Origin of the sequence: Aestuariibaculum sp. M13, assembly GCF_024723255.1 — a bacterium.
In the GTDB taxonomy this organism is placed as follows: domain Bacteria; phylum Bacteroidota; class Bacteroidia; order Flavobacteriales; family Flavobacteriaceae; genus Aestuariibaculum; species Aestuariibaculum lutulentum.
This window is the reverse complement of record NZ_JANIAC010000004.1, coordinates 57,672-115,342: the sequence shown is the minus strand read 5'-3', so window position 1 is coordinate 115,342 and position 57,671 is coordinate 57,672. Positions and strand designations below refer to the sequence as shown.

General features: G+C 36.1%; 43 protein-coding genes and 1 riboswitch (2 of these 44 cut by a window edge). Of the genes, 14 read left to right on the top strand and 29 right to left on the bottom strand.

The window, feature by feature from the left end:
* The 5 genes from NO995_RS14225 to NO995_RS14205 all read right to left on the bottom strand — a co-directional run.
* Positions 1-1,185: the 5' portion of a sulfate adenylyltransferase subunit 1 gene (locus tag NO995_RS14225; RefSeq protein ID WP_258228083.1), read on the bottom strand. Its footprint begins 63 nt before the window's first position; the window shows 1,185 of its 1,248 coding nt (coding positions 1-1,185); the start codon lies at positions 1,183-1,185; its stop codon lies beyond the left edge, outside the window.
* A 91-nt stretch (positions 1,186-1,276) separates the two neighbouring features.
* Positions 1,277-2,182, bottom strand: a complete 906-nt coding sequence (cysD, locus tag NO995_RS14220; protein ID WP_240573643.1) for a sulfate adenylyltransferase subunit CysD — start codon at positions 2,180-2,182, stop codon at positions 1,277-1,279.
* Positions 2,183-2,203: 21 nt separating this feature from the next.
* Entirely contained in the window at positions 2,204-2,824 is a 621-nt protein-coding gene (locus NO995_RS14215) for a phosphoadenosine phosphosulfate reductase family protein (RefSeq protein ID WP_258228082.1), read from the bottom strand.
* Between the two features lie 8 nt (positions 2,825-2,832).
* Positions 2,833-3,096, bottom strand: coding sequence for a DUF2061 domain-containing protein (locus tag NO995_RS14210; RefSeq protein ID WP_240573645.1), 264 nt, complete (start codon positions 3,094-3,096; stop codon positions 2,833-2,835).
* 166 nt (positions 3,097-3,262) lie between these two features.
* Complete coding sequence (locus tag NO995_RS14205; RefSeq protein WP_240573646.1) at positions 3,263-3,679, bottom strand: Rrf2 family transcriptional regulator; 417 nt, start codon at positions 3,677-3,679, stop codon at positions 3,263-3,265.
* A gap of 151 nt (positions 3,680-3,830) precedes the next feature.
* On the opposite strand from NO995_RS14205, the gene NO995_RS14200 reads away from it, so the two are divergent.
* Both NO995_RS14200 and NO995_RS14195 read left to right on the top strand, forming a co-directional pair.
* The gene (locus NO995_RS14200) at positions 3,831-5,033 is read left to right on the top strand and encodes a glycoside hydrolase family 88 protein (protein WP_258228081.1); all 1,203 of its coding nucleotides are present in this window, start codon (positions 3,831-3,833) and stop codon (positions 5,031-5,033) included.
* A 3-nt stretch (positions 5,034-5,036) separates the two neighbouring features.
* Positions 5,037-6,245, top strand: a complete 1,209-nt coding sequence (locus NO995_RS14195; protein ID WP_258228080.1) for a DUF2264 domain-containing protein — start codon at positions 5,037-5,039, stop codon at positions 6,243-6,245.
* A 76-nt stretch (positions 6,246-6,321) separates the two neighbouring features.
* Here NO995_RS14195 and NO995_RS14190 read toward each other — a convergent pair whose 3' ends face one another.
* The 3 genes from NO995_RS14190 to NO995_RS14180 all read right to left on the bottom strand — a co-directional run bounded on the left by NO995_RS14190 (position 6,322) and on the right by NO995_RS14180 (position 12,883).
* The gene (locus NO995_RS14190) at positions 6,322-7,491 is read right to left on the bottom strand and encodes a PLP-dependent aspartate aminotransferase family protein (RefSeq protein WP_258228079.1); all 1,170 of its coding nucleotides are present in this window, start codon (positions 7,489-7,491) and stop codon (positions 6,322-6,324) included.
* Positions 7,492-7,583: 92 nt separating this feature from the next.
* Positions 7,584-10,985, bottom strand: coding sequence for a bifunctional aspartate kinase/homoserine dehydrogenase I (gene thrA / locus NO995_RS14185; protein ID WP_258228078.1), 3,402 nt, complete (start codon positions 10,983-10,985; stop codon positions 7,584-7,586).
* A 107-nt stretch (positions 10,986-11,092) separates the two neighbouring features.
* Positions 11,093-11,217: riboswitch (SAM riboswitch) on the bottom strand.
* A 106-nt stretch (positions 11,218-11,323) separates the two neighbouring features.
* On the bottom strand, positions 11,324-12,883 hold the full coding sequence (locus NO995_RS14180; RefSeq protein ID WP_240573651.1) for a hypothetical protein: 1,560 nt from the start codon (positions 12,881-12,883) through the stop codon (positions 11,324-11,326).
* Positions 12,884-13,031: 148 nt separating this feature from the next.
* Between NO995_RS14180 and NO995_RS14175 the strand changes: the two genes are divergently transcribed.
* Complete coding sequence (locus tag NO995_RS14175; protein WP_240573652.1) at positions 13,032-14,207, top strand: 2-isopropylmalate synthase; 1,176 nt, start codon at positions 13,032-13,034, stop codon at positions 14,205-14,207.
* 13 nt (positions 14,208-14,220) lie between these two features.
* Positions 14,221-15,339, top strand: a complete 1,119-nt coding sequence (gene leuB / locus NO995_RS14170; RefSeq protein ID WP_258228077.1) for a 3-isopropylmalate dehydrogenase — start codon at positions 14,221-14,223, stop codon at positions 15,337-15,339.
* 77 nt (positions 15,340-15,416) lie between these two features.
* Here leuB and NO995_RS14165 read toward each other — a convergent pair whose 3' ends face one another.
* The 12 genes from NO995_RS14165 to NO995_RS14110 all read right to left on the bottom strand — a co-directional run bounded on the left by NO995_RS14165 (position 15,417) and on the right by NO995_RS14110 (position 27,620).
* A complete protein-coding gene (locus NO995_RS14165; RefSeq protein ID WP_258228076.1) occupies positions 15,417-16,490 on the bottom strand; it encodes an acyltransferase in 1,074 nt (357 codons plus the stop codon).
* Positions 16,491-16,621: 131 nt separating this feature from the next.
* Positions 16,622-17,896 carry an argininosuccinate lyase gene (gene argH / locus NO995_RS14160; RefSeq protein WP_258228075.1) on the bottom strand — a complete coding sequence of 425 codons (1,275 nt, stop codon included), beginning with the start codon at positions 17,894-17,896 and terminating at the stop codon, positions 16,622-16,624.
* Positions 17,897-17,931: 35 nt separating this feature from the next.
* The gene (locus tag NO995_RS14155) at positions 17,932-18,999 is read right to left on the bottom strand and encodes a M20 family metallo-hydrolase (protein WP_258228074.1); all 1,068 of its coding nucleotides are present in this window, start codon (positions 18,997-18,999) and stop codon (positions 17,932-17,934) included.
* Position 19,000: 1 nt separating this feature from the next.
* Positions 19,001-19,783, bottom strand: coding sequence for an acetylglutamate kinase (argB, locus tag NO995_RS14150; protein ID WP_258228073.1), 783 nt, complete (start codon positions 19,781-19,783; stop codon positions 19,001-19,003).
* Positions 19,776-20,714, bottom strand: a complete 939-nt coding sequence (locus tag NO995_RS14145; RefSeq protein WP_258228072.1) for an acetylornithine carbamoyltransferase — start codon at positions 20,712-20,714, stop codon at positions 19,776-19,778. The genes argB and NO995_RS14145 overlap by 8 nt, the downstream gene beginning before the upstream one ends.
* Positions 20,715-20,734: 20 nt before the next feature.
* Positions 20,735-21,499, bottom strand: coding sequence for a glutamate 5-kinase (gene proB, locus NO995_RS14140; protein ID WP_258228071.1), 765 nt, complete (start codon positions 21,497-21,499; stop codon positions 20,735-20,737).
* 2 nt (positions 21,500-21,501) lie between these two features.
* A complete protein-coding gene (locus tag NO995_RS14135; protein WP_258228070.1) occupies positions 21,502-22,698 on the bottom strand; it encodes a glutamate-5-semialdehyde dehydrogenase in 1,197 nt (398 codons plus the stop codon).
* 50 nt (positions 22,699-22,748) lie between these two features.
* Entirely contained in the window at positions 22,749-23,888 is a 1,140-nt protein-coding gene (locus NO995_RS14130; RefSeq protein ID WP_258228069.1) for an aspartate aminotransferase family protein, read from the bottom strand.
* Position 23,889: 1 nt separating this feature from the next.
* Positions 23,890-24,681 carry a pyrroline-5-carboxylate reductase gene (gene proC / locus NO995_RS14125; protein ID WP_258228068.1) on the bottom strand — a complete coding sequence of 264 codons (792 nt, stop codon included), beginning with the start codon at positions 24,679-24,681 and terminating at the stop codon, positions 23,890-23,892.
* A gap of 20 nt (positions 24,682-24,701) precedes the next feature.
* Positions 24,702-25,685, bottom strand: a complete 984-nt coding sequence (gene argC, locus NO995_RS14120; RefSeq protein ID WP_258228067.1) for an N-acetyl-gamma-glutamyl-phosphate reductase — start codon at positions 25,683-25,685, stop codon at positions 24,702-24,704.
* 130 nt (positions 25,686-25,815) lie between these two features.
* On the bottom strand, positions 25,816-26,994 hold the full coding sequence (locus tag NO995_RS14115; RefSeq protein WP_258228066.1) for an argininosuccinate synthase: 1,179 nt from the start codon (positions 26,992-26,994) through the stop codon (positions 25,816-25,818).
* A gap of 8 nt (positions 26,995-27,002) precedes the next feature.
* Complete coding sequence (locus NO995_RS14110) at positions 27,003-27,620, bottom strand: GNAT family N-acetyltransferase (protein ID WP_240573837.1); 618 nt, start codon at positions 27,618-27,620, stop codon at positions 27,003-27,005.
* A gap of 632 nt (positions 27,621-28,252) precedes the next feature.
* On the opposite strand from NO995_RS14110, the gene NO995_RS14105 reads away from it, so the two are divergent.
* The 3 genes from NO995_RS14105 to NO995_RS14095 all read left to right on the top strand — a co-directional run bounded on the left by NO995_RS14105 (position 28,253) and on the right by NO995_RS14095 (position 34,539).
* The gene (locus NO995_RS14105) at positions 28,253-31,057 is read left to right on the top strand and encodes a TonB-dependent receptor domain-containing protein (protein WP_258228065.1); all 2,805 of its coding nucleotides are present in this window, start codon (positions 28,253-28,255) and stop codon (positions 31,055-31,057) included.
* Positions 31,058-31,175: 118 nt separating this feature from the next.
* A complete protein-coding gene (locus NO995_RS14100; protein WP_258228064.1) occupies positions 31,176-33,080 on the top strand; it encodes an alpha-L-fucosidase in 1,905 nt (634 codons plus the stop codon).
* A 70-nt stretch (positions 33,081-33,150) separates the two neighbouring features.
* Positions 33,151-34,539 (top strand): alpha-L-fucosidase, encoded by a 1,389-nt coding sequence (locus tag NO995_RS14095; protein ID WP_258228063.1) that lies wholly within the window; start codon positions 33,151-33,153, stop codon positions 34,537-34,539.
* A gap of 74 nt (positions 34,540-34,613) precedes the next feature.
* Here the strand turns inward: NO995_RS14095 and NO995_RS14090 are convergent, their stop codons facing one another.
* The 3 genes from NO995_RS14090 to NO995_RS14080 form a co-directional block, all read right to left on the bottom strand.
* Positions 34,614-36,206 (bottom strand): NADP-dependent glyceraldehyde-3-phosphate dehydrogenase, encoded by a 1,593-nt coding sequence (locus NO995_RS14090; protein ID WP_258228062.1) that lies wholly within the window; start codon positions 36,204-36,206, stop codon positions 34,614-34,616.
* A 219-nt stretch (positions 36,207-36,425) separates the two neighbouring features.
* Positions 36,426-38,807, bottom strand: a complete 2,382-nt coding sequence (locus tag NO995_RS14085; protein ID WP_258228061.1) for a sodium-translocating pyrophosphatase — start codon at positions 38,805-38,807, stop codon at positions 36,426-36,428.
* A gap of 131 nt (positions 38,808-38,938) precedes the next feature.
* Positions 38,939-39,463: an inorganic diphosphatase gene (locus NO995_RS14080; RefSeq protein WP_258228060.1), complete on the bottom strand. Its 525-nt coding sequence runs from the start codon at positions 39,461-39,463 to the stop codon at positions 38,939-38,941.
* A 253-nt stretch (positions 39,464-39,716) separates the two neighbouring features.
* On the opposite strand from NO995_RS14080, the gene NO995_RS14075 reads away from it, so the two are divergent.
* Together NO995_RS14075 and NO995_RS14070 are read left to right on the top strand one after the other, a co-directional pair.
* On the top strand, positions 39,717-41,945 hold the full coding sequence (locus tag NO995_RS14075; protein WP_258228059.1) for a M1 family metallopeptidase: 2,229 nt from the start codon (positions 39,717-39,719) through the stop codon (positions 41,943-41,945).
* A 99-nt stretch (positions 41,946-42,044) separates the two neighbouring features.
* Positions 42,045-42,575, top strand: coding sequence for a hypothetical protein (locus NO995_RS14070; RefSeq protein ID WP_258228058.1), 531 nt, complete (start codon positions 42,045-42,047; stop codon positions 42,573-42,575).
* 74 nt (positions 42,576-42,649) lie between these two features.
* On the opposite strand, the gene NO995_RS14065 is transcribed toward NO995_RS14070, so the two are convergent.
* From NO995_RS14065 to NO995_RS14040, 6 genes are all read right to left on the bottom strand, one after another.
* Positions 42,650-44,080 carry a TolC family protein gene (locus tag NO995_RS14065; RefSeq protein WP_258228057.1) on the bottom strand — a complete coding sequence of 477 codons (1,431 nt, stop codon included), beginning with the start codon at positions 44,078-44,080 and terminating at the stop codon, positions 42,650-42,652.
* 10 nt (positions 44,081-44,090) lie between these two features.
* Positions 44,091-47,336 carry an efflux RND transporter permease subunit gene (locus tag NO995_RS14060; RefSeq protein WP_258228056.1) on the bottom strand — a complete coding sequence of 1,082 codons (3,246 nt, stop codon included), beginning with the start codon at positions 47,334-47,336 and terminating at the stop codon, positions 44,091-44,093.
* A 19-nt stretch (positions 47,337-47,355) separates the two neighbouring features.
* Positions 47,356-48,441, bottom strand: coding sequence for an efflux RND transporter periplasmic adaptor subunit (locus tag NO995_RS14055; RefSeq protein ID WP_258228055.1), 1,086 nt, complete (start codon positions 48,439-48,441; stop codon positions 47,356-47,358).
* Between the two features lie 227 nt (positions 48,442-48,668).
* Positions 48,669-49,061: a hypothetical protein gene (locus NO995_RS14050; RefSeq protein WP_258228054.1), complete on the bottom strand. Its 393-nt coding sequence runs from the start codon at positions 49,059-49,061 to the stop codon at positions 48,669-48,671.
* Positions 49,062-49,209: 148 nt separating this feature from the next.
* Positions 49,210-51,705, bottom strand: a complete 2,496-nt coding sequence (locus tag NO995_RS14045; RefSeq protein WP_258228053.1) for a DUF5686 and carboxypeptidase-like regulatory domain-containing protein — start codon at positions 51,703-51,705, stop codon at positions 49,210-49,212.
* 64 nt (positions 51,706-51,769) lie between these two features.
* Entirely contained in the window at positions 51,770-52,747 is a 978-nt protein-coding gene (locus NO995_RS14040) for a pyruvate dehydrogenase complex E1 component subunit beta (protein WP_240573689.1), read from the bottom strand.
* A gap of 249 nt (positions 52,748-52,996) precedes the next feature.
* On the opposite strand from NO995_RS14040, the gene NO995_RS14035 reads away from it, so the two are divergent.
* The 5 genes from NO995_RS14035 to NO995_RS14015 form a co-directional block, all read left to right on the top strand.
* Positions 52,997-53,743 carry an electron transfer flavoprotein subunit beta/FixA family protein gene (locus NO995_RS14035; protein ID WP_240573690.1) on the top strand — a complete coding sequence of 249 codons (747 nt, stop codon included), beginning with the start codon at positions 52,997-52,999 and terminating at the stop codon, positions 53,741-53,743.
* 26 nt (positions 53,744-53,769) lie between these two features.
* Positions 53,770-54,729, top strand: coding sequence for an electron transfer flavoprotein subunit alpha/FixB family protein (locus NO995_RS14030; RefSeq protein WP_258228052.1), 960 nt, complete (start codon positions 53,770-53,772; stop codon positions 54,727-54,729).
* Between the two features lie 121 nt (positions 54,730-54,850).
* Entirely contained in the window at positions 54,851-55,483 is a 633-nt protein-coding gene (locus tag NO995_RS14025) for a bifunctional nuclease family protein (protein WP_258228051.1), read from the top strand.
* 23 nt (positions 55,484-55,506) lie between these two features.
* Positions 55,507-57,030 (top strand): NupC/NupG family nucleoside CNT transporter, encoded by a 1,524-nt coding sequence (locus NO995_RS14020; protein ID WP_258228050.1) that lies wholly within the window; start codon positions 55,507-55,509, stop codon positions 57,028-57,030.
* A gap of 139 nt (positions 57,031-57,169) precedes the next feature.
* Positions 57,170-57,671: the 5' portion of a thymidylate synthase gene (locus NO995_RS14015; RefSeq protein WP_240573694.1), read on the top strand. 323 nt of this gene lie beyond the right edge of the window; only the first 502 of its 825 coding nucleotides appear in the window; its start codon is at positions 57,170-57,172; its stop codon lies beyond the right edge, outside the window.

The window sequence follows — 57,671 nt, the reverse complement described above, 5'->3', positions numbered from 1 at the left end:
GTTTGTTCTGTGATTTTTAAATTGATCGTAAAAAATAGGTTTATTTAATTTAAACGTTACCGAAGCAATATCGTTTACTTTTAACTCGGTAACATCTTTCTCTATCCCTGAGTAATCAGGATGTATCTTATGATTGATTCGATCTACTTTTGCTAACACCTTATTAACACCATGCTGAACGACGTACTTTGTTCCTGGTGTTAAATGCTCTGCATCCATCCAACATACATTTGCTGTAAACTGTTTGTCGATAGTTGGTATATCGTTTTCTTTAACAATCATATCGCCACGACTTACGTTAATATCATCTTCTAAAGTGATGGTAACCGAAGATCGTCTTGAAGCGGTTTCATACTTTTCATTATAAAAGTAGATGTCTTTAATTTTCGATCTGGTTTTAGATGGCAATACAATCACCTCATCTCCAACACTTAAATTACCACCATACACTTTTCCGGCGTAGCCTCTAAAATCGTGAAACTCTTCAGTTTTAGGACGAATAACATACTGAACCGGGAAACGAGGCGTTCCTACATTATAAATATCGGCTTTGTTTAATTGCTCTAAATGCTCTAATAAAGCCTGCCCTTTATACCAAGACATCTTATCTGACTTATGAACAACATTATCTCCTTTTAAAGCACTTACAGGAATAAAAGTGATTTTTTGATCCTGATAATCACGCTTACTCATCAGCTCTTCAAAATCTGCTTTGATTTTGTTATAAACTTCTTCAGAATAATCTACCAAATCCATTTTGTTAATAGCAACAACAATATCTTTAATTCGTAATAAATTATTGATAAAGAAGTGACGGTTGGTTTGTTCGATAACCCCTTTTCTTGCATCGATTAAAATGATAGAAGCCTGCGACGTTGATGCTCCCGTTACCATGTTTCGTGTATACTCCACATGACCAGGTGTATCGGCAATAATGTAGCTTTTCTTTTTTGTTGAAAAATAAATATGAGCCACATCGATAGTAATCCCTTGTTCTCTTTCTGCCACTAAACCATCGGTAGCCAACGAGAAATCCAAATAATCATAACCGCGTTGTTTACTTGTTTTTTCTATAGCCTCTAACTTGTCGGTAGTTAATGATTTCGTATCGTAAAGAATACGACCTATTAACGTACTTTTTCCGTCATCTACACTTCCTGCTGTTGCTATTTTTAATACTTCCATAAGTTTTTATGCTGTAACTAATAGTCTGAACCATTAGTTTAATTTTTAATTCGTTTTAAAAGTTTCTGTAGTTATGGGTAATTGTTAATTTTTAGAAATACCCTTGTTGCTTACGTTTTTCCATCGCAGCCTCTGAACGCTTATCATCAATACGCGCTCCACGCTCTGAAATGGTGCTTTCGCGAATTTCTTCAACTACTTTGGTAATGGTTGTTGCATCCGATAACACGGCTGCCGTACAACTCATATCTCCTACTGTTCTAAAACGCACTAATTCTTCAATTACTTCTTCATGATCATCTCTGTAAACCACTTCGTCATCTGCAGACCAAATCATACCATCTCTTAAGAACACTTTACGTTTGTGTGCAAAATAGATGGAAGGAATTTCAATATTTTCTTCTTCTATATAAGACCAAACATCTAACTCTGTCCAGTTAGAAATTGGGAACACACGAACGTTCTGACCTAAATCGATCTGACCATTTAACATATCAAATAATTCCGGACGCTGGTTTTTCTCATCCCACTGACCAAAATCGTCTCGCACAGAGAAAATACGTTCTTTAGCTCTTGCTTTTTCCTCATCGCGACGTGCACCACCAATACAAGCATCGAACTTAAATTCTTCAATAGCATCTAAAAGCGTTGTGGTTTGCAACTGGTTTCTACTAGCGTAACGCCCTGTTTCTTCTTTTACTTTTCCTTCATCAATAGAATCCTGAACATTTCTAACAATAAGTTCAAGTCCTAATTCTTCAACCAAACGATCTCTAAATTCAATAGTTTCCGGAAAATTATGTCCGGTATCGATATGCATTAAAGGAAAAGGTACTTTTGCCGGATAAAAGGCTTTAACAGCCAGTCTTACCAATGTGATAGAATCTTTTCCTCCTGAAAATAACAGTACAGGTCTTTCAAATTGTGCTGCTACTTCTCTAATAATGTAAATCGCTTCGTTTTCTAATGAATTGATATGTGATGTGTCTTTGTTCATCGTAATTTTTTAATTGTTTTCTTAAGCATGTAAACCACACTCTCGGTTTGCTAATGCTTTAGTTGGATCGAAATATTTAAACTCATTCGGCAAATTGTGGTCTTGCAAATAAGTATCTAAATCGGCGTCAGACCAATAATAGAACGGACTTACTTTTAAAACCCCATCTTTACTCACACTAAATATACCAATACTATCTCTAAAAGCTGTTTGTCCCTGACGTAAATTTGTAAACCAAACTTTTGGTTTATGCTCTTCCATTGCACGTCTGAAAGGCTCTAACTTCACTTGCTCTGTAAATAAAGCGTGTTCCGGTGCATCGACACCTGGAATTCCCATAACTACATCGCGATGTGCAGCAGTTTGTTTTGGCACATATAAAAACACATTTAAATCCAAATCTTTAATAACTTGCTCGGCGTGTCTGTAGGTTTGTGGTGTATTGTATCCGGTATCGCACCATACCACCGGAATAGATGACGCTTCCTGTTTCACAGCATGTAAAATAGCTGCTTCATAAGGTCTGAAATTTGTGGTTACCACGGCTTCTTCATTCAACTCCAAAGCTTTTTTAATAATTTCAGACGGTTTCGCGTCTTTATATATCTTATTTAGTTCCTGTAATGTATCTTCTGTAATCATAACTCAATTTATTTTCCCCATTTAATGGAATTCCAAATGCGCTCGTGAAAAAAGTAAAGCACCATTTTTGTAACTAACTCTATAGAGCCTATAGAAAAGGCTAATGTTAATTCTCCGGTTACAATCCAGGAGATTAAAATAGTATCCAGAGTTCCTATAGTTCTCCAGCTTAAAGACTTAACCACACTCCTGATTGGCTTCTCTGAAGCTGCATCGGTTTTATAGGTCGTTTTTTCTTTCTGACTTGAATTTGTTAATACTTGCTCAATCATTTTCTTACTATTTACATTATTCCTATAGAATTAATAGGAATTACAAATGTAAAACAATATTTTACATGACCAAGCAAGTTATTCAACTTTTTCGGATAATGGAAAATTTTATCAGTTTAACTGAAAATTATTTCTTAAAAGAATATGATTTTTTGAGAATTATTAGCTATTCTGAAAAAGACAAGTCAGCTAATGTTGTGTTTTTAAACACGTTAAGATTACTATCTCGCACCTGAATCATGAGTTTATGCACGCTACATTGCGCTTCGTTAACACAATCGTCGCATTTTTCGTAGAAATTTAAACTCACGCAAGGTACCATAGCAATGGGACCTTCTAAGACACGCATCACATCGGCCATATTAATTTGCGAAGGTTCATGACGCAAATAATAGCCGCCGTGTTTCCCTTTTTTAGATCCTAAAACGCCCGCTTTTCTTAAAGTAAGTAAAATGCTTTCTAAGAATTTCTGCGGAATCTGCTCGCCTTTGGCAATTTCACCAACTTGCACAGGCACATCACCTTCTTGTCTTGCAATAAAAGTAAGCGCCTTTAATCCGTATTTCGTTTTCTTAGATAACATGGTGTAAATATAGTTAATTAATTAAAATCTTATAAACATCATTAAAAATTGAAAAATTCGAAATATAAAAATAATTGTTATCGAACACACTTAGCCAATTTAATAGATTTTTATACTTTTAGGAACTTTGAAAACAAACTATCACTAAAACATGATTAAAAACATTTTAAAGTCCTTAACCCTGCTTTCTGTTATTCTAATACTTCAAAGCTATAGTAACAGCGATGTTAAACCCATTAAATCCTTCAATAAAATTGTAAAAGCCAGTACTGAGCAATACACCTTTTTAAGTAACAGCATTTACGATAAACTAAATTCCAAACGTATGATGCCGAGATCCATTAGAAAAAATGGAGAAACCGGATTGACCGGTATTTACGACTGGACCAGTGGTTTCTATCCGGGTTCATTATGGTATTTAAATCTTTTAACAAATGATTCGAAGTGGGAAACACTTGCTACACAATACACAGAAAGATTAGATAGTGTACAATACTGGAAGGAAAATCATGACATCGGTTTTATGATGGAATGCAGCTATGGAAATGCCCTTAAAAAATCACCTTCAAAAGCATACGATGACGTTATTGTTCAAACCGCAAAGTCTTTAGTAACACGTTTTCGCCCTAAAGCGGGCATTATTCAATCCTGGAATGCCAGCAAACAATGGAATTGCCCTGTAATTGTCGATAACATGATGAATCTTGAATTACTATTCCATGCAACCAAAATTTCAGGAGACTCAACTTATTACAATGTGGCTGTTTCACATGCTAACACCACTATGAAAAATCACTTCAGAACAGATTATTCATCTTACCATGTATTGAACTACGATACAGAAACGGGAGAAATATTAGCTAAAAAAACACATCAGGGTTATGCCGATGATTCATCGTGGGCTCGTGGTCAGGCCTGGGGACTTTACGGTTTTACGCTTTGCTACAGAGAAACCAAAGACCCGAAATATTTAGAACAAGCGTTACATATTGCCGATTACATTAAAAATCATCCGAATTTACCAAAAGACAACATTCCGTACTGGGATTATAATGTCCCTCTAAACAACGACACACCTCGTGATGCTTCGGCAGCAGCCATTACAGCTTCAGCTTTATACGAATTATGTACGTTTTTAGATAAAAAAGAAAGCAAGTCTTATAAAAATTTCGCAAACAGCATTATCAACTCTTTAAGCAGCCCTGATTATTTTGCTGAACCAACAACAAATAACGGGTTTTTATTAAAACATTCCGTTGGAAGTCTTCCTCACAATTCTGAAATCGATGTACCATTAAATTACGCCGATTACTATTTCTTAGAAGCCCTTTACAGACAAAAAACTTTAAAATAAACCATGAAAAAAAACATATTATTCTTATTAATCCTTCTAATCTCAGTTCAACTTATTACAGCTCAAAGTGATCGTGAACTTTGGGTAGAAGAATTAATAAAAATGTCCGATCCTGTTTTAACAGCGTTAGCTAAGGATAAACTTAAAGCGACTATGCCTACTGAGCAAAGTAGTTTTGATTACGGCGACCGAAGTAATTTCGCTGGTCTTGAAGCTTTCGGAAGACTTATGGCAGGTATTGCTCCTTGGTTAGAATTAGGACCAGACAACACAAAGGAGGGAGAACTACGTAAAAAATATATTGAGCTAACTCAAAAGGCCATCCGCAATGCGGTAAACCCAAAATCTAAAGATTATTTAAATTTTGATAAGGGAAGTCAACCATTAGTTGATGCCGCTTTTCTTGCTCAAGGATTTTTAAGAGCTCCAAAACAACTATGGGAGCCACTTTCAGCGGAAACCAAACAAATGGTAATTGATGCCTTTAAAAAATCGAGAACCATAAAAAATGTCCCATATAATAACTGGTTACTGTTTGCTGCAACTGTTGAAACTTTCTTCGTAAAATTTACCGATGAAGCCGACTATCTACGTATTGAATACGCTTTAAACAAACACATGGAATGGTATGTTGGCGACGGTTTGTATTCTGATGGAAAATATTACCACTGGGATTATTACAATTCCTTTGTTATTCATCCGATGCTAATTGATGTAGTTACAACTATTAAACAGTCTAATCATCCTTATAAAAGATTAGAAGAAGATGTTATAAAACGTGCACAACGCTACGCCGAAATTTTAGAGCGCCAAATTTCACCTGAAGGCACTTACCCTGTTATTGGTCGCTCTTCGGTATACAGATTTGGAAGTTTTCAATTACTATCCCAAATGGCACTTTTAGAGCAATTACCTGTTGAATTATCTGAAGCACAAGTTCGCTCTGCTTTAACGGCAGTTTTAAAACGTGTATTAAAAGCCGACGGTACTTACGACAAAAAAGGGTGGTTACAACTTGGTGTTGTAGGATACCAACCTAAAATGGCAGAACCTTACATTAACACCGGAAGTTTATATTTAACCTCTTTAGGATTTTTACCATTAGGACTTCCTGAAAATCATTCGTTCTGGACATCAAAACGAGAACCATGGACAAGTGTTAAGGTTTGGGGCAGCAATCCGGATGTTGCAAGAGATAAGTATAAAAACTAATTTATATTGTCGCATAAAAAAAGGCGTTACTTTTAAAAGAGTAACGCCTTTTTATTTTGATTTAATAATCTGTATGTTATCCTAATGCTTGTTTTAAATCGGCAATAATATCATCGATATGCTCTAAACCTGCAGAAATACGTACCGAACCATCGGTAATACCAACAGCTGCTTTTACTTCAGGTTCAACTTTTGCATGTGTTGTACTTGCCGGATGCGTTACAATGGTTCTTGTATCCCCTAAATTAGCCGATAGGGAACACATTTTAATATTATCAAAAAATGAACGTCCACCTTCAACGCCACCTTCAACTTCAAAAGCGACTATACTTCCTCCTAAACGCATTTGCTTTTTAGCAATTTCGTATTGAGGGTGCGATTTTAAAAACGGATATTTTACCCATTTTACTTTCGGGTGACTTTCTAAAAACTCAGCAATTTTAAGCGCATTTTCACAATGCTTCTCTGTTCGTACTGCCAAAGTTTCTAAAGATTTTGACAACACCCAGGCATTAAACGGACTCATAGCAGGACCCGTAAGACGTGAGAATAAATAAATTTCTCTTATCAATTCCTTTTTACCAACAGCAACACCTCCTAAAACACGGCCTTGACCATCCATTAACTTCGTCGCTGAATGAATAACGATATCGGCTCCATGTTTAATCGGGTTTTGTAAATACGGTGTCGCAAAGCAGTTGTCAATAACCAAAAGAATATTATGCTTTTTACAAATGGTACTTAAAAAATCTAAGTCTATTACATCTACACCCGGATTGGTTGGAGTTTCAGCGTATAAAAACTTCGTATTCGGTTTTATTAAACTTTCAATCGTTTCAGTTTCATTAATATTGAAATAAGAACATTCAATATTCCATTTCGGAAAATACTTGGTAAACAACCCGTGAGTTGCCCCAAAAACAGAGCTACAAGACACCACATGATCTCCAGCATCTAATAATGTTGCAAAGGTTGAAAACACAGCTGCCATACCGCTGGCAAAAGCATAGCCACTTTCTGCACCCTCCATTAAACAAACTTTCTCTACAAACTCGTTCACGTTCGGGTTGCTGTATCGACTATATAAATCGCGTTGTTTTTCTTCAGCAAACGACGCTCTCATTTCTTCGGCATCATCAAAAACAAATCCCGATGTTAAATACAAAGGCACGGAATGTTCTGAAAACTGTGTTGTTTCCGACTGGGTTCTAACTGCTAATGTTTCAAAATGTTTTTCTTGACTCATTTTATTTATTTTTTCTTGTCATGAATAGATTAAAAGGTATCTAATCAGACTAATTTACTTTTATAGATTCCTGTATTCACAGGAATAACAAATTAATTTACGTGTTTCGATAATCTTAAAATATCACCAAACACACCACGAGCGGTTACCTCTGCTCCGGCACCGGCTCCTTGAATAACGATAGGTTGCTCGCCATAAGATTCGGTGAAAATTTCAAAAATAGCATCACTTCCTTTAACGTGACCTAGCGTACTGTCTTCTGGAATTGACACTAATTTCACTTCTAAAACGCCCTTATCCTGAGATAAATCGCCAGACAAATCACCCACATAACGCAATACATGATTTGGTTCTTGGTTTTCTTTTATCTTCTGAAATTCATCATTTAAAACATCTAACTGACCTAAAAATTCCTGAACAGAAATTTCACGATAAGCTTCAGGAATTAAATTCTGAACAGCGACATCCTCAAATTCATTTTTCAAATCTAATTCTCTGGCTAAAATTAATAATTTTCTTGCCACATCATTTCCTGAAAAATCCTCACGCGGATCTGGCTCGGTAAATCCTTTATCAATTGTTTCCTGAACAATTTCACTAAATGGTTTATCCTGTACAGAGAAATTATTAAACAAATAACTTAGTGTCCCTGAGAATACCCCACGAATTCTGGTAATATTTTCACCTGATTCATGTAACAATTTAATGGTATCAATTAATGGTAAACCGGCACCAACAGTGGTTTCATATAAATACTCTTTGTTATGCGCTTTTAACTGCTCACGTAAATCGGTGTAGAATTTATGCGAAATAGTATTTGCTATTTTATTAGACGATACCAAGTCGAAACCAGCTTCTACAAATGGCACATAATTATCATGGAAACTCGGACTTGCAGTATTATCAACAGCAATTAAATTCTCTAAATGATTATTTTTAGCAAAGGTTATAACATCCTGAATTGAACTTTCTAATGGTGAATTAGCAATTGCTTCTTTCCAGTTTTCGCTAACACCTTTCTTATCTAAAAGTAACTTTTTAGAATTCGCAATAGCAAACACATTTAAAAGTACACCTTTACGTTTTTCAATGTCTTCTTTCGATTTTAAAATCTGGTTAATTAATGCGCCACCAACACCACCGTGACCAAAAATAGCAATGTTTATTTTCTTAGAAATTCCGAAGATTTCACCGTGAATCACATTCATGGCTTTATGCAGTTGATTCTTTTTAACAACCAAACTCACATTCTTCCCAGTTACCGTATTATTGAATAATAACGGGGTAATTTGATTTCTAATTAAAGCATTGAATGGTTTATGAAACGAGCTCAACTCAATACCAATAATCGAAATTACCGAAACATCGTCAACAACACCAATCTTATTAACATCCTGTGAATAAAAATCGTTTTCAAACTCACGCTCTAAAGCCAGTACCGCATTGGTTGCCTGATCTGCATTAATAATTAACCCAATACCTCTCTCTGATGAGCCTTGAGAAATGATACTCACGCTAATATCTTTTTTAGCTAAAGCTCCAAAAATACGTGCATCGACACCACTTTTCCCCAATAAACCACGCCCTTCTAAATTAATTAAAGCGACATTGTCTAACACTGATAACGAGGTTACTTCCTTAGAATTTGGTTTTGCTGTAATTAAAGTCCCTGCATCATCCGCATTAAACGTATTTAAAATACGTAAGTTGATATTTTTCTCAACTAATGGAATAATTGTTTTGGCGTGTAAAACGGTAGCTCCAAAATTGGCTAACTCGTTGGCTTCACTAAACGATAATTCTCTAATAATTTTAGCATCCTCAACCAAATCCGGATTTGCTGTGTAAATACCATTTACGTGGGTGTAGTTTTGTAACTCTTCGGCATCTAAGAAATTAGCTAGCAATGCAGCCGAATAATTACTTCCGTTTCTTCCTAAAGTGGTTGTTTCATTGCTTTTATTTGAAGCGATAAATCCGGTTACAATATTTACCGTATCACTTGGAGTTGCTTTATAAAAGTTCTTAACATTGTCTTTCGATACCTGCGAAATTGGCTGTGCATTTCCAAAAACATTATCGGTTTTAATCAGCGTTCTGGAGTCTACTACATTGGATTTAATGTTACGCTCGTTTAATACACTTGAAATTAATTTCACTGAAAGTAATTCGCCTTGTGCCAGAATTTCATCTTTGGTTTTTTTACTGTAATCGCCAAGTAAACTTACGCCTTCAAACAACTTATCAAGTATCGCAAATTCTTTTGAAAAATCGATGTTTGGTAAAGGCGCTACCTGATAATCTTTAAACGCCTGTAAATCGACTTGATAATCTTTTCCTTTAACTGCCTTCTCTAAAATAGACTCTAAATCGTCGGTAGCCGAACCACGTGCCGACACCACAACAGTAATCTTTTCGCCGTTATTAATTTTATTTTCTATAATTGAAATAACGGTATTTAATCCGTTACCATTTGCTAAAGATTTCCCTCCAAATTTTAATACTTTCATTCTTCTGTTTTTAGAGTTTGGCACAAAAATGCCTTCTACTATTTTTTCTAATTGCTCATATTCCATTAAAAAGGCATCATGCCCGTGAACGGAATGAATTTCGTTATACGTAACGTTCGGATTCGATACCGCAAGTTGTTTGTGTGTTTGCCTGTTTTCTTCGGCTGTAAAAAACAAATCGGAATCTACACCTACTATATGAATGTTACCGTGAATATTTTCCAACACATTAAAATCGGTTGGTCTGTTTTTAGTAACATCAATGGTTTTCAATAATTGATTCATCAATTTATATGCAGACAGCTGAAAACGTTCTTGCAATTTTTTACCGTGATGTAACAACCAGCTTTCTACATTAAAAATTTCCAACTCTTCATTTTTTGAACGTTGAAAACGCTCATTGAAAGATTCTGGTGTTCGGTAACACAACATGGCGTGCATTCGGGCATCGTGTACCGGATTTTTCGAATTGATTAAAAACTGCTCCTGAATCTGGCAGTTCGCAATTAACCAATCGGTCGATTTCCAATCGGTTGCAACAGGAATTAAATGCTCGGCCAAATCCGGACTTAATACCGCCATCTCCCATGCAATACCTCCTCCTAAAGAACCTCCAACAATAGCGAAAAGCTTATTGATGTTTAACTCTTTTAATCCGATTAAGAATATTTTAGCAATATCTCTGGCTACAAAATCTTTGTAGTTTTCAATTACAAAACTATCGTAACCATTTCCTGGAATATTAAAAGCCAAAACCGTGTAAAGTTTGGTATCGATAACTTTATCGTCATCTACGAGATCTTTCCACCATCCATCTTTTCCCGAAACGTTACTATTACCCGTTAAAGCATGGTTAATTAAAACTATAGGTGCTGTACCCAGAGCTTTACCAAACAGCTGATAACTTAATTTAATTTCAGTATTAAGAACCCCGCTTTCGGTAACGTAATCTTTTATAACAATATGATGCAACTTTGTACTCAAAATATGTTTTAATTTTTGTTAATGACAAAAAAGCCCGAAACATCATTACTTAGTAATGTGCTTAAAAAATGTTATAAAGAATTGATGTTTACCAACGGTAATACGCTTCGTTATCTATCCATAAGGTCCTAATAAGTAAGTATAGAACTGGGTAGAATTTAGCACCTTCTTTACAGGTAAAGGGTTGCTAAGGCTTCAAAGGGTCTAATCCCTCCACCTTTCTTGATAACATTTCAATAAGTGTTTGAACTTTGTGAATGCAAATATTCAATTAGAAAAAGTAAAAAACCTAATTTTTTTATATAAATTTTTCAAAAATTTTCAATTTACACTTAAAATTAACCCTCTTTACGATTAAAACGCATCTCGTAAAACTTATTCTTAATGACTAAATCGATTGGTCGGTTTTGAATTTTAGATTCCAGCCAGGAAATAATATCTAAATATAAAAATGCCCGACTTTGGTGAGGATCGTTTTCATACTGTTTTAATTTTTTATGAAGTTTTATAAATTCGTTCTTCACTTCATGCGGATAAATATCGCCTAAACCACGTAAAAATTTAATGAACTCCTTTTGAACTTCATACAAATCTTCCATTTTAATAAGGAATTTATAGGTGCTTCTTATTAGGGTGTCGAGATTATAATCCATTCCGGCTTCGTAATGTGCTACCAAATTCAAAATTCTTGAAAAACACAATAAATCTTCACGCATTTGAAGGGATTTATTACTTATGATTTTCTCCAAATAGTAAATACACTTTTTGGTTTCTCCGGCACCAAAATACATACTGGCTATCTTATAATAGAATACCATAACGTGATGCTCATCAATACGATCTCTAAAATCTTTAAGTTTTTCCAAAACTTCTTCAACCAAAGGCAAACCTTCTTTAAAAGTCCCTTCAATAAAATGAAGATTAAATTTATTGTTATAGATATACAGGAAGGTTAACCCATCAACGTTATCGTCTCTGGTAAACCACTTTTCCTGAGTGACATTCTCTAAACGAATAAGTGTTTCTTTAAACTTTTCATAATGTCTCAGGTAAAACAAAGCTTCTAACAAATAATGATTTCCGCGTAAGAAGAACACCGGATTTAAAATCATCATATCCCTGTTCTCATAAAACAAATCGACCCACTTAGTCGCATATTTATAACTCGCCAAAAAATCTAAGGTTAAAAAACTATACCAAAGGTTTGCTTTATACAACCAAAGTTTTTCTCTAAACCCAAGTTTATTAATATCATACTTAGGCATTCGGGCATTATAATATTTAATAATACGCGTGCTTTCCTTGGCATTTTTTACATAACCAGTTTTTAGAAATTGCCCATACAACTGAAGTGAAAGATTTGAAAGTTTACTAGCAATAACATTTTGCTGACTCAATTCCTTCGCCTGAATGGCCAACTCGTCTGCTCGGTTATTTAAACTTCGAGTGATATATTGTGACTCAATGATTTTCTCAAACTCCACAATTTCGTAAGCCACATTCTTTTCCTCATTTGCAATCGCCAGATTCTTGGCCTTATCTAATATTTTCAAACTTTGTTTATAAAGTCCTTTATGATAGAGTATGGTTGCGAAATCTAACTGTTCCCGGATTTGAATTCTAATGGTTTGGTGCGACGGGTTTAAACGAAGACTAATAAGAATCTGCTTATATAAATGGGCCTTTAAATTAGATAACTGTTCTTTTTTTACAACTCCCTTTTTTAAGATGGTTGCTTCGTCGTAAGCTGGTAACTTTTCAAGAATATTAAAGAGAGTTAAAAATTTTGAATCTTCATTCACACCTAACCGCCCTACATAGAGCTTAAACTGGCGCTTTTCTGACTTTGAAAGCGATTTTACCAATACAAACAAATTATCTTTTTGTTCTTTTGTCATAGTTCTAAAAACAGTTTTAAAATACTGATTTACAATATTTTAACTGAACAGCTACACAGTTAAACATCGTAAAAAAAAATCGACCAATTATCCATTTACAAAACCAAAGTATACATTCGTAAATCAAAATGAAAATTTATTTTACTAAATGACTAATACGAACGTCCAAATTTTTGACACAACGCTTCGCGATGGAGAGCAAGTCCCAGGCTGCAAATTAAATACCGAACAAAAATTAATCATAGCTGAACAGCTCGATAATTTAGGTGTTGATATTATTGAGGCTGGTTTTCCTGTATCAAGCCCTGGCGATTTCAAATCGGTAGAAGCCATTTCTAAAATTGTAAAAAACGCTACAGTTTGTGGTTTAACACGCTCGGTTGAAAACGATATTAAAGTAGCGGCCGATGCGCTAAAATATGCTAAAAAACCTAGAATTCATACTGGTATCGGAACTTCTGATTCACATATTAAATTTAAATTTAAATCGAATCAAGATGATATTATAGAACGCGCTGTTAAAGCCGTTAAATATGCTAAATCTTTTGTTGAAGATGTTGAGTTTTACGCTGAGGATGCAGGAAGAACAGACAACGCTTACTTAGCACGTGTGTGTGAGGAAGTGATAAAAGCAGGTGCTACGGTTTTAAATATTCCAGATACAACAGGATATTGTTTACCAAGCGAGTATGGTGCAAAAATTAAATATTTAAAAGAAAACGTAAAAGGTATCGATAAAGCCATTTTATCTTGTCACTGCCACAACGATTTAGGCTTAGCAACAGCTAACTCTATTGAAGGTGTTATAAACGGTGCAAGACAAATTGAATGTACTATTAATGGTATTGGTGAGCGTGCTGGAAATACAGCTTTAGAAGAAGTTGTTATGATATTAAAGCAACATCCTTATTTAAATCTTGATACGAATATTAAAACCGAAATGCTATACGGTTTAAGCCATTTAGTTTCAGATAATATGGGTATTTACACGCAGCCAAACAAAGCTATTGTAGGTGCAAATGCCTTTGCTCACAGTTCAGGTATTCACCAGGATGGTGTGATTAAAAATCGTGAAACTTACGAAATTATAGACCCTAAAGATGTAGGCGTTACAGAATCGGCTATCGTTCTTACTGCAAGAAGTGGTAGAGCAGCTTTAGCCTATAGAGCAAAAAATGTTGGATACGAATTAACAAAGCTTCAATTAGATGAAATCTATCAGAACTTTTTAGATTTTGCAGATAAGAAAAAAGAAGTTGAAGATGATGATATTCACTATATTATAGAACACAGCAGATTATACAAAGAGATTGTCTCTGCTTAAAAACACGTAGCTTATGAAATTAAATATAGCTGTTTTACCTGGTGATGGTGCCGGTCCGGAAGTTACAGCTCAAGCCGTAAAGGTCTTGAAAGCTATAGCTATGGAATTTAACCATGTATTTAATTTTACCGAAGGTTTGGTCGGTGCAACTGCCATTCAAAAAACCGGCATCCCACTACCAGAAGAAACCTTAGATCTATGTGAGAACGCAGACGCCGTTTTATTCGGCGCTATTGGAAACACATCTTACGATTTAGACCCTAATGCTAAAGTAAGACCCGAGCAAGGTCTTTTAGGATTACGAAAATCGTTAGGTTTATATACCAATATCAGACCCGTAATTGCTTACGAAGAATTATTAAATAAATCGTCGCTTAAGAAAAGGCAAATTAAGGATACCAATATTCTTATTTACCGCGAGCTTACCGGTGGCATTTATTTTGGTGAAAAGTTTTTAAGTGATGATGGAAACAAAGCCTCAGACATTTGCGAATACAACCGCTTTGAAGTTGAGCGTATAACGCATTTAGCCTTTAAAGCCGCACAGTCCAGAAAACGTAAATTAGCATTGGTTGACAAAGCTAATGTGTTGGAAAGTTCGCGTTTATGGCGTAGAATAGTACAAGAGTTAGCCCCACAATACCCAGATGTAACCGTAGACTATCTTTTTATTGATAATGCCGCCATGGAGCTTATTATCAACCCAAGACAGTTTGATGTTATTTTAACCGAAAACATGTTTGGCGATATTTTATCGGAAGAAGCCAGCGTTATCGTGGGATCAATAGGATTATTAGCTTCAGCCTCCATTGGAGATAAACATGCCATGTTTGAACCAATTCACGGTGCGTATACAAAAGGTGCTAATAAAGGCATTGCTAATCCTATTGCCTCTATTTTATCGGCAGCCATGTTGCTAGAACATTTTGGACTAGATGATGAAGCAGCATTGGTTCGTGAAGGTGTAGACAAATCTATTAAACTACACATTACCACTCCCGATTTAAATACGAAATACGATCATATAACCACAACTAAGGTAGGAGACTTCATCGAGGATTTTATTAATAATCCTGACGAAACCAATCTAAACTTTACCAACATACATTTAGGGCAGTCCACAATCATTTGATTACTTTGAGTTAGTCACCAAAATTAAAATTATTGTAGTCCTTAAAAGCGCATAGTCTCCTATGCGCTTTTTTAATTTTATGCCCCCACCAAAAATCTCGAATAGCGTTTAAAAATTTTTCTAGATAAATAAACCGTAAGCAAACTTAAACCTACAGAATAAACCAGCAACAAAACAGTTCCTGAAATAATATTTAACGGCTCTATTTCATTAAATAACAACACCGATTTAAACAATGACAGAGAACTAAATAATATAAACCCATGTAAAAAATAAATAGCAAATGAATCTCTCGCTACTACATTAAGCCATTTTATTTGCCTGTATTCAAACTTCTTAAACACTAATAAGATTAAAACCGTGAAGCATAGCTTCTGAACGTAAAACAACGATTCTTTTAAAGAAACTTTTCCAAAATAATCCAACTGATTATTATACAAATAAAACAAGCTTAAAGTGCTTAAAATTGCTATTGCAAGAATCTGAAATTTATATGCTTTAAACTTTCCAAGTGTTTCATTTATATCGCTTCCCAACCACATGCCAAAAGCATAGGCTCCGGTAAAATACAACATCGTTTCAAGCTTTAAAACATATTCATGGGCCATTTGAATTCTTGAAATTACAAGCGGCATCAAAACAACTAACAAGAATAATCCTTTTGTAAAATTACTTTTGTTTTGGAGCCAATCTAAAACCGGAGTAACTAAATAAAGAAACACTAAAACAGGAATGTACCACATCACAAAATTAGCTTTCCCGTAAATTAAATTCCGAAAAGTTGTGCTAAGGTAAAACCAAAAATTCTCAAAAAATCCTTCCTGACTTTTAAACCTAATTCTAAGAAACGTAAAAATTAAGGTTAGAAAAATATAAGGCACAATGATGAACTTAAGCTTACTTACATAAAAACGCTTAAATCCTTTTGGTTTTAAAACACTGCTAAAAAGCAATCCCGAAATAATCGCAAAATAAATGGTGCTGTCATGATAAAACACCTCGCTAATCATGACTAACAAATAGGATTCGTCGAAAACACCTCGTGCCCCTATAGTAGCAGCAGCAACAGCGTGACCAAATACGATAATTAAAATGGCTAAGCCACGAAAACTATGCACATAACTTAAAAACGCAGACTCCTTGCTAGCCATAACCTTTGAATTAACATAAACAATATACGAAGCTTTTAAGCTTAACAGACAGCCTCCAAAAAATAAAAATCACATTAAAAAGCGATTAACTCTCTAATGTGATTTCATTTTTCATTGACCTAAAGGTTAGTTTATTCAGGAAACTTATCTCGAATTTTATCTAAACATAAGTTGTGAATACTACCTTCGTGTGTGTGTTTTTTTGAGGTATCCGGCACATAAGTTCCATCCTGAACTTGTCCCCCTATTTTTTGATATGCCTCTCTAAAGGTTTGCCCTTCAACAACCAAGGTATTAATATTATCAACCGTAAATAAGTATTTATATTTTTCGTCGTTGATATCAATATCTTTTACAATAACTTGTTGAATAGAGAAATTGAAAATATCCAGAATATCTTTAATTTCTTCAAAAGCTGCAATCATATTTTCTTTTAACAACTGAAAATCACGATGGTAACCACTTGGTAAATTATTAGTAATTAAAACCATTTCGGTTTGTAAAGCCTGAATTTTGTTACACTTACCACGAATCAATTCGAATACATCCGGATTCTTTTTATGTGGCATGATACTACTTCCGGTTGTTAATTCATCCGGGAATGAAATAAAACCGAAATTCTGACTCATATACAAGCAAGTATCCATCGCGAAACGCGCCATGGTATTGGCTAAACTTCCTAAAGCTGCCGAAATAGTGCGTTCGTTTTTACCACGCCCCATTTGTGCTGCTACCACGTTGTATTTTAACGTCGCAAATTCCATTTCTTTGGTGGTAAATTCACGATCTATCGGGAAGGAACTTCCATAACCAGCTGCAGATCCCAACGGATTTTGATCTACCGTTTTTATGGCTGCATCAATTAAAAAGACATCGTCAATCATTTGCTCGGCATAGGCTGAAAACCATAACCCGAAAGACGATGGCATCGCCACTTGTAAATGCGTATAGCCCGGTAAAACCTTATCTTTATAAACCTCAGCCTGACTCAACAAGGTTTCAAAAAGCGTTTTTACTTTTTCTCTAACCAAGCCAAGATTTTCCTTGTAGTATAAATGACAAGCCACTAAAACCTGATCGTTTCTTGAGCGTGCCGTGTGAATCTTTTTACCAACATCGCCTAAATTAGCTGTTAGTTCGTATTCTATCTTAGAATGTACGTCTTCAAACTGAGCATCGATAACAAATTCTCCAGCTTCAATTTCATTCGCTAAAAGGTCTAAACCTCCAAGTAATTGCTCTAATTCAATAGTGGTTAAAATACCAATCTTATGAAGCATTTTGGCGTGTGCTTTAGATGCAATAACATCGTATTTTGCAATATGAATATCAATTTCCCTGTCGTTACCAACAGTAAATTGCTCTATTTTTTTATCGATTGATATACCTTTATCCCAAAGTTTCATTCTATCTCTGTTTATTTGTTTATTCGTTGAATTGTTTAAACGATGACACGTTTTAACAATTCAATATAAATATCTATGCCTTGTTCAATTTCATTCAGATAAATAAATTCATCTGCGGAATGTGAGCGCGTGCTGTCTCCTGGTCCTAACTTTAACGACGGACAGCTTAACACCGCCTGATCTGATAATGTTGGCGACCCGTATGTTGTTCTTCCCATTGCCACACCTTCCTGAACTAAAGGGTGCTCTACTGGAATACTTGACGAATTTAATCGCAAGCTTCTTGGCTTAATACTCGTGCATGGCGACTGAGCTTGTAAAATTTCGGCAATTTCAGCATTACTGTAAGCATCATTTACACGAACATCAATTACCAAATCGACGTGACCTGGCACCACATTATGTTGTGACCCGGCGTTGACCTGAGTAACCGTAAGTTTTACATCACCTAAAGCTTCAGACGTCTTTTCAAATTTAAAATCCTTAAACCACTGTAAGACTTCAATAGTATTGTAAATGGCGTTATTATCGTTTGGATGCGCGGCGTGGCTCGGCGTTCCAGCCACAACAGCATCGAATACCACCAGACCTTTTTCGGCAACAGCCAGATTCATTAAAGTTGGCTCACCTACTATCGCCACATCCACTTTAGGAATGATTGGTAGCATACTGTTTAAGCCGTTTGGCCCGCTACTTTCCTCTTCCGCGGAAGCGACAATGACTAAATTATATTTTAAATCTTCTGTACTGTAAAAATAGGTGAAGGTTGCAATTAACGACACCAAACAACCTCCTGCATCGTTACTTCCTAATCCGTATAATTTACCTTCTTCAACAATGGCTTTAAACGGATCTTTGGTGTAAGCACTGTTAGGCTTTACCGTATCGTGATGTGAGTTTAATAATAAGGTTGGTTTGCTCTCATCGAAATATTTATTGACTGCCCAAACGTTATTTTGGGTGCGCTTGCAATCTATATTATAACGCTTAAACCAATCTTCAATAAGCAATGCGGTCTGATCTTCCTCTGAAGAGAAAGACTGTGTTTCTATTAATTGTTTTAATAGATTTATTGCATCGTTTTTTAATTCTACTTCCGTCATTTTATAATGTTATGGCTGTAAAATTATCATTTTCCTGTGTCAACATCGAGGTATTTCCCATATTTATAGTTGCAACGCCATTATTAAGTGCATCGAAACAGTTTTCTAATTTTGGCAGCATACCATCGGCAATAATACCTTGCTCTAATAATTCACCATATAACTTGGTGTCTATGTGTTTAATAACAGAATTCTTATCGTTGATATCTTTTAAAACACCGTTCAATTCAAAACAGTAATAAATAGAAGTTTCGTAAAGTTCACTCATTCCGATAGCAATTTGCGAGGTAATCGTATCGGCATTAGTGTTTAACAACTGCCCCTTACCATCGTGGGTAATGGCGCAGAAAACAGGTGTAAAATTAGCTTCAATTAACTTATTTACTGAATGATAAGCCACCGATTTTACATCGCCCACAAATCCGAAATCGACCTCTTTTACGGGGCGTTTATCTGAAGTAATACTGTTGGCATCGGCTCCGGTTAATCCAATAGCATCAATACTTAAAGCCTGTAGCTGGGCAACAATATTTTTGTTGACCAAGCCACCATAAACCATGGTAATGACTTCTAAAGTTTCTGCATCCGTAATACGACGACCGTTAACCATTTGCGATTCTATACCCAGTTTTGAAGCGATATGTGTCGCGCGTTTTCCGCCTCCATGCACTAAAATTTTCTTTCCTTCTAATCCTGAAAACAATTTTAAAAAGTCAGCTAAAGCTGAAGCATCTTCAATTATGTTTCCTCCTATTTTTACTATGGATAATTTTTCTTTAGGCATTTTCCAATATTTTCTTTAATACTAATTGCGCCGCATACGTTCTGTTATTTGCCTGTTGAATAACGATTGAACTATCGCTATCTAAAACAGCATCTTCAACAATAACATTGCGCCTTACCGGTAAACAGTGCATAAATTTAGCATCACCAATTTTATCTTTAGTAATCATCCAATTCGGGTCTGTATTAATTACTTTTCCGTAGTCTTCATAACAACTCCAGTTTTTCACGTAAACAAAATCAGCATCTTTTAAGGCTTCTTCCTGATTATGAATTACAGGTGTATCGCCAACAATGTCCGGACTTAAATTATACCCCTCAGGATTGGTAATTACAAAATCGACATCCATTTTCTGCATGGCCTGAGTAAAACTATTCGCTACCGCATGAGGCAACGCCTTAACATGAGGCGCCCAGCTTAACACCACTTTTGGTCTGTCCTTTTTCTTATATTCTGAAATAGTTATCGCATCAGTTAACGCTTGTAGCGGGTGGCCCGTAGCACTTTCCATATTAACTAAAGGTACAGAGGCATACTTTTTAAAAGCATTTAGAACTTCTTCACTTTCATCTTTAGTCTTATCGGTTAATGTTGGAAACGCTCTAACGGCAATAACATCGCAATATTGAGAAACCACCGCAGCAGCTTCCTTTATATGCTCGGCTGTATTTCCATTCATAACAGTTCCATCTCCAAACTCAATACCCCAGGCATCTCCGGAAACATTCATTACAATAGGATTCATCCCTAAGTTTAAGGCTGCTTTTTGAGTGCTTAACCGCGTACGCAAACTTGAATTAAAGAACAATAACCCAAGGGTTTTATTGCGTCCCAATTCAAGATGTTTTAACGGATCTTGTTTTAACTCTTTAGCTTCCTCAATCCAGGAATTGATGTCATCGATATCATGTATGGAGGTGTAATATTTCATCTGTATAGTTCTTTAGTTTTTTATTTAATCTTGGTAAACGGCACTTTGTTTTCGAAAGCATTCAGCATAAAACGATCTTCCAGTCCGTTAACAATCCAAGTCTCAATATTTGCTTTTTTGGCTACGGCGGCAGCTTCTATTTTTGATTGCATACCTCCACTTCCATGTGATGATTTTGAGTTAACAACTTCACTTTGTAAAGCTTCAAAATCTTCAACTAACTCTATGGTTTGTGGCGTACCGTTTTCCATAGATTCCTTGGTGTAAATACCATTGGTATTGGTTGCTATAATAAATAAATCGGCTTCTAAAAGCGATGCTGTTAAAGCACCCAGTTTATCATTATCGCCAAATTTAATTTCATCGGTTGCAACCGTATCATTTTCATTAATAATGGGAATATAATTATTGTTCACCAACACATTAATGGTATTAACAATATTGGTACGACTTTCCTTTTTTTCGAAATCGGAATACGATAACAAACACTGTGATGTTAACAACCCGTATTCTCTGAAAATCTCCTGATATATTCTTATTAAGTGCGGCTGACCGATAGATGCCAAAGCCTGTTTTACAAAAACATCCTTTTGCTTACTTTCCAGTTTCACAAACTGTTTAGCCACGGCAATGGCTCCCGAACTTACAATAACAAATTCGCAGGTATCCTTCAACTCTGCTATCTGACTTGCCAAGTCTTCGATTTTTCCTCTGGAAATATTATCGGTTTCTTTGGTTAATGTATTAGAACCTACCTTAAGTAATATGCGTTTCTTTTTCTGCATGCCTATCTTATTTGTCCGTTACCGTGAACATACCATTTATTCGTTACTAAATGCTGTAAACCTATCGGACCACGTTGATGTAATTTATCGGTACTAATCGCTAATTCTCCTCCAAGTCCTAACTGACCACCATCGGTAAAACGCGTTGAAGCGTTGTGGTACACCGCTGCAGTATCTACATTTTCCATAAATACTTTCGCTTCATCCTCATTAGTTGTAATAATTGAAGAAGAATGCCCACCAGAATATTGGTTGATCATGGCAATAGCCACCTGAGTTGACCCGATTTCAGCAATAGCGATTTTAAAATCTAAAAACTCCTGATACCAGATATCGTCAGATTCTATAGCTTCAACACCTTCATATTTCGCTATGTTTTCATCACCTAAAATCTGAACATCAAAATTCTTTAATTCTGAAATTAATGTATTTATAAAGCTTTTCTTATTCGGAAGATTAGCATCAATTAACACTTTATCAAGTGCATTACACGCCGAAATTTTAGCTGTTTTAGCATTGATAATCACTTTTAAAGCAATATCCAAATCGGCTTCTTTATGCACATACACAAAGTTATTTCCACGTCCGCTAATAATTACCGGACAAGTCGCATGTTCCTTCACAAAAGCAATTAAACGCTCGCCACCACGTGGCACAATTAAATCGACTTTTTGTGTTGGATTTTCCAAAAACGCCTGTGTTTCGGTTCTGTTGAATTGTAAATATTCTACCCATTCAGTCGACGCTCCATTTGCTTTTAAAGCCTCATGCCACAAATCAACAATTTTTAAATTAGAATCGGTAGATTCCTTTCCGCCCTTAAGTAAAATTTTGTTCCCCGATTTAAAGGCAATACCAGCCGCTTCAACGGTAACATCCGGGCGCGATTCGTAAATAATCAGCACCGTTCCGAAGGATGCAGTTTTATTATACACCTGCATGCCATTATCGTGCTTGAAACTAAAACGCTCTACACCAACGGGGTCTGCCTGAGATGCTAAATGCGTTACCGAAGCAATCATTTCGTCTACTTTAGCATCGTTCACTTTTAAACGATCGTACATCGAAATGTCGTCGCCATTGTAAGCTTCAAGATCGGCTTTGTTAATTTCTATAATCGCTGTACGTTCTTTTTCAAGAAGTTCAGCCATTTTTAACAATACAGCGTTTCTTGTTTCAATTGATAATAAGGTGTTCATTTTTTATATCCTTATGTGATTTCTCCTATCGGCGAAATGACACGTTATTTTTATACTTCAACCGCTTCTAGCTCCTTTTTTAAGGCCTTAAAAAACTGATCGATATGTTCCTTTTTAATTGTTAATGGTGGTAAAATTCTAAGTAACTTTTTATTTGAAGCCCCACCAGTAAAAATATGGTGATCGTAGATTAATTTCTTTCTTAAATCTCCCACTTCAAAATCGAATTCTAAACCAAGCATTAAGCCACGTCCTTTTATATTTTTTATCTGAGGAATATTTTTAGCAATTGAAATAAAATACTCAGCCATCGCATTCACATTGTCGATTAATTGTTCTTCTTCAATGGTGTTTAAAACCGCTAAACCAGCAGCACATGCTAAATGATTACCACCAAAAGTGGTTCCTAACATACCGTATTTTGCTTCAATATCCGGATGAATTAAAATCCCGCCAATAGGAAATCCGTTACCCATACCTTTAGCAATTGAAATCACTTCCGGAGTCACATTATAATGCTGAAACGCGAAGAATTTCCCGGAACGTCCGTAACCAGACTGTACCTCATCGGCAATAAAATAGGTGTTATTCGCTTTACAAAGCGTATCAACCTGCTCGTAAAATTCGGCAGTAGCCTGATCTAAACCTCCAACCCCTTGAATAAATTCAACAATAACCGCACAAACATCTCCTTTTTCTAACTCGGTTTTTACACCTTCAATATCGTTTAACTCCAGAATGGTTACTTCCTGCTGCGCATTTATTGGTGCTATAATATTAGGATTATCGGTTGCTGCAACAGCCGCCGATGTACGTCCGTGGAATCCGTTTTTAAACGCCACCACACGCGACTTTCCTGTTTTAAAAGAGGCTAACTTTAATGCATTTTCATTCGCTTCGGCACCTGAATTACACAAAAATAAGTTGTAACCTTCACAACCAGAAAGTGCTTCCAACTTATCGGCCAATTCCACCTGGATTGGATTTTGAATAGCATTTGAATAAAATCCTAAAGCATTCACCTGATTGGTAATCGCAGCCACATAATTAGGATGCGCATGACCAATAGAAATTACGGCATGACCACCGTAAAGGTCTAAATATTCGGTATTATTTTCGTCGTAAACGTGAATACCCTTCGCCGATACCGGCGTTACATTATATAGTGGATAAACGTCAAATAATGGCATTTTAATTCTTTTTAATTTGATTAATTTTTTCGAATGAAGCTATAAGCCCCTGAATTAAAGCAGAGCTTAATCCATTATGTTCCATAGCATTCAAACCTTCTATCGTACAACCACTTGGAGTCGTTACACGATCGATTTCCTGTTCTGGGTGTTTCCCGCTTTCAATTAATAAACTAGCTGCTCCATAACAGGTTTGTGTTGCTAATTGGTGAGCTTCATGGGCTTCGAAACCTAACTGAATAGCCCCTTGTGTCGTAGCACGAACCAAGCGCATCCAAAACGCAATTCCGCTGGCGCAGATAACGGTTGCTGCCTGTATTAATTCTTCCGGAATCACCAATGTTGTTCCTAATTGATTAAAAATATCCTGTGCTAAACTCACTTTATCCTGAGCTTTATCGTTTGCCGAAATACAGGTCATCGATTTACCAATAGAAATCGCTGTATTAGGCATGACACGCATGATATTTTTATCGCTTCCAATAATACTTTCAATCCTTGGAATTTCAACTCCGGCAGCCACAGAAATAACAATATGGTTTTCGGTAATTTTCCCTGAAACTTCTTCCAGAACCTTATCTATATGTTTGGGTTGTAAAGCGAAAATAACAATATCTGACTGCTCTACAGCCCACGCATTGTTGTTAGTCGTTTCAACGTTTTCAACGCCTTTAAACGCCTCTAAGCTACTCGCTTTTCGGCTACTTAAAAACAATGAAAAAGTATTGTTTTTAATAAGTCCGTTTGCAATCGAACTTCCTAAATTACCGATTCCTATTACTGCTATTTTCATGTGTTGGTTAGTTCTTTTTATTAGAAATAAGTCGCTTTCAAGTTCAACCCAGTGGTTTCTTCAAGTCCGAACATTAAATTCATATTCTGAACAGCCTGCCCGGAAGCACCTTTTAATAAATTATCTATAATACTGGTTATTAACAATTTTCCGTTATGTTTATGTAAATGAATTAAACACTTATTGGTATTAACTACCTGTTTTAAATGTAATTCTTCATCGGAAATAAACGTAAATTCAGCATCTTCATAAAAATCTTTATAAAGCGCTTTAGCTTCTTCAACCGAACCCGAAAAATCGGTGTAAAGCGTTGCGAAAATTCCCCTAGAAAAATTTCCTCGGTTAGGCATAAATAAAATATCTGAATCGAACCCGCCTTGTAATTGTTTCACCGATTGGTTAATTTCTCCTAAATGCTGATGCGTAAAGGGTTTATAATATGAAAAGTTATTATCGCGCCACGTGTAGTGTGTCGTTGCCGAAAGGGACGTTCCTGCTCCGGTAGCTCCGGTTACCGCATTAATGTGAACATCTTCATTTAACAATCCTGCATTCGCCAGTGGCAACAAACCTAATTGAATAGCTGTTGCAAAACATCCTGGATTTGCAATATAATTAGCTGTTTTAATAGCTTCCCATTGTAATTCAGGCAGCCCGTAAACAAAGTTTTTTCCATTAAAAACTTTATCGGCTTCCAATCTGAAATCGTTCCCTAAATCGATGATTTTTGTGTTTTCTGAAAAGCTGTTTTCCGATAAGAATTTAACCGAATTACCATGCCCAAGACACAAAAACAACACGTCAACATCCGGATTTACCGTATCGGTAAACTCCAAATCCAGAGAACCCACAAGATCCTGATGAATTTTACTTATTTTATTTCCTGCGTTAGATGTACTGTATACAAAGTTAAGTTCTGCTCGTGAATGATTGATTAGTAATCTAACCAATTCACCGGCAGTATACCCTGCACCACCAATAATTCCAACTTGAATATTTTTCATTTTTACTGTTTTTCAAACTCATCATTTAGGTACTGAAACAACACTTTTAAAACTCCCACAAACAGTGTTTGTTCCTCTTAATATCAAATGCTCAGTGTGACAATTCAGGATGACAAGCTTTAGTTCTATTTTAATTTGAATTTACCTGTTGATAAATCTTGTTCTGGTTTCCAAAGATTTTAATAAATCCTTTAGCTTCATCTGCCGTCCAGCCCTTATTCTCCTCGCCGTAGCTACCAAACTTCGCACTCATTAAATCGTGCTCTGATGAAATACCATCTAACGTAAAGTGATAAGGTTTTAATGTTACTGTTACATCACCGCTAACTTTATCCTGACTACTTTGTAAAAAGGCTTCCATATCGCGCATTACCGGATCTAAGTATAATCCTTCGTGTAAATGCATGCCGTAGAAACTTGCAATATATTCCTTGTGTTGTAACTGCCATTTAGTAAGCGTATGCTTTTCTAATAAGTGGTGCGCTTTAATAGTGATTAATGCCGCAGCAGCTTCAAAACCAACACGACCTTTAATACCAACAATAGTATCACCCACGTGAATATCTCTACCAATGGCATAGGCCGATGCCAAATTATTTAAAGTTTCAATATTGATTTCAGGATCGTTTTCAATACCATTAACAGCTACCAACTCTCCTTTTTCGAAGGTTAATTTCACTTTTTCTTCTTCAGAATGTTTTAACTGAGATGGGTAAGCTTCACTTGGTAGTGGTTTTTCAGAAGTTAAAGTTTCAGATCCTCCAACACTGGTTCCCCAAAGTCCTTTGTTAATCGAATATTTTGCTTTTTCCCATGGCATATCAATACCATTAGCTTTTAAATAGTCGATTTCTTCCTGTCTTGTTAATTTTTTATCTCTAATTGGTGTTATAATTTCAATATCTGGTGCCAAAGTTTGGAAAATCATATCGAAACGCACCTGATCGTTACCAGCACCCGTACTACCGTGAGCAATATACTCGGCATCAATACTCTTTGCGTACTCAATAATCTCAATAGCCTGAATAATACGTTCTGCACTTACAGATAACGGATATGTATTGTTTTTTAATACGTTTCCAAAAACTAAGTACTTTACTACTTTTTGATAAAACGTTGCTACCGCATCTATATTTTTATAGGTTGTTACACCCATTTTATAGGCATTTGCTTCAATTCTATCAATCTCGGCTCTGGTAAATCCACCGGTGTTTACACTTACAGCATGCACTTCAAATTCTTTTGATAAGCTTACTGCACAATACGAAGTATCTAACCCGCCACTATAGGCAATTACTAATTTTTTCATCTGCTATATTACTTTTGGTCTTTTTTTTTTAAGAACATGGTTTCCTTGATATGTTTTAATCTGTTGAAAACCTTTTCTTTTACTTTTTTCTGTTTTTCTAATTTTGATTTAGGGTCGTAAAGCATCCCTGTACACAAACACATTTTTCGGTTGGTTCTTGTTAAAACATCGTAATTTCTACAAGTCTGACAACCATCCCAAAATGTTGAATCGTCGGTTAACTCAGAAAATGGCACAGGTTTATAACCTAAATCACTGTTCATTTTCATAACGGCTAAACCGGTTGTTATACTAAAAACTTTAGCATCAGGAAATTTAGTTCTTGAATGCTTAAAAATTTTGTGTTTTATCTTTTTTGCCAAACCCACATTTCTGTAATCAGGATGTACAATTAATCCTGAGTTGGCCACAAACTTACCATGTCCCCAAAGTTCTATATAACAAAACCCTGCAAACTTTTCGCCTTCCAAGGCTATAACCGCATTTCCATTTTCCAATTTTTTTGTGATATATTCTGGAGTACGTCTGGCAATACCTGTCCCTCTTACAGCGGCTGATTCAGCAATGGTTTCGCAGATAATTTCTGCGTATTTAGCATGTGATTTATTGGCAATTAATACCTCAATGTTTTTCATAAACCAATCTAGGTTATAAATAAAATGTTATGATAATAAATATTTGTTGCTTGTTTTTAGAATCCGAATAAAATTACTAGAATAAACCTAAAAACACAACATAACACACTGCAAGTGAGTTAAATTTAGGTAAAGTTAAATGGATTCTTTTTTGTTGAAGAAGCAGGGCACACCTACCTCGAAATAAATTATTAAACCCTCAAGGGGCGGCGAAAACGACGTGCAGGAATAAATGCGTTAAAACTTATGTTCAAAGACTGAACATTTAAAAATGTAAAAATATAATTTGTCGTTTTCATAATAGTAACTCTAAATCGTCGGCGTTAGCCCCTTTCGTTAACTAGATGATGCAATATTACATAAAATTTTTAAACCAAATTATTACATTTCTTAAAAAGCATGTAATTTTCACAAAAATTAATAATATATTCAATTTTACTTTATTTTGCACATAAATAACTCAACATAAAGCAATTTCATTAAGAATTCAACAAAGAATCCTATTAGCTACTTCACTAAAATCTTGAGTAAACGCAAAAAATAAATACATCAATCTCACATATTGCTTTATTTATATATTTGTTTAGAAACAACTAACTCCAAAAAATTTAATTAAATACTACGTGAAAAGCAACTTTATACTCTTTCTAATTGCTATTTTTTATTCATTTAATTTATCGGCTCAAAATCAAATTCTTATAACTGTAAAAAACAATAAAGACGACGTCCTTAAAGATGCCAGCATAAGTTTAAATTCTTCTAATTATTTTACAATTTCTTATTCCGAAAATTCATATCATTTAAAAAATATTCCAAACGGAAACTTTCAAATTTCAATAAGTCATTTAGGATATAAAACATTAACAGACTCCATAAAAATTCAAAATCAAACTTTAAAATTATTTTACACTTTAGAGGATGATTTATTAAATCTTGAAACCATTGTTGTTACAGGAAATTTTGACTCCAGAAACAAATTAGAGTCTAGCAACTCTATAAGTAATCTTAATGAAAATGATCTATCTAAAATACCTGTTCGTGGAACAGCTCAAATAATTCAAAATATCCCTGGAATCTTTACTGATGCTTCGGCCGGTGAAGTTTTTACCCGTGTTTACACCAGAGGTATTTCGGCATCTGCAGAAGACGACATGGGTTGGTATTACGTAGCTCTTCAGGAAGACGGACTACCTATTAGCCTTGTTCAGCATTCATATTACGCCCCTGATTTATTTTACAGAAACGACATAACAACCACCAAACTTGAAGCCATTAGAGGAGGAAATGCTTCAATAACTTCCATGAATGCTCCTGGCGGAATTTTTAATTTCATCTCTAACAAAAAAAGAAATGTACTAGGTGGTGAGATTCAACTACAGACAGGAACACAAGGGAACAACAATATGTTTTACAGAGCAGATGCTTCTATTGGCAGTCCTCTAGGTAACAACTGGTATATAAACGCCGGCGGGCATTATAGACATGATGATGGTGCCAGAAATACAAATTTCACGTTCAGTAAAGGCGGACAATTTAAATTCAATGTTTTAAAGGAAAACAGTCGTGGGTATTTTAAATTCTACGGAAAACTATTAAACGATAACACGAATCGCTATACTGGAGTTTCAGCTGTAAATTGGAATAATCCGCAGCCCGCTTTCGGACAAAGTTTTAAATCGACTGCCTTAATGATGCCTGAATTTAACGCCTCGATTCCTGATGGCAGAAACTTGCTGTCTTTAGATCATTTTAATCCTGCTAAAGGTATTCATGCACAGGACTATGCTTTTGGAATAGATTTATCTCAAAAATTAGGTAATAACTGGACCATAAAAAACAACATAAAAGTTTCAACTAAAAGCGCCAACTGGCAAACTTCAATTAGTAATGCCTTTGTTTCTTTAAATAATCCGTTAGCTTACTTTATTACAGGTGCACAATTCCCAATAGGTCAAATTGTTTTTAAAGACACCCAGTCTGGAATTGAATTAGCCAGAATTGATAATAGCGGTATTTTAGCAGGAGAATCATTCCAATATTTAACTGATGGTCGATTACCGAATGATGCCATTATGGGCACTTCAACATGGCTAAAAGACAATGAAGCCGATGAATTAATTCAGCAACTTATTTTAAAAAAGCAATTCGAGAATCATATTTTAAACTTCGGATTTGCTACAGGATTATCAAACACCTCTGTATTTACGCAAGGAAGCTTTGCTTTTGTCACTTATGAAAACAATCCTAGAATGTTATCTGTAACTCTAGAAAATCCGAACGAACCCATAACGTATTTATCAGACCAAAACGGAGTAAGCAATTACGGCGGTTTATTTTTTGGCAATAGCCGTGCTCATATTACTCAACTGGCATCCTTCGCCAATGACAACTGGCTATTAACAAACAATCTGAATTTAGATCTCGGTGTCAGATTTGAAAGCATTACACATAAAGGCAGTAACGACCGCTATGCTCCATTTACCCAAAATGGAGGTTTAGATAGCAACCCTTATACCGATTATGACAATGGCGTATTAACACCAACCGGAGAAAAAGACCTATTCAATTTCACCTACAATTACATTTCGTATTCTGGAGGGGTTAATTATAAAACATCTAAACAAACTGCTCTCTTTTTAAGGTTCTCAAAGGGCAATAAGGCTCCGGAACTGAATTACTATTTCAACAATTTCTCCAACACTCCAATAAACAGAAAAGGCGAAATTCAGAAAATAAATCAATTAGAACTGGGGTTAAAATCAAGTTTAACCAATTTTTCAATTGCAGGAACTTTGTTTTACAGTCAGCTTAATAAAATTGGAGCATCTAACTTTGAATTTGATGAAACTACCAATGCCGTTTTTTACACCCCTATGCAGTTTAACAGTTCAAAAACAATAGGTTTGGAATGGGAAAGTATTTACTCGCCCTTAAAGAACCTGAAATTCCTATTCAATGGAATACTTCAAAACCCTAAAACAAAAACATGGACTATTTACAATGCTAACGGAACTGCCGATACTGAAGACGATAGTATAACCAATTACTCAGGAAATACACTTCCATATAATCCAACGGTCATGTTTAATCTAAGTACGGAATATGAATTTAAAAACATGTCCAGTTTTGTTAAATGGCAATTTATGGGAGAAAGAGAAGCTAACGTGGCTAATGCTTTTCAACTACCTGCTTATAGTATTTTTGATTTTGGAATGACATATAAAATATCAAACAATATTTCAACCAGTTTACTTATTACCAATCTTTTTAATTCAGAAGGTTTAGCCAATTTCTACGGAGCAAATAGTTTTGGAGCCAGTGCCAACGGAATTACAAAAGATTATATTGAAGGCAATCCCGATGTCAGCTTTATTGTAGTACCTGTATTACCTCGAGGAACATTTTTAAAATTAAACTACAAAATTTAATACATGTTTGCTCTTTTTAAAAATTAAGATTTAATAGTAAAAATTAAGGGTAAAAACATTGAGCTAAGTAATAATATTGAACCTAATACTTTAAACCCTCTCGAACCAATTAAAAATTATGACAAAACAACTTACCGCCCTTATTTTCCTTTTAATTTGTTCTTTCCATTCAATCAACGCACAATGGTCTGTACGTGGTAATAAAACGGATAAAAATGCAAGATGGAACCATATACAATTATTTAGCGAAGCAGAATGGGACTCCAGCAACTTTGCTACGAAGGAAGACATGCAATGGTTCAATGATGCTCGATACGGCATGTTTATCCATTTTGGCCTTTCAACGTATATTAAAAAAGACCTTAGTTGGGGTATGTGCTACACAAGAAAAGCGCCTGATGGCGGTCATGGTCCTATTGCAGACTCCGTTTGGGTTACCTATCCTGAACACTTTAAATTTGAAAATTTCGACGCCAAAAAGTGGGTTAAGATTGCCAAAGATGCAGGCATGAAATACATTGTAACCATCGCTAAACATCATGATGGTTTTCATATGTGGGATACAAAATATTCAGATTTCAAGGTTACAAATACGCCTTTTGGGAGAGATTATTTAAAAGAAATCGCCGATGCCTGTCATGAAGCAAACATGAAATTTGGAATCTATTATTCGCAACGTGATTGGTATCATCCAGATTACGCACCTATAGACACAACGTTGGTTGTCCGTCAAAAAGAAGCACCCTATTTTAACGCTAAGCCAGGTGTTGAAAAAGTCCTTCCAGGACCTACACACGATAAATACAAAGCATATCAATTCAATGTAGTTAAAGAATTATGCACGAATTACGGCAAAGTGGATATTTTTTGGTTTGATGCTTCTTGGTGGGGTGGTATGTTTACGGCCGATATGTGGGATTCTGAAGAATTAACCAGAATGATACGTAAATTACAACCAGGAATTATAATTAACAATCGTGCTTCAATTCCTGGAGATTTTGATACGCCTGAACAAAAAATTGGCATGTACCAGGAGCGCCCTTGGGAAAGTTGCATTACACTAACACATTCCTGGTCTTATTCTGGAACCCCACCAAAATCAAAAGAAAAAATTATTAAAATGATAACGTCTACTGCCTGCGGAAATGGTAATATGCTTTTAAGTTGGGGTTCACAATGGAATGGTGCATTTGATGATGTCGAGGTAGAACGATTGGAAGAAGTTGGCCAATGGATGAAAACCTACGGACAATCTATTTACAATACTAAAGGAGGCCCTTGGTATCCTCAAAAATGGGGAGGTAGCACGTACGAAGACAAAACCATTTATTTACACATTACCGACAAATCGCTTAATTCATTAAAGCTGCCTGCAATACCTTCAAAAATAAAAAAAGCCCAATTACTTACAGGTGGAGAAATAAGTTTCACTCAAAACAAATCGGAAATTGTTTTTAATCTTTCAAAAGCAAACAAAAACGAAGAAACCATTATTATCGAGCTTACATGTAAAAAGACAATTACTGAAATGTCTGGAGACCCTTTGTCTAACTCCTTATTTTCAGACCCTTTATACGGCAATATTATTTCGGATAATGCGACCTTCACAATAAGTTCACAATCTCAGGAAGACGATTCTAGTTTCCATAATTTATTATTTTCAAACAAACTATTTAACAGCCCTTTTGCTTTTCATAGTAAAGAAGAAAAAGAAGCATTTGCAATTATAGATTTAGAAAAAAATTACCAAGTTAAAGGTATCGATATTTTTAATCAGAAACATTATTTAACCAACGATCTTAATTTTAGTGTCTTTACTTCAATAGATGGTGAAAACTGGAACAAAATTGAAGATAAAAAAGGAAGCTTTTATCATTGGGAAGTTCCGGTAACCCAGTTTAATGCCGGAATAGAATTACCTGGAATTAAAGGGCGATATATAAAAGTTTCTGTAGAGTCCTCCTCTACTGCGGCCCTTCATTTAAAAAAATTACAAGTTTACGGTTCTGAAATTAATGAATAAAAAACTCTGGGATATCTAAAATTGAAACGTATTAAAACAAAACCAACCTTAATTTTTTAAAATATATTACATGAACCTTATAAAATCCACTTTATTTCTTTTATTTCTTTCAATACAAGTGCTGGTAGCACAAACCGAAGTTCCAATTCCAACGCAAGCTCAATTAGATTGGCAAGATGCCGAATTGGTTGCTGTTTTTCACTACGACCTTCATGTATTCGACAACAAACAGTACAACCAAAAAATCAACAGAATTACACCGGTTGAAGTCATCAATATTTTTAACCCTAAACAACTTGATACCGACCAGTGGATTAAATCGGTTAAAGATGCTGGTTGTAATTTAGCGATTCTTACCGCGACGCACGAAACTGGTTTTGCCTTATACCAAAGTGATGTTAATCCATACTGTTTAAAAGCTGTAAAATGGAAAGATGGAAAAGGCGATATTGTAAAAGATTTTGTTGAATCTTGTAGAAAATATGGCGTAAAGCCAGGTATTTACATTGGCATACGTTGGAATTCGTTCTATGGTATTCACGATTTTAAAGTACAAGGAACTGGCACATTTGCCGAGAATCGCCAAAAGCATTACAACCGTATGTGTGAAGGTATGGTAGACGAGCTTATGTCTCGTTATGGCGATTTGGCTATGGTTTGGTTCGACGGCGGGGCTCATGGTCCGGAACAAGGTGGAGCCGACATTTTACCTATTGCTGAAAAGCATCAAAAAAATATTATTTTTTATCACAACACGCAACGCGCAGATATTCGTTGGGGTGGCAGCGAATCTGGAAAAGTACCTTATCCTAGTTGGGGCACTTATCCATTTCCTTACTCACATTCTACCAATCAAGAGGTCATTTTTAAAAACAATTTCGAGTTATTAAAGACAGGAGATCCTGATGGTAAATATTACATGCCAGCCATGAGCGATGCCCCGCTTAGAGGTTATAACGGTCGTCATGAATGGTTTTGGGAACCTAATGACGAAGAACACATTTTCCCTTTAGAACACCTAATGGCCATGTACTACAACTCGGTTGGTCATAATAGTTCGCTTATTTTAGGCATTACCCCAGACCCGAACGGACTAATTCCTGAGCCTGATGTAAAACGCCTGAAGGAATTTGGAGATGAAATCAATCGGAAGTTTTCAAACCCGGCTAGAACAACATCTGGGAACAAATCTAAACTAACTATAAAGCTTTCAAAAACTCAAAACATTAATCAAATTGTCTTGGCCGAAAACATTGCCATTGGAGAACGTGTGAGAGCTTTTGTTTTAGAAGGAAAAACTAAGGAAGGCTGGAAAACTATTTTTGAAGGCTCTTGTATTGGGCATAAATTTATCCATAAGTTTGATGAGCTAAATGTTTCACAAGTGCGTTTAAAAATTACCGAATCTAAAGGAAATCCGGAAATTAAATCTTTTGAAGTTTTCAGCACAGACAACTAAAACAATATTCTACACACAAAAAAAATCGAGGGCTTCAACCCTCGATTTTTTTTATCAACTAAATTATTTTCAATTTAAAGGATATAATCCGTACTAATAAAATTAGACACCTTTTTATCCAAAAGTTCATTTAAAATGGCTCTGTTGTAATCATTATCTTTTGAGGCCACAAAGGTTCTAATAGAGAATGAACGTAACGCATCATGTACACTTAATGTTCCATAAGCCGAATCTTTTCTTCCTGTAAACGGATAAACGTCTGGTCCGCGTTGGCAAGAACTGTTTAAATTCACACGACAAACTAAATTTACCAAAGTATCAATAAGCGGCGCTAACGTATGTACATTTTTACCAAACAAACTCACTTGTTGCCCATAGTTCGATTCTGCCATATCATCTAAAGGTTCTTCTATATCTGAAAATGATATCACTGGAATTACTGGTCCAAATTGTTCTTCCTGATATACACGCATCTCCTTATTTACAGGATAAAGTACAGCAGGATAAATAAAATTTTCTGTTGTTTCCCCGCCCTTTTCATTTAAAATAGTCGCTCCTTTCTCTAAAGCATCATCAATTAATTCCTGGATGTAAGCTGGTTTTTCAACTTCCGGTAAAGGGGTTAATTTAACACCAGCTTCCCAAGGATTTCCAAATTTTAATTGATCCACTTTATAGGAAAAACGTCTATTAAACTCTTCAGCTACTGATTCATGAACATATACTACTTTTAGCGCCGTACAACGTTGCCCGTTAAAAGATAATGTTCCAGCAATACACTCTTCTACTGCTAAATCTAAATCGGCATCTGGTAAAATAATCGCCGGATTCTTGGCTTCCAACCCTAAAACCATACGTAACCTATTCCCTTTAGGGTGTTGCGATTGTAAAGCGTTAGCCGATTTACTGTTACCAATTAACGCCAAAACATCAATTTTTCCAGATTGCATGATTGGCGTTGCCAAAGTACGTCCGCGACCATACACAATATTAACTACGCCTTTTGGGAAACTACTTTGAAAAGCTTCTAACAGCGGACTTATTAATAACACACCGTGTTTTGCAGGTTTAAAAATCACCGTATTCCCCATGATTAACGCAGGAATAAGCAATGAAAATGTTTCGTTTAACGGATAATTATAAGGCCCTAAACATAACACCACTCCTAATGGTCCACGACGAATATGAGCATAAACACCCTCGCTCTTCTCAAACTTTGCAGAATCGCGATCAATTTGTTTATAAGCTTCAATGGTATCGTAAATATAATCTACAGTTCTGTCGAACTCCTTTTGAGAATCTGGCAGGTTTTTACCTATTTCCCACATTAAAAGTTTTACAATTTCTTCACGCTTGGTCTTCATCTGCTCGACAAACTTGGTCATGCAAGCAATTCTATCAATCACTTTCATTGTTGGCCATAACCCCTGACCTTTATCGAAAGCTTCTAAAGCAGAATTAAGAGATTCTGCAGCTTCCTTTTCACCTAATTGAGGTACTGTTCCTAACAAGGTAGGCTTATAATCTTCGTTAGAAGAAATAGTAGAAAAAACTTCTGCCGTTTCTCCGTGCCATTCTTTTAGTTCACCGGAAACTAAATAACTATTTTGATGGATTAATGAGGTAATTCTATATTGTTCAGGTATTTCTGAAAATTTCGTCTTCATAGGTTAATCGATTTCACATTAAAAACTATGAATAAAGGTACTCATATTTTAGCTAATAATATTTTCAAAAATCAATATTAAGGATAGAAATATTGCATTTTCAGCATAAAAATGAAACCTCGAAAAAATGCACAGAACGATAACGTTTTCGGTTAAATAAAAAGCAATAAAAAAGCCGCATTAAACATGCGGCTTTTATTATTTATTATAAGTTGAAATTTAATCTCCTATTTCAACCTCTACTTCTTTAGCAACTTTTTTCACAACAATATGATCACCTGATTTTTCACCTAAAGCTTCAACACTAGACTTCACTTCATCTTCTGCTCCCTCAAAAGTATCATACGATGTTGATGTTTCTCCATTAGAAGTCGTTACCGTAGTTACTATTGCTTTTACAGTACCATCATCGTTCTTAGTCATATTTACTTTTATTTCTTTAGCAACCTCTACCTGATTCGCAGCATAAGCCGTTTCTTCATCAACAGATAAGGCAATACTTGGAGCAATAACTAAAGCTACCACCGACATTAATTTTAACAAAATATTTAATGAAGGACCTGAAGTATCTTTAAACGGATCTCCAACCGTATCTCCTACCACTGCCGCTTTATGCGCATCAGTTCCTTTTCTTCCTTGCTCTTCAATAGTTTTTTTAGCGTTATCCCAGGCACCACCCGCATTAGACTGAAAAATCGCCATAAGCACACCACAAGTCGTCACTCCAGCTAATAAACCGCCTAACATTTCTGCTCCTCCAATAAATCCGATAGCTACAGGTACGGCAATCGCCAAAAGTCCTGGCAATACCATTTCTCTTATCGACGCTTGTGTTGAAATAGCCACACATTTTTCGTATTCTGCAACGCCATCGGCTTCATCAAATATTTTTCTGTCGGCTTCTGAAGCTTTGCTCATATCTGAATCGTATTTACGCATCACTTCTAAAGCTGCTTTTAGCTTCGGAATATCTCTAAACTGACGACGAACTTCTTCAATCATAGCCATGGCTGCACGTCCAACAGCATTCATCGATAAAGCTGAAAACACAAAAGGCAACATTCCTCCTACAAGTAATCCCGCCATAATATCTGGTTGCGACACATCGATAGCCGTTACATTTGCTGTTTTCATAAAGGCTGCAAATAACGCCAAAGCTGTTAAAGCTGCCGAAGCAATCGCAAATCCCTTTCCAATGGCTGCTGTAGTATTTCCAACTGCATCTAATTTATCAGTACGCTCACGAACTTCACTTGGTAATTCAGCCATTTCAGCAATACCTCCAGCATTATCAGAAATAGGTCCGTAAGCATCAACTGCTAACTGAATTCCTGTGTTTGCTAACATCCCCACAGCCGCAATAGCGATACCATATAATCCTGCAAAATAATGCGACACTAAAATAGCCGCAGCAATTAAAATAATTGGAATTGCTGTAGACATCATCCCAATACCTAATCCGGCAATAATATTAGTTGCAGAACCTGTTTCAGATTGCTTAACAATGGAATTTACTGGTGCTTTCCCTGTTCCTGTATAATATTCAGTTACCTTACCTACTGCTAAACCAGCTATTAACCCAGCAATTACAGCGATAAAGACTCCCATTGCTCCATTTGGCAAACCTTCGGTTCCCGTTGGAATCATGGTATTAATAATAAAATAAGAGGCAACAACCATTAACCCTGCTGAGCCGAACTCACCAATATTTAAAGCCGTTTGTGGATTCCCGCCGTCTTTAACTTTTACAAAGAAAGTACCTATAATAGACATAATAATACCTACAGCTGCTAATACCAACGGTAAATAAACAGCTCCAAGTCCGTTAAAATCGGGCGTTATAATAAAAGCACCCAGTACCATGGTTCCGATAATAGATCCCACATAAGACTCAAATAAATCGGCTCCCATTCCGGCAACATCTCCTACGTTATCTCCAACGTTATCGGCAATGGTTGCTGGGTTTAACGGGTGATCTTCAGGGATACCTGCTTCCACCTTCCCTACTAAATCGGCACCTACATCGGCAGCTTTGGTGTAAATTCCACCGCCTACACGTGCAAATAATGCAATTGACGAAGCTCCAAGAGAAAATCCGGAAAGCACATTAAGCACTTCGTTGATGCCCCAGCCCATTTCGCTATAAATCATGAAAAGGCCGCTTAATCCAAGTACACCTAAGCCCACAACACCAAGTCCCATAACAGCACCACCAGCAAAAGCCACCTCAAGTGCTTTCCCTAAGGATACTCTCGCGGCACTTGTAGTTCTTACATTGGCTTTGGTAGCTACTTTCATTCCTATAAAACCTGCTAACGCAGAACAAATAGCGCCCACAATAAATGATACTGCAACCATACCGTTAGAGCCTGCTTCGGCACTTCCTTTAAAATACAATAAAACGGCTACGGCAATAACAAATATTGATAAAATTTTATATTCGGCTTTAAGGAACGACATAGCCCCATCGGCTATATTTTTAGCAATTTTAATCATTTTTTCATTGCCCTGATCCTGCTTGGACACCCAGGCACTTTTAATAAATACAAATGCTAATGCCAACACTCCGAAAAGCGGTAAAAAGTTCACTATTAATTCCATATTAGTTTATTGGTTTTATGTTAATATATTTTTTTATTACTGCTAAAAATAGGAAAATATAAGTGATAAAAAAAGCCACCTTTTGTTAAAGATGGCTCATTCATTTTACAATATTTTATTAATCTGTGAATTTAGATTGTAAAGGTTCTTTTTTTCTTGTGGTCGCTTTCTTCATAACGCTTCACACACTCCTGGTAAATTCTAACCGCATCGTCTGCATTACCCCATCCACCTGTATCTACTTTTTTCTTCTCTAAGTCTTTATATACCTGGAAGAAATGCTCGATTTCTTTTAAACGGTGTGGGTTAATATCGCTAATATCCATCTTTTTACTCCAGATTGGATCTGATACAGGAACACAAATAACTTTTTCATCCGGACCTTTCTCATCAGTCATATAGAAAACACCAATTGGTCTTACCTCCATAACTACCATTGGGAAAGTCGGCTGATGCCCTAAAACTAAAATATCTAAAGGGTCTTGATCTAGTGCTAAGGTTTCAGGAATAAAACCGTAATCACCCGGATACATCATCGATGAAAACAACATGCGATCAAAACGGATTTTGTGTAATGTAAAATCGTATTCGTATTTATTTCTACTACCCTTTGGGATTTCTATTAAAACATCAAATGTTACTTGTTCGTTGCTCATTATATTCGTATTTGGTCGTGCAAATGTACTGAACACTTATGCATTTAACAACAAAAGCTTAGGATTTATAATCATAATTTAAGGTTAAACGTTTGAACTCATTTTCTTTAAATTCCAAATCAAATTATATCTGTATAATTTTACGGGAAAACCCCACTTATTCCAAGTATAATGCAATTCTCGGCCTGTTTTAACAACTCGACTCAAACTATTTATTATCTTGTCCTTCTATTGTGACTAACTTTAAATATTTATGCGTTTACATTACTTACTTCTATTGCCCGTCTGTGCCATTTTTTCTGCACAGGCACAAACCAAACCATGGCAAGGCAAATTTGAGCCAATCGATAATATGATTGCACCACCAAACTCTTACCGTACCGCTAGTGGCGCTCCCGGACGTGAATACTGGCAACAACGAGCCGATTACAAAATCAAAGCTTCAATAGATGAAAAAACAAATGTTTTAACTGGAGAAGAAACCATTACGTATTACAACAATTCACCAGACGACCTAACCTATTTATGGCTTCAACTGGAACAAAACGTCAACAAAAAAGAAAACCCTGATTTTGGTGATGCCTTAGGTGGTGTTTCCGATGGTATGAACAGCCGACAAATGCAATTCCTTACCAGAGCTATTGACTTCCCGGCAGGTTATTCCATTAAATACATAAAAGATACTTCTGGAAACACAATTAAAGCCTTGGTGAATAACACCATGATGAAGGTTCTTTTAAACACACCTTTAAAATCTGGTGAAAGCTTGAGTTTTTCTTTAGGCTGGTCTTACCCGATTACCGACAGAAGCATGTATATGTTAAGTCGTGAAGGTTATGAATATTTCCCGGAAGATGACAATACCATTTATTTAATTGCGCACTGGTTTCCAAGAATGGCGGTTTATAACGATACCGAAGGCTGGCAAAATCAACAATTTAGACGCCTAGGTGAATTCGCTTTGGAGTTTGGTGATTACGATGTTGAAATTACCGTTCCTGAAGATCATGTGGTTGCAGCAACTGGAGAACTTCAAAATAGTGAAAATGTATTAACAAAAACACAAAGAAAACGCTTTGATGATGCCAAAAAATCGTTCGATAAACCTGTTTTAATCATCACTCAGGAAGAAGCTGCCGCTAATAAAAAAACAAAAAGCTCAAAAACGAAAACATGGAAATTCCATGCTGAAAACGTAAGAGATTTTTCATTTGCATCTTCAAGAAAGTTTATATGGGATGCTCAGGCCGTTAAATTACCAACCAATACAGTAATGGCGATGTCTTACTTTCCTGAAGAAGGCCTTCCGGTATGGGAAGAAGAATCTACAAAAGCGATAAAAAATGCTTTGGAAGTGTATTCTGAAGCCACTTTTGACTACCCATATCCAGTAGCTATTTCGGTGAACACTTCTAATATTGGTATGGAATTCCCAATGATTAGCTTTAATGGTGGTCGCCCAAAAGATGGCAAAATGAGTGACGGCGCTATAAAAGGAATGATTGGCACCATTGTTCACGAAGTGGGACATAACTGGTTCCCGATGATTGTAAGTTCAGATGAGCGTAAATGGATGTGGATGGACGAAGGTTTAAACACGTTTATCCACCAGCGTACTATTGAAGAACGCTACCCTCAATTCAGTTATACCACACCAAAAAGCATTGTGCCGTTTATGAGTGGCGATAAAAATATTTTACGCCCAATCATGACCACTTCAGATAACGAATTATTAACCCAATTTGGAAACAACTTTTACCAAAAACCAACGGTAGGATTACAAATGCTTCGCGAATCAATTATTGGCAAAGAATTATTCGACCAGGCATTTAAAGAATATGCTAATCGCTGGAAATACAAACACCCAAATCCAGGCGATTTATTCAGAACACTTGAAGATGCTACAGCTACCGATTTAGATTGGTTTTTTAGAGGCTGGTTTTTCACTGTGGATCATGTTGACATGGAATTAAGCAATGTAAAATGGTATAAAGTTTACGAAGAAAACCTGAACATTGAAGATCAGCAGAAAAAGAAATCCGTGAAAATTGAAGGGGAAAGCACTGCTGAAAACCCAAAAGATTTTTCAAACGGACCAGAAGTGATTACCATGACCGATACACCTGATAATGCTTACGGTGGATTTTTATCCAGACTGGACGAAACCGAAATGCGTAAACAATTACAAGGCAAAAACATTTATGAAATCACTATAAAAAATATTGGTGGTTTAATCATGCCTGTAACTATTGAGTGGGTATATACCGATGGCTCAAAAGAAACCGACAAATTACCTGCCGATATCTGGAGACTTAACGAATATGAAGTGACTAAAACCTTTTTAAAAGACAAAGAAGTAAGCACGGTGAATTTAGATCCTAATTTTGAATTTGCCGATACCGATATGAGCAATAACAGTTTCCCTAAAACAGAAACTCCATCGGATTTTGATAGTTTTAAAGAGAAGAAAACTCAAAAATAAACAGTAATAATTTATAATTTTGACCCCAAATAACTTTTATTATTTGGGGTTTTCTTTTAAACCTCATTTATTAATGATAAGCCTTAAATTTTATTGAACATGCTAATAAAAACGATTAAATATCTTCTCGCATGCACTTACTTAATTCTCACTTATAGTTGTGACAATTCCAAAGATGATGATTGTACCAAAACTATAACCGTAAATAATGTTTATTTCGTAAATAATCAATCTTATTATTACGAAACAACCATGGAAGTTCCTTGTGACACTCCCGACCCAGAACCTATTGAAGTTAATGCGCCAATATTAGAAAACTTCACATATGAGATTATTAGTTTCAATTACACCCCTGATACTGGCAATGACACCTCTAGACTTCAGTTTGAAATCAAACTTAATAACCCAAATAATTTTCCTGTGGAAGGTATTGCTGTATTAACGATAAAATCTGATAACGTTGAATATACTTCTGGCAATTACTATGCTTCAAATGCAGCAAATCATTGCTATAGCATTGATGCTAATTCTTCCTGTACGCTCACTTTTGACAAGGAAGAATCATTAATTTATGGAAGTGCAAGTACAATGGAAATCATAAATGTAGAATACTATTTAACAAACCAATAATAGTTTTAATCAAAAACCCCAAAAGACTAAGTCCTTTGGGGTTTTCTCATCAAAACACTAAAACCAGGAGAGGCTTAATCCCAACCACCTCCTAAAGCACGATACATATTAACCATCGCATTCATTTGCTCCTTTTTAGTTTCAACCAACTCAAATTTAGACTCTAATGCTTCTCTTTGAGTTAACAACACTTCTAAATAATCTGCTCTTGCCGACTTAAACAAGGTATTCGAAATTTCGATAGAACGGGTAAGCGCATCTACTTTCTGCGATTTCAAATCGTAGCTTTTGTCAAGATTACTAATTTTAGAGAGCTGATTAGCAACTTCTAGATACGCGTTCAACACCGTTCTTTCATAATTAAATACTGCTTGTATTTGCTTTGCGCTGGCATTATAATACGCCGCTTTTATTTCATTTCTATTAATAAGTGGCCCTGCAATATCACCAACCACCGAATACAATAACGACTCTGGAGTTTCGGTTAACAGCGATGGTTTAAAAGCTTCCAAGCCTACCCCTGCCGAGATACCAAGCGACGGATAAAATCTGGCTTTAGCCACTTTTATATCCAGCTTCGCTGCTTCCAGCTCCATTTCCGCCTGACGGATATCCGGGCGATTTTCCAACAATTGCGCAGGCACACCAACCGCTAAATGTTCAGGGATTAAATCGTAAAACGAGTCCGAACTTCTAATAACCGTCTGCGGAAATCTACCCACCAAAAAGTTTATATTGTTTTCTGTTTCCACGATTTGCTGTTTAATATCGAATTGTAAACTTCTGGTGTGCATCACCTCGGCTTCAAAACGTTTCACCGCTAACTCGGTAACGCGAGCCGCCTGCTTTTGAAGTTTTACAATATTTAAGGCGTTAGATTGAATTTTGATATTTTCTTCAACAATGCGTAATTGATTATCTAAAGCCAGCAATTCATAATAGGAATTGGCGATTTCAGAAATCAGATTTGTCACCAAAAAGTTTCGGCCTTCAACCGAAGCAATATAACGCTGGTAGGTTGCCTTTTTTGCATTGCGCAACTTTTTCCAAACGTCAAGTTCCCAACGCGCCTGAAGCGCCAAACCGTAATTCGGTAAAGGCTCAGGAAATTCCTCTCCCGGTCTGATATCTGTATTAGCGTCATTCGCACCCTGACTGGTATAACGTCCAACTTTTTCAACTTCAGCACCAGCTTTAAAATCTACAAAAGGCAAATACTCTCCTTTTTTAGCTTTCACTTCATTACGGGCAATTTCAATTTCCTGTAAGGTAATATTCAACTCCTGATTATTCTGTAATGCCGTTTCAATTAAGGCATACAAATGCGGGTCGGTAAAATAGTCCTGCCAATGAACATCGGCGGTATTAGTCGTATCTAAAGATTGATTTTCGAATTGTTCCGGCACATCCTTTCGTTCTTTCATGACCTCGATAGTCGGCACACAAGAATACAGACTGGTTAAAACGATAGCACCCAGCAACCCTATTTTTTTATAGTGTAACATATGTTTTCTTTTATTGTTCATCGTCTGATCTTTTGGTTATTTTTTTTAAAAGATTTGTTAATTGATTCACCTTATTTCGCAATCTACCTTCTTCCTCATTAACACGCATAAACTCTTCTGAAATGGGCTCTGTGCTTTCATCTTTTATTAATGTTTTACCATCGGCTAAAGTTCCAAAAATGTAGTACAGCCCTGGAATAACAATAACTCCAAACAATGTTCCTAAAAGCATACCTCCCATTGCTGATCCACCAATGGTACGGTTACCAATGGCTCCGGCTCCTGTTGCAATTACTAACGGAATTAACCCGGCAATAAACGCAAAAGACGTCATTAAAATAGGACGGAAACGCGCTTTAGCACCTTCGATGGCTGCTTCTAAAATGGTTGCGCCCTCTCGTCGTTTCTGTACCGCAAACTCTACAATTAATACGGCATTTTTACCGAGCAGTCCTACCAGCATGATGAGTCCGATTTGTGCATATACGTCGTTCGCTAATCCCATACCTTTAAGCAATAAGAACGACCCGAAAATACCAACCGGTAATGATAAGATAACAGCTAATGGCAATAAGAAACTTTCGTATTGTGCAGCTAAAACGAAATACACGAAGATTAATACCACCGCGAAAATGTAAATGGATTCGTTTCCTCGGTTTGCCTCGTCGTAGGTTAATCCTTCCCAGGCAATATCGTAGCCACGTGGTAACACCTCAGCAGCTACTTCTTTAATAGCATTAATTGCATCTCCACTGGTGTAACCCTTAGCCGGTAACCCACGAATAGCTGCCGAATTGTACAGGTTATATCGTGTAATCTCGTTAGGTCCCAATTGTTTTTCTAAAGTCATAAATGCTGAATACGGCACCATATCGCCTTCTTCATTCTTCACATAAAGCTTTTCTAAATCTGAAGGTATTCTGCGGTATTCCGGTGCAGCCTGTGTATATACTTTAAAGAAACGACCAAAACGAATGAATCCTTGCTCGTAAGTACTACCGATTAAAATATTAAGGTTTTCCATGGCTTTACCAATGGTTACCCCTTTTTGCATGGCTTTTTTATTATCAATTTTTAAATGATACTGCGGATAATTTGCTGAATAAAACGTAAACAATCCAGTTAACTCTTTACGAGCTGATAACGCATCTAAAAACTGATTATTTATGCGTTCAAATTCATGATAATCGGTTGAATTGGTTTTATCTAATAAACGCATAGAGAAACCACCTGAAGACCCGAAACCTGGTACTGCCGGCGGCTCGAAATACTCAATCACCGCGCCTAAATCTCTGGTTTCTTCCTCTAACTCTTCCATGATTTCGTGTACCGAATGATGACGTTCGCTCCATGGTTTTAAGTTAATTAAACAGGTCCCTGCGTTAGAACCACGACCTTCGGTCATAATCTCGTAACCCGCTAAAGAGGATACCGATTCTACACCTTCGGTTTCTTCACATATTTTTTGAAGTTTTCTGGCGACCTCATTAGTACGCTCTAAGGTTGCTCCCGGAGGGGTTTGAATAATGGCATAAATCATTCCCTGATCCTCACTTGGAATAAATCCTGCCGGTAACGATTTATTGGCAAAAAAGATACCTACACAGAACGCAATTAACATTCCGAAGGTTAACACGCGTCTGGCTACAATTTTATTCAACACGTTAACATAACGTCCGGTAAGTTTTTCGAAACCGCGGTTAAACCAATCGATAAATTTATCTATAGGTGATTTTTTTCTTGGTTTACCGTGGTTGTTTTTCAACATCATGGCACATAAAACCGGTGTTAATGTTAATGCTACGACTGCTGAAATGATAATCGATCCCGCCATAGTAATTGAAAACTGACGATAGAACACCCCAACAGGTCCAGTCATGAAGGATATTGGTAAAAATACCGACACCATCACCAAAGTAATAGCAACAATAGCACCTCCAATTTCACTTAATGCTTTGTATGATGCCTGATAAGGCGTAAGATGCTCTTCTTCCATTTTTAAATGGACGGCCTCCACCACCACAATCGCATCGTCGACCACAATACCAATCGCCAATACCAAAGCAAATAGGGTAATTAAATTTATGGAAAGCCCGAACATTTGCATCACAAAGAAGGCACCGATTAAGGATACCGGTACCGCTATAATTGGAATTAATGTTGAACGCAAATCCCCTAAGAATAAGAACACCACAACAGCCACTAAAATAAAGGCATCCCGCAAGGTATGAAGTACTTGTTCGATAGATGCATCTAAGAAATTCGATACATCGTAACTGATTTTATATTCTATTCCCGGAGGTAAATCTTCTTCCAGTTCTTTCAGTTTATCTTTAACAGCATCAATCACATCGCTACCATTACTGCCAAAAGTTTGTTTTAATACAATAGATGCTGATGGATTTCCATCTAAATTCGAATAAATATCGAAGAACTCACTTCCTAATTTTACGTCGGCAATATCGGCAAGCCTTAAAGTTTCGCCTTCTTCATTTGCTCGAATAATAATGTCTTTATACTGTTCTGGTTCGCTATATCGGTTTTCATAAGTCAACACATATTCTAATGACTGCGAAGCAATGCCAGAACTTCTTCCTAATCGACCCGGTCTGGCCAAAATACTTTGATCCTGCATGGCTTCCAAAACTTCTTCAGCCGAAATATTATAGGCACGCATACGGTCTGGTTTTAACCAAACACGCATCGCATATTTTCTACTTCCTAAAATCTGAGCACTGGCAATACCATTAATACGCTGAATCTCCGGGATAATTTTAGTGTATGCATAATTGTAAAGGAACTTCTCATCGTTATCTTTTTGCTTACTAAACAAGTTCACATACATTAACATACTTGGCTGAACCGGTGTAATAATTACCCCCTCACGTTGTACCAGCTCCGGTAATAAAGGCATAACCTGGTCGACACGTGTTTTTACCCGAACTACCGCCTGGTTGGGATCGGTTCCCGGTTCGAAAATAATACGCAGTGTTCCTTCGCCGGCACTTGTAGCATCGGATGCGATGTAACGCATACCTTGAACCCCGTTAATTGCTGTTTCTAAAGGAATAAGCGTGGAGTTCACCAAAACATCGGCACTAGACCCCGGATAGGCTATAAAAATATTTACCGTGGTTGGTGCAATTTGTGGGAACTGTGAAATGGGTAACTGCTTAATGGCGAGCAACCCCGTAAATACGATGATAACCGAAATGACAATAGCCAGTACCGGTCTTTTTATAAATTTACTAAACATAATGTTGTACGTGTTTTAATTACTCGGCATACGCCTCTAAGTTTGTCATAACCTCATTTGGTTTTTCGAACTTAGTGTGAATCTTTTCTCCATTTTTCACCATTCTAATACCTTCTAAAAGGATTTGATCTTTTGTAGATAACCCTTTTTGAACGATGAATAAATGTGGTAATTCGGCTTCTATAGTAATTTCACGTTGTCTAACAACATGGTCTTTATCGATAACAAAAACGAACTTCTTATCCAGAATTTCGAAGGTGGCTTTCTGAGGAATAATCATGGCTTCATTGTATGGCACTTTCATCAGAATGCTACCTGTTTCACCGTGTCTTAAAATACCTTCCGGATTATCGAAGGTTGCTCTAAAAGCAATATTTCCGGTTTCATTATTAAATTCTCCTTCAATAGTTTCCACTTTTCCATCGTGCGGAAATTTTCTATTGTTTGCCATTAAAAGGCTTACTTCCTTTGCACTTTCTTTTGAATGGTTCATGATATAATCTAAATACTCCGACTCCGGAACATTAAAGTATACCCACATTTTACTGTTGTCTGATAAAGAGGTTAACAATTCACCTTCATCTAACAAACTTCCTTCACGAACATGAAGGTGATCCATAATACCATCAAACGGTGCACGGATATCGGTAAAGCTTAAATGGGTTTCAGCTAAGGCAACTTCGGCTTTAGCTTTATCGAAATTAGCTTTACTCATATTTAATTCGTTTGCAGAAACCACATCGTTATCGGCTAACATTTTTGTGTTTTTATATTCAATTTCTGCAACTTCTGCTTCAGCTTTCGCTTTTTGTAAATCGGCTTGATACACGTTAGGCATAATGTCGAACATTTTTTGTCCTTTTTTTACCGTCTGCCCTTCATCAACATGAATCGCTTTTAAATATCCTTTTTCCAAGGCTCTTAATTCAATATTTCTGATGGAATGAATTTGGCACACGTAATCTTTAGTTATTGTGGTGTCCATAACCACAGGATTGGTTACTAAAAAGGCAACTTCCTTTTCCTTTTTTTCATGTTTTGATTCGCAACTAGTTGATAGTAACAAGGTGCACATACCTATTACTAATAGAAACTTTTTTGTCATCTGTTTATAGGGTGTTTTGATTCAGATTAAAACGCACCGAAGCATAGCGCAGCTCACAACAAGCCATAGGTCTCGCCGAAGTGCATTTTGTAATAATTAATAAAATTTGGTTTTGCTTATTTCCAGAATATAGAGATACAAGCAGGCATTCCTTTTTTGTGATAAAAAAGAATGTAATTTGGCATGAGTTTGCCAGCTATAAGACCCTTTTCGGTCTTATTCAGATTCTATATTCTAAATACCTGGAATAAAATGTGACGCTTACTAAAGAGCGTATAGCAAAAAAGCCCGTTAGGAATCAGGCTTTTGTTATTAATATTGTAGTGATGTTCTGAAGCTAAATAAAATACGGTAAACGCATTATCCTGCCCTATCTTTTTTGAAAGTGCCTTTTCACTCTCTTCAATTTCTATTTCGGTAACCTTTAAATCTAATGACTCATCTGAAGTTGCATGAGTAAAAGTTAACTTATGATCAGCTGAAACCTGATTAGAATGGTTATGCTTAATGCATGGCAAACAATGGTTGTCTTGCTCAATTACATTAGCATACAACTGATTATATCCGTTTAAAACGAATACAAGGAGAAAAAGAAGATATTTAAAAAATGCTTTTTTCATTCAGGAAAACAAAACTATATCGGGTTATTTAACTAAACAAAAGGTTTGACATAAAAATTTGTTAAAATGACAATTAATGTTATTTTGATTTTTTTGAAACTAAAAAACTATCAATAAAGCATTTAACAGTCCAAATAAAAACAAAATTCTAAAAATAGAAGCCAAAAGTTCCTGTTACACCGAATTTTCGAGCATCAGGATTGTCGAAATAATTCCCTCTGAAGTTAAAATCTATTCGAAACACTTTAAAAATATTTCCAATTCCAAAGCCATATTCATAATAGATTTCATTACTAGGAGCAATTAACGGAACGGCATATGGATTATCGGTAGTATTTAAAGCTATATTTTCATCTGAAAGTTCTCCCCAGGCACTTCTAAAACTTACAATTTCACGCCAATTAAGTTTTCTTAGAAACGGAATTCTTGAAAATAAACGTCCGTTAAAATTATGCTCAACATGAAACGACGCATACGTGTCGGTAACAAACTCATAATAATCAAGTTGTGAAAAGGTGTTGTAAATTGAAAAATATGATTGATTTCCGGGCACGATACTTAATAACCCAAGTGGTACCTCTCCTATGGTTTTACCAGCTTCAACCACGGTAGTTAAACGGCCAAAACCACCAATTTGCCAAGGTTGTGTGTATGAAAATTGCAATTTTGTATAATCGAAATCGCTGTTAAAAAACTCTTTATCACCTCTCGTTACCTGCGCAAAAAGGCTCGCATAATCATCGTTGGCATGTAAACGTTCAACCCCGAACCCTGTCATTTTTCGTTTTGGAAAATAAGACACCGACAGCGAGGATTCAAATTGTTTAATTTCAGAAACTATGCCGTCTTCCGTATTATAATCTAAACTAAAGGTTGGTGATGCCGACTCGAGAGTTCGATAGTTTCCTCCTATTTTAAATACCACATTTTTTAACGGTTCGGTCTCGATATACAAACTCGTTAAATTAATACTGGTAAGTTTATCATTTGGACCAGTAGTAATTAACCCCGACGATGCGAAACTTCTACCCAATACATCGGTATTAGTCGTTAAATTCACCCCGATTTGCTCTACATCGCGTCTGTTTCCGGCAGAAATAATAAATCTATTCTTTTTATCTAAAAGCCATTTTCCTGAAAAGCCATACTTAAACTTATCATCTTTAAAACCATAGGCTAGATACCCTTCTAAACGCCATAAATCATTTTTACCAAAATAGGTTCGGCCACCAGTTCGGATACGAACACCTTCAACTTCATTAAATCCAAAGGTTGAGAAAATGGGTCCGTAATCTAAAGGCAAGGAATTAAATTCGATATATCCCGACGTTAAAATGCTTCCTAAATTATAAAGATGTTTAAATTTCTTAACAGTTTTTAAGGTGTCTAACATTTTATAAACCCCTTTTTCATCTTTATTTAAAGCTTCCATTCGGTTTGCATCCCAGAAAGCATCATCCCGATCGTAAACATCCTGATCGTAATTAAAAACTTCGTCTTCGTAAAACTTCTTATCCTTGGTTATATCAAATTTATAATTATTGAATAAAGTAGTTCGTTTTCCATAAATACCACGTGCCTCTTCTTTTTTCTTAAAAGCAAAATCAGACATCATATAATCACGTTTCACCAGAAATACAGAATCACTCACTACCTCAAATTCCTGCTCAATATAAATATCTTTTACCCAGTTTATATTCGCACTTTTAGAGGCCTGAAGATTTATTTCCTTTATGGCATAGGTTGAATCGGCCACCCAGAAATCGCCTTTAAAAGTCAATTCGTTTTTACGTCTTGGATAATATTTAATATTGTAGCACCATTTGTCATCTATATAAGCACTGTCCATTAACACATAATTATAGGTGTTAATTCCTGTGCGTGACAAAGGACTCACGAAGCTTTTATCGAAAAACTTCATGTAGTTATCATAAATATTATAATCGGAATACAGGTCGTCAACAAAATCGATAATTACCTGATTATCGCTGAAACCAGAGTTTTTATTTCCGTTTAAAACTTCCTTTTCTTTACTTATTACATTATCACCGTAAACCGTAGACACGGCTTCATTAATAAAGATAGGTAGATAGGTTTTACCTGTTACATTAGAGGTATCGACTTCTTCGAACACAAATTCCATCCCTCGAAATAGTTTACTTTTTATAAGTGCACTATCTATAGTGTTAATGTCGAATTCTACTTTTTCATATTTATCGTACTGGTACTGGTTGTACAATCGCAAACCATTTTTACGTTTGTGTTCCCAAATTTTTCGAAGAATATCAATCGCCGGATTGTTCTTTTTAGATTGTTTACCAGACACAATTAATACCTGATCTAATTGCGCTGCTTCTTCTTTTAATATGAACTTTAAATTATAATTGACTTTTTTCTCTAACGGAATAACTAAGGTTTCATAACCTATGAAGGATACTGTTAAGGCGTCCCAGGTTTCGTCGGATTCTAAATAAAACTTACCATTCTCGTCGGTAATGGTTCCTTTCGTAGATCCTTGAAACAATACGTTGGCGAATGAAACCGGCTGTTCGTACTCATCGAACACATAGCCACTAACCTTTGTTTGAGCAAAGGCCGTAATCATTCCGAAATAAAAAAATATAAAAAGTAGTCTTAAGTTCATATTACAAAAAAAACTTCACCAACAGTTATGTTGATGAAGTTTATATAACGTAAAAATAATATTTTTATTTATACAATACCTTCTTAACAGCCTTAATAACATCTTCGCTGTTAGGAAGCCATTCTTCTAATAACACCGGTGAATAAGGGGCTGGTGTATCAGCAGTATTGATTTTTACAATTGGAGCATCTAAATAATCGAATGCCTCAGATTGTACCACATAAGTAATCTCAGAAGACACGTTAGCAAAAGGCCAGGCTTCTTCTAAAATAACTAATCTGTTTGTTTTCTTTACCGACTCTAAAATCGCTTTCTTATCCATTGGACGAACGGTACGTAAATCGATAATTTCACAAGAAATACCTTCTTTAGCTAATTCATCAGCAGCTTTAAATGCTTCTTTAATGATTTTACCAAAAGACACGATAGTTACATCGGTACCTTCACGCTTCACATCGGCAACACCAATTGGTAAAACGTATTCACCTTCTGGCACTTCACCTTTATCTCCATACATTTGCTCACTTTCCATGAAAATAACCGGATCGTCATCACGGATAGCCGCTTTTAATAATCCTTTTGCATCGTAAGGCGTCGATGGTACGATAACTTTTAAACCTGGCGTGTTAGCAAACCAGTTTTCGAAAGCCTGTGAGTGTGTTGCTCCTAACTGTCCTGCAGACGCTGTTGGTCCACGGAAAACGATTGGACATTTAAATTGTCCACCAGACATTTGTCTGATTTTAGCAGCATTATTTATAATCTGATCAATTCCAACAAGAGAAAAGTTAAACGTCATGTACTCTACAATCGGTCGGTTACCAGTCATTGTAGATCCTACAGCAATACCCGCAAAACCAAGCTCTGCGATAGGTGTATCGATTACACGCTTTGGTCCAAATTCATCTAACATTCCTTTTGATGCTTTGTAAGCACCATTATACTCTGCTACCTCTTCACCCATTAAGTATACGCTCTCATCACGACGCATCTCTTCGCTCATGGCTTCGCAGATAGCTTCTCTAAATTGTATTGTCTTCATTAAATCTATTTTAATTCGAGTCACAAAAATAGGAATAAAAGCTATATTCTTATTAAAGAATTATTTAAAATTTATTATGCATGCATAATAAATATTCAGAATAAAATAATTAACTTCGTAGCCGCAACCAAAATAGACTTATTAAATAAAAATTATTATGAAATGAGCCGTAGCAAAAAGTTAACTTCAACCGAATGTTTACAGGCGAATTCCATCTGACCTTTACATAACAACTAAAAAATAATACAGATGAAAATATTAGTGTGCATTAGTCATGTTCCAGACACTACATCAAAAATCAATTTTACCGACGGTGACACAAAATTCGACACCAATGGTGTTCAATTTGTGATTAACCCAAATGATGAGTTCGGACTAACTCGCGCCATGTGGTTTAAAGAAAAACAAGGTGCCCATGTAACCGTGGTTAACGTTGGTGGTGCTGAAACAGAGCCTACACTTCGTAAGGCCTTAGCGATTGGAGCCGACGCTGCCATTCGTGTTAACACCCCTGCTACCGATGGTTTTTCTGTTGCTAAACAATTGGCCAATGTGGTAAAAGATGGTGGTTACGATTTAGTAATTGCCGGTCGCGAATCGATTGATTACAATGGCGGAATGGTTCCGGGAATGATTGCCGGATTAACCAACGCTAACTTTATAAATAACTGTATAAAACTAGATGTTGAAGGAACATCGGTAACTGCTGTAAGAGAAATTGATGGTGGAAAGGAGACTGTTTCTACATCTCTACCACTTGTTATTGGAAGTCAAAAAGGACTTGTAGAGGAAAGCGATCTCCGCATTCCAAACATGCGTGGTATTATGATGGCACGTCAAAAACCTTTAACTGTTGTAGATCCTGTTGATACAATTACAGAAACTGCTTCTGTAAAATTCGAAAAACCAGCTCCAAAAGGCGCGGTTAAATTAGTATCTCCAGACAACCTAGACGAATTAATAAGCTTACTTCATAACGAAGCTAAAGTGATTTAATTAACCTTCAAAAAAACAAAACCAACATGTCAGTTTTAGTATATACAGAATCAGAACAAGGAAAACTTAAGAAAGTAGCATTCGAAGTCGCTTCTTATGCTAAAGCCGTTGCCGACCAGTTAGGAACAACGGTAACTGCAATTACAATAAATACCGACGACACTTCTGCTTTAGGGAATTACGGTGTAGATAAAGTATTATCCGTTTCAAATAGTGAATTAAATACTTTTAATGCCAAAGGATATGCCGAGGCCATACAGCAAGCAGCAGAAAAAGAATCATCTAAAGTTGTCGTATTAAGCTCAAGTGCTAACAGTAAATATTTAGCTCCACTTTTGGCTGTGTTTTTAAACGCAGGATATGCTTCAAATGTTATTGCAGCACCTTCAAATACTGCTCCATTTACTGTAAAACGTAATGCCTTTACAAATAAGGCGTTTGAAGATATGGCTATCAGTACAGACGTAAAAATCGTTGGTGTTTCAAGCAATGCCTTCGGATTAGTTGAATCCTCAGGAAGTGCTACTACTGAAGCCTTCTCTCCTTCTATTACCGATTTAGGAATAAAAGTAGAGTCTGTTGATAAAGCTTCAGATAAAGTAAGCATTGCCGATGCCGATATCGTGGTGTCTGGTGGTCGCGGACTTAAAGGTCCTGAAAACTGGGGTATGATTGAAGAATTAGCCGATGTTCTTGGTGCTGCCACCGCCTGCTCAAAACCAGTATCTGATTTAGGTTGGAGACCACATGGTGAGCACGTTGGTCAAACCGGTAAACCAGTCGCTTCAAACTTATATATTGCTATTGGAATTTCTGGGGCTATCCAGCATCTGGCTGGTGTTAACGCTTCAAAAGTAAAAGTCGTTATTAACTCCGATCCGGAAGCTCCTTTCTTTAAAGCTGCCGACTATGGGGTTGTAGGTGATGCCTTCCAGGTTGTACCTGAACTTATTGAAAAATTAAAAGCGTTTAAAGCTCAACAATAAATTATTTTTTATAAATTGTATAGTTTTAAAGAACTGCTTAAATTGGCATTATATTCGTAAATCTGCCCAAGGCAGTTGCTAAAGTCCTAATTTAAGCAGTTCTTTGCGTTTTTTATAACATATGAGTTTAGTAAGATTAAATATTAAAGGAATTTCTTATAGCCAGACACAAAACGGTGCTTATGCATTGATTTTAAACGAAGTAGACGGCGACCGAAAATTACCTATCGTGATTGGTGCTTTTGAAGCGCAATCTATTGCTATTGCTTTAGAAAAAGAAATTCGTCCTCCAAGACCATTAACACACGACTTATTTAAAAATTTTGCCGACCGATTTGATATTGTTGTAAAACAGGTAATCATTCACAAATTGGTTGATGGTGTTTTTTACTCAAGTTTAATCTGCGAACGCGATAAAATTGAAGAAATTATTGATGCCAGAACCAGTGATGCTATTGCCTTAGCATTGCGTTTTGATGCTCCTATTTTCACTTATAAAAATATTCTGGATAAAGCTGGAATATATCTTAAAGTAAACCCTAAAAAAGAAGACGAAGAAAACGACGAATCTCAGGATAGCGTTCTTGTTGATGATTTGTTAGCCGACGAAGTAGAGTCTACAAGCGCTTCGCCTCGTGAAAACTATAAAGGAAAAACTTTGAAGGAATTACAAAACTTACTCGATGAAGCAGTTGCTAACGAAGACTACGAAAAAGCAGCGCATATTCGGGATGAAATTTCTAAACGCGAATAACCCTCAAACAACTTAAGCATACTATGAAACACGTATTTTTGTCCTTTGCCCTAATTCTGTCATTACTTACTTCAACAGCCTTAGCACAAAGCAAAAATACACCACCCGATAGTATTCAAACCGAAATAGCAGAACCGACTGCTTCTCAAATCGATTCTTTAACTCCAACGACTTCAAATTCTGAAGAAATTATTGTAGTTGAAGAAACAGAAACTACGGTTAGCTCACCTATTGTTCCTAGTCAAGGCTTCTCTTTTAGTAGCCTTTTGCGAGGTGCCTTAGGCATGCTATCGTTAATTTTTATCGCTTTTTTATTCAGTAGTAACCGAAAAGCTATCAACTGGAAAATTGTAACAATAGGTTTAGCCTTTCAGTTACTAATCGCTTTTGGAGTCTTGAAAGTTGATTTTATAAAAACCGTATTCGAATTTATTGGTGGATTGTTTGTTTCTGTACTTGAATTTACAAGAGCTGGAAGTAAATTTTTATTTGAAGGCTTGGTTGTTGACATGGATACCTTTGGTTATATTTTCGCCTTTCAGGTACTACCAACTATTATATTCTTTTCAGCTTTAACCTCTGTACTTTTCTACTTGGGCATCATTCAAAAAGTAGTAAAAGGCATGGCGTGGTTGCTTTCTAAAGCCTTAAAAATTTCTGGAGCGGAAAGTTTAAGCGTTGCAGGAAATATCTTTTTAGGTCAGACTGAAGCTCCGCTTTTAATTAAAGCCTATTTAGAAAAAATGAATAAATCTGAAATGCTTTTGGTTATGATTGGCGGTATGGCAACTGTTGCAGGAGCTGTACTTGCGGCATACATTGGCTTTTTAGGTGGCGACGACGAAGTGATGCGTTTATTCTACGCCAAGCACCTTTTAGCCGCATCGGTTATGGCTGCTCCAGGCGCCATTGTAATTTCTAAAATACTATATCCGCAAACCGAAGACGTGAATACCGATGTTTCAGTTTCTCAGGAAAAAATTGGTGCTAACTTTTTAGATGCCATTGCCAACGGAACTACAGAAGGATTAAGACTTGCTGTAAATGTTGGTGGTATGCTTTTAGTTTTTGTGGCTTTCATTGCCATGTTTAACGGTATTTTAGGTTGGCTTGGCGATGTCTCCACTTTAAATATTTGGATTACTGAAAACACAAGTTATAACAGCTTATCAATCGAGTTAATTTTAGGCTATGTTTTCGCACCTTTAATGTGGCTTATTGGCGTTGCTAAGGAAGATATGATGATGATGGGGCAACTATTAGGAATCAAATTAGCTGCCAGCGAATTTATTGGATACATCCAACTTCGCGACTTAAAAGATGCTGCCAACGGTGTTCATTTAACTTACGAAAAGTCAATCATTATGGCAACCTATATGCTTTGTGGATTTGCCAACTTCGCATCTATCGGTATTCAAATTGGAGGTATTGGTTCTCTTGCTCCCGGACAACGCACAACTCTTTCTAAATTCGGGATGAAAGCCTTAATTGGAGGAACCATTGCATCTCTTGTTTCAGCTACCATTGCTGGTATGATAATCGGTTAATCTTTTCCGAGCCATCGTTAATAACTTTAGAATAAATTTAAAGAATTTCAAGTCTTTAGCTTACCGCTTTTTTCTATTTTTATCCATTGAAAACAGGTCGCTTATTTTTTGCAGACCATTTTCATTTACCAATGACATTATGAAGCAATATCACGATTTAGTAAAACATGTTTTAGAACATGGAAATGAAAAAGGAGATCGTACCGGAACAGGTACGAAAAGTGTTTTTGGATACCAAATGCGATTCGATTTAAGTGAAGGGTTCCCTATGGTTACCACAAAAAAATTGCATTTAAAATCTATTATTTACGAACTACTTTGGTTCTTAAAAGGAGATACCAACATTAAATATTTAACCGATAACGGCGTGCGTATCTGGAATGAATGGGCCGACGAAAACGGCGATCTTGGTCCTGTTTATGGTCACCAGTGGCGTAACTGGAATAGCGATGAAATCGACCAGATTAAAGAAGTTATCGACACTTTAAAAAACAACCCGAATAGCCGTCGCATGTTGGTTTCGGCCTGGAATCCTTCGGTATTACCAGACACATCAAAAAGTTTCAGTGAAAATGTTGCCAATGGTAAAGCAGCTTTACCGCCATGTCATGCTTTTTTTCAGTTTTATGTAGCCAATGGAA

Coding starts and splice junctions, on each gene's coding strand:
- cysD (WP_240573643.1), bottom strand. CDS start 2,182: ATGAACAAAGACACATCACATATCAATTCATTAGAAAACGAAGCGATT.
- NO995_RS14215 (WP_258228082.1), bottom strand. CDS start 2,824: ATGATTACAGAAGATACATTACAGGAACTAAATAAGATATATAAAGAC.
- NO995_RS14210 (WP_240573645.1), bottom strand. CDS start 3,096: ATGATTGAGCAAGTATTAACAAATTCAAGTCAGAAAGAAAAAACGACC.
- NO995_RS14205 (WP_240573646.1), bottom strand. CDS start 3,679: ATGTTATCTAAGAAAACGAAATACGGATTAAAGGCGCTTACTTTTATT.
- NO995_RS14200 (WP_258228081.1), top strand. CDS start 3,831: ATGATTAAAAACATTTTAAAGTCCTTAACCCTGCTTTCTGTTATTCTA.
- NO995_RS14195 (WP_258228080.1), top strand. CDS start 5,037: ATGAAAAAAAACATATTATTCTTATTAATCCTTCTAATCTCAGTTCAA.
- NO995_RS14190 (WP_258228079.1), bottom strand. CDS start 7,491: ATGAGTCAAGAAAAACATTTTGAAACATTAGCAGTTAGAACCCAGTCG.
- NO995_RS14180 (WP_240573651.1), bottom strand. CDS start 12,883: ATGACAAAAGAACAAAAAGATAATTTGTTTGTATTGGTAAAATCGCTT.
- NO995_RS14175 (WP_240573652.1), top strand. CDS start 13,032: ATGACTAATACGAACGTCCAAATTTTTGACACAACGCTTCGCGATGGA.
- leuB (WP_258228077.1), top strand. CDS start 14,221: ATGAAATTAAATATAGCTGTTTTACCTGGTGATGGTGCCGGTCCGGAA.
- NO995_RS14165 (WP_258228076.1), bottom strand. CDS start 16,490: ATGGCTAGCAAGGAGTCTGCGTTTTTAAGTTATGTGCATAGTTTTCGT.
- argH (WP_258228075.1), bottom strand. CDS start 17,896: ATGAAACTTTGGGATAAAGGTATATCAATCGATAAAAAAATAGAGCAA.
- NO995_RS14155 (WP_258228074.1), bottom strand. CDS start 18,999: ATGACGGAAGTAGAATTAAAAAACGATGCAATAAATCTATTAAAACAA.
- argB (WP_258228073.1), bottom strand. CDS start 19,783: ATGCCTAAAGAAAAATTATCCATAGTAAAAATAGGAGGAAACATAATT.
- NO995_RS14145 (WP_258228072.1), bottom strand. CDS start 20,714: ATGAAATATTACACCTCCATACATGATATCGATGACATCAATTCCTGG.
- proB (WP_258228071.1), bottom strand. CDS start 21,499: ATGCAGAAAAAGAAACGCATATTACTTAAGGTAGGTTCTAATACATTA.
- NO995_RS14135 (WP_258228070.1), bottom strand. CDS start 22,698: ATGAACACCTTATTATCAATTGAAACAAGAAACGCTGTATTGTTAAAA.
- NO995_RS14130 (WP_258228069.1), bottom strand. CDS start 23,888: ATGCCATTATTTGACGTTTATCCACTATATAATGTAACGCCGGTATCG.
- proC (WP_258228068.1), bottom strand. CDS start 24,681: ATGAAAATAGCAGTAATAGGAATCGGTAATTTAGGAAGTTCGATTGCA.
- argC (WP_258228067.1), bottom strand. CDS start 25,685: ATGAAAAATATTCAAGTTGGAATTATTGGTGGTGCAGGGTATACTGCC.
- NO995_RS14115 (WP_258228066.1), bottom strand. CDS start 26,994: ATGAAAAAATTAGTAATTGCCTATAGTGGCGGGTTAGATACTTCGTAT.
- NO995_RS14100 (WP_258228064.1), top strand. CDS start 31,176: ATGACAAAACAACTTACCGCCCTTATTTTCCTTTTAATTTGTTCTTTC.
- NO995_RS14095 (WP_258228063.1), top strand. CDS start 33,151: ATGAACCTTATAAAATCCACTTTATTTCTTTTATTTCTTTCAATACAA.
- NO995_RS14090 (WP_258228062.1), bottom strand. CDS start 36,206: ATGAAGACGAAATTTTCAGAAATACCTGAACAATATAGAATTACCTCA.
- NO995_RS14085 (WP_258228061.1), bottom strand. CDS start 38,807: ATGGAATTAATAGTGAACTTTTTACCGCTTTTCGGAGTGTTGGCATTA.
- NO995_RS14080 (WP_258228060.1), bottom strand. CDS start 39,463: ATGAGCAACGAACAAGTAACATTTGATGTTTTAATAGAAATCCCAAAG.
- NO995_RS14075 (WP_258228059.1), top strand. CDS start 39,717: ATGCGTTTACATTACTTACTTCTATTGCCCGTCTGTGCCATTTTTTCT.
- NO995_RS14070 (WP_258228058.1), top strand. CDS start 42,045: ATGCTAATAAAAACGATTAAATATCTTCTCGCATGCACTTACTTAATT.
- NO995_RS14065 (WP_258228057.1), bottom strand. CDS start 44,080: ATGTTACACTATAAAAAAATAGGGTTGCTGGGTGCTATCGTTTTAACC.
- NO995_RS14060 (WP_258228056.1), bottom strand. CDS start 47,336: ATGTTTAGTAAATTTATAAAAAGACCGGTACTGGCTATTGTCATTTCG.
- NO995_RS14055 (WP_258228055.1), bottom strand. CDS start 48,441: ATGACAAAAAAGTTTCTATTAGTAATAGGTATGTGCACCTTGTTACTA.
- NO995_RS14050 (WP_258228054.1), bottom strand. CDS start 49,061: ATGAAAAAAGCATTTTTTAAATATCTTCTTTTTCTCCTTGTATTCGTT.
- NO995_RS14045 (WP_258228053.1), bottom strand. CDS start 51,705: ATGAACTTAAGACTACTTTTTATATTTTTTTATTTCGGAATGATTACG.
- NO995_RS14040 (WP_240573689.1), bottom strand. CDS start 52,747: ATGAAGACAATACAATTTAGAGAAGCTATCTGCGAAGCCATGAGCGAA.
- NO995_RS14035 (WP_240573690.1), top strand. CDS start 52,997: ATGAAAATATTAGTGTGCATTAGTCATGTTCCAGACACTACATCAAAA.
- NO995_RS14030 (WP_258228052.1), top strand. CDS start 53,770: ATGTCAGTTTTAGTATATACAGAATCAGAACAAGGAAAACTTAAGAAA.
- NO995_RS14025 (WP_258228051.1), top strand. CDS start 54,851: ATGAGTTTAGTAAGATTAAATATTAAAGGAATTTCTTATAGCCAGACA.
- NO995_RS14020 (WP_258228050.1), top strand. CDS start 55,507: ATGAAACACGTATTTTTGTCCTTTGCCCTAATTCTGTCATTACTTACT.